This window comes from Streptomyces sp. JL2001 (assembly GCF_050917515.1).
GTDB lineage: Bacteria > Actinomycetota > Actinomycetes > Streptomycetales > Streptomycetaceae > Streptomyces.
Map to the genome: position 1 here is coordinate 56,358 of NZ_CP169421.1, position 54,942 is coordinate 111,299.

50 protein-coding genes (1 of these 50 cut by a window edge) are annotated in these 54,942 nt (G+C 72.5%); 24 read left to right on the forward strand and 26 right to left on the reverse strand.

Going from position 1 to position 54,942, the window contains the following annotated elements:
• The first annotated feature begins 305 nt into the window (after positions 1 to 305).
• Positions 306 to 908, forward strand: a complete 603-nt coding sequence (locus ACE1OA_RS00280) for an ADP-ribosylglycohydrolase family protein (protein WP_432751953.1) — start codon at positions 306 to 308, stop codon at positions 906 to 908.
• Positions 909 to 918: 10 nt separating this feature from the next.
• Here ACE1OA_RS00280 and ACE1OA_RS00285 read toward each other — a convergent pair whose 3' ends face one another.
• On the reverse strand, positions 919 to 1,473 hold the full coding sequence (locus ACE1OA_RS00285; protein WP_432751954.1) for a TetR family transcriptional regulator: 555 nt from the start codon (positions 1,471 to 1,473) through the stop codon (positions 919 to 921).
• Positions 1,474 to 1,688: 215 nt separating this feature from the next.
• Complete coding sequence (locus tag ACE1OA_RS00290; RefSeq protein ID WP_432751955.1) at positions 1,689 to 2,072, reverse strand: hypothetical protein; 384 nt, start codon at positions 2,070 to 2,072, stop codon at positions 1,689 to 1,691.
• Between ACE1OA_RS00290 and ACE1OA_RS00295 the strand changes: the two genes are divergently transcribed.
• Positions 2,046 to 2,318 carry a helix-turn-helix transcriptional regulator gene (locus ACE1OA_RS00295; protein ID WP_432751956.1) on the forward strand — a complete coding sequence of 91 codons (273 nt, stop codon included), beginning with the start codon at positions 2,046 to 2,048 and terminating at the stop codon, positions 2,316 to 2,318. The genes ACE1OA_RS00290 and ACE1OA_RS00295 overlap by 27 nt on opposite strands.
• A gap of 31 nt (positions 2,319 to 2,349) precedes the next feature.
• Here the strand turns inward: ACE1OA_RS00295 and ACE1OA_RS00300 are convergent, their stop codons facing one another.
• The 13 genes from ACE1OA_RS00300 to ACE1OA_RS00360 all read right to left on the reverse strand — a co-directional run bounded on the left by ACE1OA_RS00300 (position 2,350) and on the right by ACE1OA_RS00360 (position 18,548).
• Positions 2,350 to 3,819, reverse strand: coding sequence for an aldehyde dehydrogenase (NADP(+)) (locus ACE1OA_RS00300; RefSeq protein ID WP_432751957.1), 1,470 nt, complete (start codon positions 3,817 to 3,819; stop codon positions 2,350 to 2,352).
• Positions 3,820 to 3,889: 70 nt separating this feature from the next.
• Positions 3,890 to 4,972: a (Fe-S)-binding protein gene (locus ACE1OA_RS00305; protein WP_386543941.1), complete on the reverse strand. Its 1,083-nt coding sequence runs from the start codon at positions 4,970 to 4,972 to the stop codon at positions 3,890 to 3,892.
• Positions 4,969 to 6,348 carry an FAD-binding oxidoreductase gene (locus tag ACE1OA_RS00310; RefSeq protein WP_432751958.1) on the reverse strand — a complete coding sequence of 460 codons (1,380 nt, stop codon included), beginning with the start codon at positions 6,346 to 6,348 and terminating at the stop codon, positions 4,969 to 4,971. The genes ACE1OA_RS00305 and ACE1OA_RS00310 overlap by 4 nt, the downstream gene beginning before the upstream one ends.
• Before the next feature lie 52 nt (positions 6,349 to 6,400).
• The gene (locus ACE1OA_RS00315) at positions 6,401 to 8,386 is read right to left on the reverse strand and encodes a GH39 family glycosyl hydrolase (protein ID WP_432751959.1); all 1,986 of its coding nucleotides are present in this window, start codon (positions 8,384 to 8,386) and stop codon (positions 6,401 to 6,403) included.
• Between the two features lie 76 nt (positions 8,387 to 8,462).
• Positions 8,463 to 9,200: a ribonuclease activity regulator RraA gene (locus tag ACE1OA_RS00320; RefSeq protein ID WP_386543936.1), complete on the reverse strand. Its 738-nt coding sequence runs from the start codon at positions 9,198 to 9,200 to the stop codon at positions 8,463 to 8,465.
• An 11-nt stretch (positions 9,201 to 9,211) separates the two neighbouring features.
• Positions 9,212 to 10,066, reverse strand: coding sequence for an SDR family NAD(P)-dependent oxidoreductase (locus tag ACE1OA_RS00325; RefSeq protein ID WP_386543934.1), 855 nt, complete (start codon positions 10,064 to 10,066; stop codon positions 9,212 to 9,214).
• Complete coding sequence (locus ACE1OA_RS00330; protein ID WP_432751960.1) at positions 10,063 to 11,217, reverse strand: mandelate racemase/muconate lactonizing enzyme family protein; 1,155 nt, start codon at positions 11,215 to 11,217, stop codon at positions 10,063 to 10,065. The genes ACE1OA_RS00325 and ACE1OA_RS00330 overlap by 4 nt, the downstream gene beginning before the upstream one ends.
• A complete protein-coding gene (locus tag ACE1OA_RS00335; protein ID WP_356604038.1) occupies positions 11,214 to 13,076 on the reverse strand; it encodes an ABC transporter ATP-binding protein in 1,863 nt (620 codons plus the stop codon). Before ACE1OA_RS00335 ends, ACE1OA_RS00330 begins: the two co-directional genes overlap by 4 nt.
• 10 nt (positions 13,077 to 13,086) lie before the next feature.
• Positions 13,087 to 14,661, reverse strand: coding sequence for an ABC transporter substrate-binding protein (locus ACE1OA_RS00340; protein WP_432751961.1), 1,575 nt, complete (start codon positions 14,659 to 14,661; stop codon positions 13,087 to 13,089).
• Between the two features lie 155 nt (positions 14,662 to 14,816).
• On the reverse strand, positions 14,817 to 15,689 hold the full coding sequence (locus ACE1OA_RS00345) for an ABC transporter permease (RefSeq protein ID WP_432751962.1): 873 nt from the start codon (positions 15,687 to 15,689) through the stop codon (positions 14,817 to 14,819).
• An 11-nt stretch (positions 15,690 to 15,700) separates the two neighbouring features.
• Entirely contained in the window at positions 15,701 to 16,642 is a 942-nt protein-coding gene (locus ACE1OA_RS00350) for an ABC transporter permease (protein WP_432751963.1), read from the reverse strand.
• Positions 16,639 to 17,838: a hypothetical protein gene (locus ACE1OA_RS00355; protein WP_432751964.1), complete on the reverse strand. Its 1,200-nt coding sequence runs from the start codon at positions 17,836 to 17,838 to the stop codon at positions 16,639 to 16,641. Before ACE1OA_RS00355 ends, ACE1OA_RS00350 begins: the two co-directional genes overlap by 4 nt.
• Positions 17,835 to 18,548, reverse strand: a complete 714-nt coding sequence (locus ACE1OA_RS00360) for a GntR family transcriptional regulator (RefSeq protein ID WP_356604048.1) — start codon at positions 18,546 to 18,548, stop codon at positions 17,835 to 17,837. Before ACE1OA_RS00360 ends, ACE1OA_RS00355 begins: the two co-directional genes overlap by 4 nt.
• Before the next feature lie 415 nt (positions 18,549 to 18,963).
• Here ACE1OA_RS00360 and ACE1OA_RS00365 point away from each other — a divergent pair, with 415 nt between their 5' ends.
• Positions 18,964 to 19,488 (forward strand): right-handed parallel beta-helix repeat-containing protein, encoded by a 525-nt coding sequence (locus ACE1OA_RS00365; protein WP_432751965.1) that lies wholly within the window; start codon positions 18,964 to 18,966, stop codon positions 19,486 to 19,488.
• Positions 19,489 to 19,574: 86 nt separating this feature from the next.
• Entirely contained in the window at positions 19,575 to 19,877 is a 303-nt protein-coding gene (locus ACE1OA_RS00370) for a TetR/AcrR family transcriptional regulator (RefSeq protein WP_432751966.1), read from the forward strand.
• On the opposite strand, the gene ACE1OA_RS00375 is transcribed toward ACE1OA_RS00370, so the two are convergent.
• From ACE1OA_RS00375 to ACE1OA_RS00385, 3 genes are read right to left on the reverse strand one after another with little or no spacing between them, the layout of a single operon-like run.
• Positions 19,849 to 20,445, reverse strand: coding sequence for a TetR/AcrR family transcriptional regulator (locus ACE1OA_RS00375; protein WP_432751967.1), 597 nt, complete (start codon positions 20,443 to 20,445; stop codon positions 19,849 to 19,851). The genes ACE1OA_RS00370 and ACE1OA_RS00375 overlap by 29 nt on opposite strands.
• A 35-nt stretch (positions 20,446 to 20,480) precedes the next feature.
• Positions 20,481 to 21,278, reverse strand: a complete 798-nt coding sequence (locus ACE1OA_RS00380; protein ID WP_386543916.1) for a hypothetical protein — start codon at positions 21,276 to 21,278, stop codon at positions 20,481 to 20,483.
• Positions 21,275 to 22,231: an ABC transporter ATP-binding protein gene (locus ACE1OA_RS00385; protein ID WP_432751968.1), complete on the reverse strand. Its 957-nt coding sequence runs from the start codon at positions 22,229 to 22,231 to the stop codon at positions 21,275 to 21,277. The genes ACE1OA_RS00380 and ACE1OA_RS00385 overlap by 4 nt, the downstream gene beginning before the upstream one ends.
• Positions 22,232 to 22,881: 650 nt before the next feature.
• On the opposite strand from ACE1OA_RS00385, the gene ACE1OA_RS00390 reads away from it, so the two are divergent.
• The 4 genes from ACE1OA_RS00390 to ACE1OA_RS00405 all read left to right on the forward strand — a co-directional run bounded on the left by ACE1OA_RS00390 (position 22,882) and on the right by ACE1OA_RS00405 (position 28,358).
• Entirely contained in the window at positions 22,882 to 25,656 is a 2,775-nt protein-coding gene (locus tag ACE1OA_RS00390) for a sigma-70 family RNA polymerase sigma factor (protein WP_386543911.1), read from the forward strand.
• Between the two features lie 257 nt (positions 25,657 to 25,913).
• Positions 25,914 to 26,492 carry an IS607 family transposase gene (locus ACE1OA_RS00395; protein ID WP_386542980.1) on the forward strand — a complete coding sequence of 193 codons (579 nt, stop codon included), beginning with the start codon at positions 25,914 to 25,916 and terminating at the stop codon, positions 26,490 to 26,492.
• The gene (locus ACE1OA_RS00400; RefSeq protein ID WP_432751969.1) at positions 26,485 to 28,098 is read left to right on the forward strand and encodes an IS200/IS605 family accessory protein TnpB-related protein; all 1,614 of its coding nucleotides are present in this window, start codon (positions 26,485 to 26,487) and stop codon (positions 28,096 to 28,098) included. Before ACE1OA_RS00395 ends, ACE1OA_RS00400 begins: the two co-directional genes overlap by 8 nt.
• A 53-nt stretch (positions 28,099 to 28,151) precedes the next feature.
• Positions 28,152 to 28,358 carry a helix-turn-helix domain-containing protein gene (locus ACE1OA_RS00405; protein ID WP_432751970.1) on the forward strand — a complete coding sequence of 69 codons (207 nt, stop codon included), beginning with the start codon at positions 28,152 to 28,154 and terminating at the stop codon, positions 28,356 to 28,358.
• Here ACE1OA_RS00405 and ACE1OA_RS00410 read toward each other — a convergent pair.
• On the reverse strand, positions 28,349 to 29,242 hold the full coding sequence (locus tag ACE1OA_RS00410; protein WP_432751971.1) for a DUF4437 domain-containing protein: 894 nt from the start codon (positions 29,240 to 29,242) through the stop codon (positions 28,349 to 28,351). The two genes, ACE1OA_RS00405 and ACE1OA_RS00410, sit on opposite strands and share 10 nt — an antisense overlap.
• Positions 29,243 to 29,321: 79 nt before the next feature.
• Here ACE1OA_RS00410 and ACE1OA_RS00415 point away from each other — a divergent pair, with 79 nt between their 5' ends.
• Entirely contained in the window at positions 29,322 to 29,891 is a 570-nt protein-coding gene (locus tag ACE1OA_RS00415; RefSeq protein WP_356778229.1) for a TetR/AcrR family transcriptional regulator, read from the forward strand.
• A 42-nt stretch (positions 29,892 to 29,933) separates the two neighbouring features.
• On the opposite strand, the gene ACE1OA_RS00420 is transcribed toward ACE1OA_RS00415, so the two are convergent.
• From ACE1OA_RS00420 to ACE1OA_RS00430, 3 genes are all read right to left on the reverse strand, one after another.
• Positions 29,934 to 30,443 (reverse strand): MarR family winged helix-turn-helix transcriptional regulator, encoded by a 510-nt coding sequence (locus tag ACE1OA_RS00420; RefSeq protein ID WP_432751972.1) that lies wholly within the window; start codon positions 30,441 to 30,443, stop codon positions 29,934 to 29,936.
• A 75-nt stretch (positions 30,444 to 30,518) separates the two neighbouring features.
• Positions 30,519 to 31,529 carry an alpha/beta hydrolase gene (locus ACE1OA_RS00425; protein WP_384867092.1) on the reverse strand — a complete coding sequence of 337 codons (1,011 nt, stop codon included), beginning with the start codon at positions 31,527 to 31,529 and terminating at the stop codon, positions 30,519 to 30,521.
• Between the two features lie 469 nt (positions 31,530 to 31,998).
• The gene (locus ACE1OA_RS00430; protein ID WP_432751973.1) at positions 31,999 to 33,444 is read right to left on the reverse strand and encodes a dihydroorotase; all 1,446 of its coding nucleotides are present in this window, start codon (positions 33,442 to 33,444) and stop codon (positions 31,999 to 32,001) included.
• Positions 33,445 to 33,602: 158 nt separating this feature from the next.
• On the opposite strand from ACE1OA_RS00430, the gene ACE1OA_RS00435 reads away from it, so the two are divergent.
• Genes ACE1OA_RS00435 through ACE1OA_RS00445 form a run of 3 tightly spaced genes read left to right on the forward strand, consistent with a single transcriptional unit; the run spans position 33,603 to position 37,192 of the window.
• Entirely contained in the window at positions 33,603 to 34,811 is a 1,209-nt protein-coding gene (locus ACE1OA_RS00435; protein ID WP_356604074.1) for a CaiB/BaiF CoA transferase family protein, read from the forward strand.
• 42 nt (positions 34,812 to 34,853) lie between these two features.
• Positions 34,854 to 35,711 carry a cyclase family protein gene (locus tag ACE1OA_RS00440; protein ID WP_432751974.1) on the forward strand — a complete coding sequence of 286 codons (858 nt, stop codon included), beginning with the start codon at positions 34,854 to 34,856 and terminating at the stop codon, positions 35,709 to 35,711.
• The gene (locus tag ACE1OA_RS00445) at positions 35,708 to 37,192 is read left to right on the forward strand and encodes an MmgE/PrpD family protein (protein WP_432751975.1); all 1,485 of its coding nucleotides are present in this window, start codon (positions 35,708 to 35,710) and stop codon (positions 37,190 to 37,192) included. Before ACE1OA_RS00440 ends, ACE1OA_RS00445 begins: the two co-directional genes overlap by 4 nt.
• Positions 37,193 to 37,256: 64 nt before the next feature.
• Here ACE1OA_RS00445 and ACE1OA_RS00450 read toward each other — a convergent pair whose 3' ends face one another.
• Positions 37,257 to 38,177: an HpcH/HpaI aldolase/citrate lyase family protein gene (locus tag ACE1OA_RS00450; protein WP_386542971.1), complete on the reverse strand. Its 921-nt coding sequence runs from the start codon at positions 38,175 to 38,177 to the stop codon at positions 37,257 to 37,259.
• Between the two features lie 318 nt (positions 38,178 to 38,495).
• On the opposite strand from ACE1OA_RS00450, the gene ACE1OA_RS00455 reads away from it, so the two are divergent.
• The 6 genes from ACE1OA_RS00455 (at position 38,496) to ACE1OA_RS00480 (ending at position 45,540) form a co-directional block, all read left to right on the forward strand.
• The gene (locus ACE1OA_RS00455) at positions 38,496 to 40,106 is read left to right on the forward strand and encodes a hypothetical protein (protein WP_432751976.1); all 1,611 of its coding nucleotides are present in this window, start codon (positions 38,496 to 38,498) and stop codon (positions 40,104 to 40,106) included.
• A gap of 150 nt (positions 40,107 to 40,256) precedes the next feature.
• Positions 40,257 to 41,249 carry a hypothetical protein gene (locus ACE1OA_RS00460; RefSeq protein ID WP_432751977.1) on the forward strand — a complete coding sequence of 331 codons (993 nt, stop codon included), beginning with the start codon at positions 40,257 to 40,259 and terminating at the stop codon, positions 41,247 to 41,249.
• Positions 41,246 to 42,316 carry a hypothetical protein gene (locus ACE1OA_RS00465; RefSeq protein ID WP_432751978.1) on the forward strand — a complete coding sequence of 357 codons (1,071 nt, stop codon included), beginning with the start codon at positions 41,246 to 41,248 and terminating at the stop codon, positions 42,314 to 42,316. Before ACE1OA_RS00460 ends, ACE1OA_RS00465 begins: the two co-directional genes overlap by 4 nt.
• Positions 42,316 to 44,211, forward strand: coding sequence for a hypothetical protein (locus ACE1OA_RS00470; protein ID WP_432751979.1), 1,896 nt, complete (start codon positions 42,316 to 42,318; stop codon positions 44,209 to 44,211). The genes ACE1OA_RS00465 and ACE1OA_RS00470 overlap by 1 nt, the downstream gene beginning before the upstream one ends.
• Positions 44,208 to 44,894, forward strand: a complete 687-nt coding sequence (locus ACE1OA_RS00475) for a neocarzinostatin apoprotein domain-containing protein (protein ID WP_432751980.1) — start codon at positions 44,208 to 44,210, stop codon at positions 44,892 to 44,894. Before ACE1OA_RS00470 ends, ACE1OA_RS00475 begins: the two co-directional genes overlap by 4 nt.
• The gene (locus ACE1OA_RS00480; protein WP_386542964.1) at positions 44,878 to 45,540 is read left to right on the forward strand and encodes a neocarzinostatin apoprotein domain-containing protein; all 663 of its coding nucleotides are present in this window, start codon (positions 44,878 to 44,880) and stop codon (positions 45,538 to 45,540) included. The genes ACE1OA_RS00475 and ACE1OA_RS00480 overlap by 17 nt, the downstream gene beginning before the upstream one ends.
• 213 nt (positions 45,541 to 45,753) lie before the next feature.
• On the opposite strand, the gene ACE1OA_RS00485 is transcribed toward ACE1OA_RS00480, so the two are convergent.
• On the reverse strand, positions 45,754 to 46,413 hold the full coding sequence (locus tag ACE1OA_RS00485; protein ID WP_356604093.1) for an isochorismatase family protein: 660 nt from the start codon (positions 46,411 to 46,413) through the stop codon (positions 45,754 to 45,756).
• Between the two features lies 1 nt (position 46,414).
• Positions 46,415 to 47,608: a CaiB/BaiF CoA transferase family protein gene (locus ACE1OA_RS00490; RefSeq protein ID WP_386542963.1), complete on the reverse strand. Its 1,194-nt coding sequence runs from the start codon at positions 47,606 to 47,608 to the stop codon at positions 46,415 to 46,417.
• A 63-nt stretch (positions 47,609 to 47,671) separates the two neighbouring features.
• Here ACE1OA_RS00490 and ACE1OA_RS00495 point away from each other — a divergent pair, with 63 nt between their 5' ends.
• Positions 47,672 to 48,688, forward strand: a complete 1,017-nt coding sequence (locus ACE1OA_RS00495; RefSeq protein ID WP_432751981.1) for a hydroxymethylglutaryl-CoA lyase — start codon at positions 47,672 to 47,674, stop codon at positions 48,686 to 48,688.
• Between the two features lie 2 nt (positions 48,689 to 48,690).
• On the forward strand, positions 48,691 to 49,386 hold the full coding sequence (locus tag ACE1OA_RS00500) for a hypothetical protein (protein WP_356604099.1): 696 nt from the start codon (positions 48,691 to 48,693) through the stop codon (positions 49,384 to 49,386).
• A 20-nt stretch (positions 49,387 to 49,406) separates the two neighbouring features.
• Here ACE1OA_RS00500 and ACE1OA_RS00505 read toward each other — a convergent pair whose 3' ends face one another.
• A complete protein-coding gene (locus tag ACE1OA_RS00505; RefSeq protein ID WP_356778194.1) occupies positions 49,407 to 50,195 on the reverse strand; it encodes an IclR family transcriptional regulator in 789 nt (262 codons plus the stop codon).
• Positions 50,196 to 50,393: 198 nt separating this feature from the next.
• Here ACE1OA_RS00505 and ACE1OA_RS00510 point away from each other — a divergent pair, with 198 nt between their 5' ends.
• The 4 genes in view from ACE1OA_RS00510 to ACE1OA_RS00525 are tightly spaced (at most 13 nt apart) and all read left to right on the forward strand, a layout consistent with a single transcriptional unit that may run on beyond the window.
• The gene (locus ACE1OA_RS00510) at positions 50,394 to 51,695 is read left to right on the forward strand and encodes a flavin reductase (RefSeq protein ID WP_432751982.1); all 1,302 of its coding nucleotides are present in this window, start codon (positions 50,394 to 50,396) and stop codon (positions 51,693 to 51,695) included.
• 13 nt (positions 51,696 to 51,708) lie between these two features.
• Complete coding sequence (locus ACE1OA_RS00515; protein ID WP_432751983.1) at positions 51,709 to 52,992, forward strand: acyl-CoA dehydrogenase family protein; 1,284 nt, start codon at positions 51,709 to 51,711, stop codon at positions 52,990 to 52,992.
• A complete protein-coding gene (locus ACE1OA_RS00520) occupies positions 52,989 to 54,479 on the forward strand; it encodes an aldehyde dehydrogenase family protein (RefSeq protein WP_432751984.1) in 1,491 nt (496 codons plus the stop codon). Before ACE1OA_RS00515 ends, ACE1OA_RS00520 begins: the two co-directional genes overlap by 4 nt.
• On the forward strand, positions 54,476 to 54,942 hold the start of the coding sequence (locus tag ACE1OA_RS00525; protein ID WP_432751985.1) for an FAD-dependent oxidoreductase. It continues 727 nt past the right edge of the window; the window shows 467 of its 1,194 coding nt (coding positions 1–467); its start codon is at positions 54,476 to 54,478; its stop codon lies off the right edge, out of view. Before ACE1OA_RS00520 ends, ACE1OA_RS00525 begins: the two co-directional genes overlap by 4 nt.

Consider the following 54,942-nt stretch of genomic DNA (forward strand, 5'->3'; position numbering starts at 1 on the left):
ATTTGGGATATCGACACCAGGCGATCCGTCTGGACTCCTGCCAGATGCGTATATCTCAAAACCGTAGGGCACAGTTCGAGGTCCGTCGTACAACGACTTGACTCGATAGTGGACGACCTGCCCTTGGTTGATAGCCAGCCTCACTTGACGTTCATAAGTCAGCATTGTCGGCCTCTGTTGCGGTGCACGTCTATCAATGGTCCACGCATTGGCCGACCGACTACACGTAGCGAAACCGTCGCTACTCCGGAAAAGCCCAGCTCGCGAATGCGTTCCCGGATGCCGGCAGCAGTTTGCTCGGAGCCATGATCCGTGCCGACGCCTACGGGTACGCCTGCCCCGGCCGTCCCGGACTCGCCGCCGAACTCAGCTGGCGCGACGCGTCGTTGACCCACCGGGGCAACGGCATCTACGGCGCGATGTTCGCCGCGGCCGCCATCTCCGCCGCCTTCACCGCGGGCGGTCCAATGGAGATCTTCACCACCGCGCTGCGGTACGTACCGCAGCGCAGCCGCTTCTTCGCCGTCGTCAGCGACTCGCTGGAACTGGTGGCCGGGGCCCGTGACTGGGTGGAGGGCTACCGCGCCATTCACGGCCGGTACGCCGAGTACGGCCACTGCCGCGTCTTCCAGGAGAGCGGGACGCTGATCAACACCCTGCGCTTCGCCACGGACGTCGGCGACGGAATCTGCAAGCAGGTCAGCCAGGGCAACGACACTGACAGCTACGGCGCGACGGCGGGCGCCATCCTGGGCGTGTACTTCGGCCCCGGTCACCTGGAAGAACGGTGGATCACCCCCTTCCGCGACGTTCGGCACACGCGGCTGGCCGGCTTCCACGAGTTGTCCCTGGCCAGGACCGCCGACCGCGTCGCCGCACTCCCGGCCCGTGTTCTGGGACAGAGCTGAAGAACGATGCTCAGGTCTCCCCCAGCATCCTGAACGCGACCCGGGCCAGACGGCCCGCGGCCACCTCCGGCGGCCAGGTGGGGAGGACGAAGTGGCTGATGACCGTCCGCACCACGAAGTCGGTGACCACGTCCAGGTCCTCCTCTCCCCGGGTGGGAAAGCGTTCGGCCAGCCAGGCCCGGAGCAGGTGCTGTGCCGCGTCGAAGAGCGGGTCGGCGCGCGCGGTGAGGCAGGGCAGCAGGCTGTCCGCACCTCGGCGGGCGGCGGTGACGACGGCCCGCAGCAGGGGGTTGTGCTCGGCCGCCGTGAGAACGAACAATAAGGCGCTCGCGAGCGCGCCCCGGGGGTCCCGGTCCGCGGCAGTCAGGGTCTCCGCGACGCCGTCGAGGAGTCGTCGGGTCTCGCGGGTCACCAGCGCGTGGCCGAGACGCGTGCGTGTGCCGAACTCCTTGTACACGGAGGGGCGGGACACCTGCGCCAGGGACGCGACGGCCGACAGACTCGCCCGGTCCCAGCCGTCGGCACAGGTCAGCTCGTACGCCGCGTCCAGAACTCGCTCACGCATCTCCTTGCGCCATGCAATACGAGGCGGATCGGGCAACACCTCGACGGGCGAGGTCCGACCGGTGTTCTCGTGCGTCGGCATGAAGGCAAACCTGTCCGTGGGGTTACAAGGGGAAGGGAAACGAAAGGCGTGCCCGTCGCCCGGAGCGGGGTCCGGGCGACGGGAGGAAGCAGGAGGACCGCAGCTCTCCGGGCCGGGCCGCCGACCCGAGGCGGTCACGATGCCGCGCGGAAGGCGTACGCGCCGCGGTCGGGGGCTGCGGCGTTCCGGGGAGCACCGGTGATATCGGTGGTGACCGCGGGGAACGACGTGCCCGGGGAGTCTGCCCGGAGGCGGAAGTCCGAACCGGGTGACGTGCCGGGATTCACCAGCTTCGGGTCGGCGATGACATCGTTCCTGCCCTGCACCTCCGGTTTCAGCCCGCCGTAGTAGATGTTGTGGTCGTACGTCACGTCGACGTTCCGGTCGGCGGTGTTGGTCCTTTCCCCCGAAAGGGCATAGGAGATGTTGTTCAGAATCCGTACGTCCCTGCTCTTGAGAGCGAATATGTCCGCGACCGCGCCGACGAGGCCGTGACCGTGCGGGCGGTCGTCGACCACACGCCCCTGTCACGCCGCGCCCTCGAGTACCGCTTCACCACCCTCCTCGGCCGCACGATGACGATCCTCCGGGTGCGGATGACCCGTGTCGCCGACCTCCTCATGTCGACCGACTGGACCCTGCCACGGATCGCGGAGCACCTGGGCTTCCCGCACTCCGAGTACATGGGCGTCGCCTTCAAACGCCACACCGGCATGTCACCCGGTGAGTACCGCGGTCATGTCTCGGGCCGGTCGGTCGGGTGAGGTCTCACACCGACGTCGCGCGAGTGGGTCGTCACCGTCCCGGGAAGCCGCCGTTCACTCGTTGGGGGACGTTCCACGGGTTCGTGCGTCGAAGTGGTTCCGGGAGGAGTGCTTCCGGCATGTTCTGGTAGGCCACGGGCCGCATCCATCTGGCGATGGCTGTGCTGCCGACGCTCGTGTGCAGGGGCGAGGTGGTCGAGGGCCACGGTCCGCCATGGTGCATGGCGGGGGTCACGGCGACGCCGGTGGGCCAGCCGTTCCAGATCAGGCGTCCGACACTCAGCGCGCACGAGAGCCGACGGGCGAGAGGCTCATCCTGCGGCTCCTGTCCGTGGATGGTCGCAGTGAGACCGCCGGGCAGGGTAGGCAGGGTGTCCAGCAAGTCGTCGGCAGATGTGTACGTAATGACCAGCGAGGCGGGCCCGAAGCATTCCCGCAGCAGTTCAGGATGGGCGCGCACTTTTTCAGCGGTGGTGGTGAGGAGAGCGGGCGCGGAGGCCCGGGGATCGTGCTGCTCGGGCGTCAGATGCAAGGGGCGCACCGCAGGATGGGCGACGAGTTCCCCGAGGGTGGCGTGGTAGGCGGTGCCGATCCAGGCACCGAGCAGAGGAGCCGGGCGAACCGCGGCGATCTCTCGGCGCAGCTGCTCCTCCATGCCGTGGCCGGCCGGCAGGAAGAGCAGTCCGGGCTTGGTGCAGAACTGTCCCTGGCCCAGTGCGACCGAGGCGATGTACTCGCGAACGAGGTCCGCCCCGCGCTCGGCGCAGGCTCCCGGGGTGACCACTACGGGGTTGAGCGAGCCGAGTTCACCGTAGAAGGGGATCGGGTCGGGTCGGCTGCCCGCGAGGTCGAACAGGGCGCGGCCCCCGGACGTCGAGCCGGTGAAACCGACCGCCCGAATGTCCGGGTCGGTGACCAGGGCCTGTCCCGTGTCTCTGCCGTGGACGACGGTCAGGGCACCCACGGGGAGCACCGCGGCCGCCAGTTCGCAGGTCAGGTCCGAGAGCCAGGGGTGCCCCTCGTGCGCCTTGACCACCACGGGGCAGCCCGCGGCGAGCGCGCTGGCGGTGTCACCGCCCAGCACGGAGAACGCGAAGGGAAAGTTGGAGGCCGAGAAAACCGCGACCGGCCCGAGAGGCACCAGCATGCGGCGGATGTCGGGGCGGGGCGCGGGCTGCGCCGCGGGGTCGGCCGGGTCGATCATGACATCGAGGAATGCACCGGCCTCGACGACGTCGGCAAACATCCGCAACTGCGCCTGCGTGCGCCGGATCTCGCCCCGCAGGCGCTCTACTCCGAGACGCGTCTCGCTCTCGGCAACGTCGGCCAGTTGGGTGGCGTTGTCTCCCAGCGTCCGTGCCAGATTGCGCAGGAGTTCGGCGCGTGCGTGGAGGGACTGCTTGGCGAATTCCGGCGCGGCTGTGCGGGCCTGGGCCGTTGCGTGAGCGGCTCTGCGGGCGGGTGAGAACGCATCGTTCGGCAACGGAGCGTGGGCAGACATGTACGACCCTCTCGGCGAGTTGACGGAAGCGGTGAGGCGGGGTGGTGCGCGCCGCGCGGGTTGGTGCGCGTCACGCGGGTGGGTTCTGCGCCGCCTGGGCCAATAGTTCGGCGATGTGCACGGCCTTCACCCGGGAGCGTGCGTGACGCAGGCCGGTGCGCAGTTGGCGCAGGCAGCCCGGGTTGACCGCGGCGACGTAGTCGACGTCCGCGGCCTCGATCTCCTGGATCTTCGCGTCGAGGATGCGTCGGGATTCGCGTGGCCTGAGCAGGGAGTAGGTGCCGGCGGCACCGCAGCAGGTGGCGGCAGAGGGCAGTTCCACGTAGTCGGCGACCTGGCCAATCAGGGCGCGGGGCTCCTTCCACACGCCGAGGCCGTTGCGCAGGTGGCAGGAGTCCTGAAGGGCGACTCTCGCACGTCGTCCGTCCACCCGGAGTTCGCCCGTCGCACCGCGGTCGGCCAGGTGGGCGGAGAGTTCTCGTACCCGGTCCTGGCCGAGGACCGAGGCCAGGTGGGCGGCGCACCCTCCGGACGTGGTCACGATGGTGCCGGGCAGGTCGTCCCCCAGCCGGCGGGCGAGGCGTTCACCGGCCGCTGTGTCTCCGTTGTGGGCGTGCAGGGCGCCGCAGCATCCCTGGTCGGCGGGGATCGACAGCTCACGCGCGAGCTTTCGGGCCGCCCGGCTCACGCTTGGGAACAGTACGCGTTCGAAGCACCCGAGCATGAGCGACACGGGCTCGGTCGGGGGCACGATTGCGGCTTCGGGCTTGCCGCGGGCGGTCCGGCGCAGCGCGCCGAGGGGGCGGAACAGGTGCCGCAGGCCGGCGGCCAGCATCAGGGCGCGGGCGAGCAGAGGCTGTCTGCGGCCCTTCCACTGGTGGTCGCGCCATTGTTCGAGAAGTTGCCCGTACTCGACCCCCGCCGGGCACACCGGTTCGCAGGCACGGCAGCCCAGGCACTGCGAGGCCTGCTCCTCAAGGGTGGGGTCGTAGGGGTCGAGGTCGCCGTTCTGGAGGGCGCGCATCAGGTTGATCCGGCCCCTTGGCGAGGACGCCTCGTCACCGGTCGCGGCGTAGGTCGGGCAGGCCGGCAGGCAGAAGCCGCAGGAGATGCACCGGGACAGGAGGTCGGGGTCGAAGACGGGGTCGGTCATGAACCCAGCTTTCCGGGGTTGAGGATTCCGGCCGGATCGAAGGCGCCCTTGACCCGGCGCAGCAACGCCATCTGTTCGGGGCCGAGTTGCGCAGAAAGATATGGGAGCTTGGCTGCTCCCACACCGTGTTCGCCGGTGATGGTGCCGCCCAGTTCGACGGCGGTGGTAAAGATGTCCTTGAAGGCGTGCTCCGCGCGCACGATGCTCTCGGTGTCCTCGCGAGAGCCGATCATGCAGGTGGGGTGGAGGTTTCCGTCGCCGGCGTGTCCGAAGGTCGCGATGGTGACGTCGTGGCGATTGGCGATCTCGTCGATGCGCTCGACCATCTCGGCGATGCGCGGGCGGGGCACGGTGGCGTCCTCCAGGATGGTCAGCGCGCCGAGCCGGGACAGTGCGGGCAGGGCGCAGCGGCGTGCGGCGAGCAGCGCGTCGGCCTCGGCGACGTGGGCCGCTCTGGTGACCTCCAGCGCTCCCTGGGTGGTGCAGGCATCACCCATCCGGGTGAGAGCGTGTGCGACGGCGTCGGGTTCGCCGTCGTCGCCGAAGAGGAGCAGCGCACCGGCGTCAGCGCGCAGACCGAGTCCGGCGAAGGCTTCCACCGCGTCGATGCAGGGCCGGTCGAGGAACTCGAGGGTGGCGGGCAGGACGCCGCCGGCGATGATTGCGGCGACGGCGCGTCCGGCGGCGGCGAGGTCGGGGAAGTAGGCGACTCCGGTGCCCGAACTCCGGGGCGCGGGCCGCAGTGCGAGGGTCGCCTCGGTGATGACGGCGAGGGTTCCTTCGGAGCCGGTGAGCAGACGGGTGAGATCGTATCCAGCGACGTCCTTGTGCAGACGTCCGCCGGTGCGGATCACTTCGCCCGTCGCGAGGACCGCCTCCAGGCCGAGGACGTAGTCGCGGGTGACGCCGTACTTCAGGCCGCGCAGTCCGCCGGCGTTGGTGGCGATGGTGCCGCCGATCGTCGCGACGGTGCGGCTGCCCGGGTCGGGGGCCCACAGCAGGTCGTGGTCGGCGGCCTCGTCGGCGAGCGCGGCGCTGGTGACGCCCGGCTGGACGCGGATGAGGAGTTCGGCGGGTGCGATCTCGAGGATGCGGTTCAGGCGGGTGAGCGACAGGACAATGCCGCCGCGCAGGGCTACGGTGGCGGCGCACAGGTTGGAGCCGGCGCCGCGCGGGACGACCGGAACGCCGTGCCGGGTGGCCAGGCGCAGGACGGCCGACACTTCCCGTGTGTCGGCGGGAAAGACGACGGCGTCGGGCCGGGCGGAGAAGAGGGGGGTCGCGTCTCGGCTGAAGGGCACTAGGTCGCCGTCCGTCTCACGGTAGTGCTCGTCTCCGACGATCGCCTTCAGCGCGGCTCTGACAGGGGCTTGCACGGTTGCCTCCTGGGCCGGCCCCGGCCCCGGCGGGGCGGGGACCGGCCTGGTGCTAGAACTTGATGGCGGAGCGGTCCGCGACGAGCACGGGCGAGTCGTACACCGGGATGTCCTTGAAGGTGTACGTGCTGCCCTGGACCGACCAGTTGGCGGCCGGGATGTCGTGCACGGCGCCCGTGCGTACGTCGACGTAGACCGGGTCTGCGAAGTTGCCGCCGGTGAAGGTGAGATCGGTGGCGGTCTGGGCGTTGCTCTCGCTGGGCTTGCCCGCCCCTGACCAGACGCCGACGATCTGCCTGCCGGTGTCGAGCTTGGCGAACGCCTGCACGGTGAGCGAGGTGGCGGGGTTCGCGCTCCAGCTGTAGCCGGGCAGAGGCTTGGTGTCGTCGAGGACCGACGCCACGGTCTGGACGGCGTAGAAGGAGGGCTTGGCGTAGCGAATGCTCTTGTCGGTGTTGGTCTGCAGCAGCCCCTTACTGTTGATCTTCGAGGGGTAGTGCAGGTCGGAGATGCTGAAGACGCTGCTGGTGATGTCGCGTCCGAGGTCGTTGAGTACACGGCGCAGGACCCACTTGGTCTGGCTGAGTTCCGTCCAGTCCAGGTCACCGAGGGCGCCGAAGCTGCCGGGTCTGCTGGGCGCACCATTCTCGCCCTGGCGCACGACGGCACCGGGCGCGTACTGGGCGATCAGGTCCTTGACCTTCTGCACCTGCCCGTACGTCCACGCATCGTCGGGGTTGGGGTTGTACGGGTGGTAGCTGATGCCGTCCAGTAGGTCGGCCCTGCCCCGCCCGGAGAGCCCGACGAGAAAGTCCTTGGCGTACGTCACGTCGATGCCGGCCTCGGCGAGCCCGTAGATCACCGAGTCGGGCTGTTCGGCGCGAACGAGGCGGGCGGTGCGGACGAAGAAGTCGGTGTAGTCGGCGACGGCGATGCCGGCCAGGTTGGGTTCGTTCCAGATCTCCCATTCGGTGACCCGGTTCTGGTACCGCTTGACCATGGCGGTCACCCAGGTGTCCCACGCGGCCAGGGCCTCCGGTGAGGAGGGCAGTTGGCCGCCGAGGCCGGAGCCGCCTCCGCCGGTATAGGCGCCGTTGCCGTAGGACAGCTGGATCCAGGGTTTGACGCCCCGGCTGTTGGCGTCGTCGACGATCCGGTCGAGCCAGGTCCAGTCGTATACGCCCCTGGTCTTCTCCGTCTTCGCCCAGCCGCCCTGGATCCGGGTGCTGGTCGCGCCGAGCTTGCCCAGGTAGGGCGCGAAGGCCTGGTAGTCGGTGTAGTCGCGGTCGAGGGTCTCGGCGCCGATGATGAGCTTGGAGGTGCCGATCTCCCAGGCGGTGCGCGGGCCGACAGATCCGAGGTGGGGCCAGCCCTGCGGGCTGCTTTCGGTGGTGGTGCGGACGTCGTCCAGCCAGGCGGTGCCCGTGGTGGCGGTGGAGGTACCGGCCGTGATTCCGTCCAGGGCCCTGGTGCTGGTCCGGAACGCCAGGCCCTTGGCCTTGCGCGAGCCGTCCACCCACACGTCGGCGGTTCCCGAGGACGGCTGGGCGACCACGCGGATGTCGTACCAGCGGTTGGCCGAGTAGGCGCCCAGGTCGACCTGTTGGGCCCCGTTATAGGTGTATATGCGCCCATCAGCGCCCATGGCCACGGTGACGCTGTGCCCGCCGCTGCTGTCAAGGTGCACGCCGATCGTCGCCGAGGTCTGCGCGGCGCGCAGCCGGAAGCCGGCGACGACGGTCGAGGACGTGGTGTCGAAGCCGGTGCCCGCCGTGACCGGGGCACTCGTGGAGGTGTCCCGCAGCCGCAGACTGCGGTCGACGGTGCCGGGCACGTCCTGCACGGTCGCGTCACCGCCAGCCGCGCTGGTGAACCAGCCCGCGGGCGTGGTGCCGGGGGCGGTGGCATCGAAGTCGCCGTTGAAATCCGCCGCGGTAGCCGGTCCGGCGGCGGCGACGGAGAGCAGGCCGCCGACGAGCGTGCCGGCCATCACCATCGCGAAAGGCCGTATGGAGGATCTGGGGGAATGATTGATCATGTGTTCCTGCCTTCTTCTTCGGAGGCCGGTCCGGCCGGTCGGCCGGCCGAGGGCAGCCGGCCGCGGAGTGTGTGGGTCAGTCGTTGCGGGACGTGGTGAGGCGGCTCTCCTCGTAGGCGCGCAGCGTCACGGCGTCCGCCGGGTACGTGCCACGAAGAGGTGCGCCGGCGGCAACGCGCTCGGTGATGAACGCCTCCAGCCGCTCCTGCTCCTGCGCCTGACGGGCAATCACCGGAACGAGGTGGCGCGGAACGCAGACCACGCCGTCGGAGTCGCCGACCAACACGTCGCCCGGGTAGACCGCGACTCCCGCGCAGCCGACGGGGACCTGGAGGTCGACGGCGTGGTGCAGGGCGAGGTTGGTCATCGCCGCCGGGCCGGTGGCGTAGACGGGCAGCGGGAGCTGCCCGATGTCGCCGAAGTCTCGCAGTGTGCCGTCGGTTACCAGTCCGGCGGCGCCCCGGACCGACAGCCGGGTGAGGAGGATGTTGCCCGCCGACGCGGCCCTGCCCTGCCCGCGGCAGTCCATGACGAGGACCTGACCGGGGCCGACCTGCTCGACGGCGGCGCGCTGCGGGTGGTCGTAGTCGTCGAACACGTCGAGGATGTCAATGTCCTCGCGGGCCGGGATGTAGCGGAGGGTGAACGCCTCGCCGACCATGCGCTGTCCGCTTGAGGTGACGGGGGCGAGTCCGGCGAGGTAGGTGTTGCGCAGGCCGTGCTTGAAGAGCTGGGTGGTGATGGTGGCGGTGCTGGCCTCACGGAGAGCGGCCAGGTCGTCGGGGTTCAGCGGCGCCTGGGGCGTCTCGGTCATGGTGCGGGTCCTTAGGGCTGGTCGGCGCTGGTGTGCGCCGGATCGGTGGTGGGTCGGTCGAGGCTGGGATCGCTGCCCGGTGGCCTGATCTGGGCGGTCAATCCGCCGTCCACGGTGAGCACCTGACCGGTGATGAAGGAGGCGTCCGGCGAGGCCAGGAAGGCAACTGCGGCGGCCACGTCGGAACCGTCGCCCATGCGACCGAGGGGCACCGGCCGGGCGCGGGCACGTTTCTGGGCGGCGTCCAGCAGTTCGTAGCGGTCGTTGATGACGGGGCCCGGCGCGACGGCGTTGACGCGGATGCCGAGCGGGGCGAGTTCGAGGGCGGTGGCCCGCGTGGTGGCCTCGACGGCGCCCTTGGAGGCGTCGTAGGCGACAGCCGCGCGGTGGGCGCGGGTCGCGCCGACGGAGGAAATGTTGACGATCGACGCGCCGGCCGACATCACCCGGGCCGCGGCGACGGTGCACAGGAACGTGCCGCGGGCGTTGACCGCGAAGCTGCGGTCCCAGTCGACGGGGTCGAGGTCGAGCAGTCGGCCGCGGCCCAGCATCGCCGCCGCGGCGTTATTGACGAGGATGTCCAGTCGACCGAAGGCGTCGACCGCCCGGGCGACGCACGCGTCGACCTGCGCCGGGTCGGAGACGTCACCCGGGCAGGCGACCGCACGCGCCCCGCCGTCGCGCAGCGCTGCCGCCGCCGCTTCGGCCTCCTGCTCGTCCGGGCCGTTGACGGCGACAGCGGCGCCCTCGGCGGCCAGCCGGACGGCGATCGCGAGCCCGATGTTGCGGGCGCCGCCCGTGACGAGGGCGACCCGGCCGGCGAACCGCCGGCCCGCCAGGGACCGTTCGGCGGACGGAACCGTCATTGCATGACCTCCTGCCGGTCGACGACGGCAGCGGCGCTGGTGGCGGCCCAGGTAAGCGGGCCGGCCGACGCCTTCACCAGCTCCGGATCGAGCCGCATGCCCAGGCCAGGACCCGACGGCACGTGCAGCCTGCCCGCGACGTAGCGCACCGGATCGGCCACCACATCGCGGGTGTAGAGCAGGGGGCCGACGGGGTCGCTGGGCACGGTGACCGGGGCCATGGCCATGGCGACGTGGGCCGCGGCGGCCGTGCCGATGGACAGTTCCTGCGTGGTGCCGACCAAGCACGACTTCCCGGCGGCCTCGGCGATCGCGAAGATCCGCCGGGCCGGGGTGATGCCGCCGATCGCGATGACGCTGACGTTGAAGACATCGACCGCGTCGGCGGCGACCAGGTCGAGCGCCCACCGGAAACCGTAGACGTGCTCGCTGATGGGTACGGGGAGGCGGTTGCGAGCGTACACCAGCCCGCGCACGTCGTGGTTGGGGGCCGGCGCCTCCACGAGGTCGAAGCCCACGTCGGCGACCTTCTCGGCGAAGTTGCAGGCCGCCTTGGAGTCGAGCAGGTTGGAGAAGTCGAGCGACTTGATGGTGATCCGGTCGCCGAAGCGCTCGCGGGCGGTGCGCAGGAACCGCTCGTCCAGGTCGAGCCGGCGCCCCACGTACACGCGGAAGAACTCGAAGCCCTCGTCGATGCGTCGCTCGACCATGGCCAGGTTGCGTTCAACGTCCGACTCGTCCTGCTGGCGGAAGATCGGGTACGCGATGGGCACGGACTCACGGACCGCGCCGCCCAGCAGATCGCACACGCGGACCCCGAGCTGCTTGGCCGCCAGGTCCCAGAAGGCGATGTCGACGCCGCACTTGATTGCGCGGCTCTTGTCGTAGATGTATCCGGCCTGCGGGAAGTTGGCCTCAAGCCGCCGTTCGACCTCGGTGAGCTGAAGGGCGTCCAGGCCCACCAGGATCTCGCCCAGGGTGGCCTCCAGTTCGGGGACGTCGAAGTGGAAGCGGGGCAGGTGCTGGAGGTCGGACATCTCTCCGACGCCGACGAGGGAGTCGTCGTCGGTGTGGAGTTCGACGAGGATGTGCCCGCAGGTGATGCTGTTGTGCCGGGGGGTGTTGATGGGGGTCAGGACGACCCTCGTCACCTTTGCCATTGTGGGCTCCGTTCCTTGGTCGGCGGGGTCGGTGCGGCGTTCCGGCCGGGTGCCCTGGCCAGCAGCTCGCGGGTGTACTCGTGGGCGGGGGCGGCGTAGATCTCTTCCGCCGTGCCCTCCTCGACGATCCGGCCGTGCCGCATGACCGCGATCCGGTGGGCGACCGAGCGGACCACGGCCAGATCGTGGGTGATGAACAGGTAGGCCATGCGGTGCTCCGCCTGGAGGTCGGCGAGCAGGTTGAGGACCTGCGCCTGGATGGACACGTCCAGGGCGCTGACCGCCTCGTCGCATACGATCAGCCGGGGGCGCAGGGCAAGGGCACGGGCGATGGCGATGCGCTGGCGCTGGCCGCCGGAGAAGGCGGCGGGGAAACGGTCCAGGGCAAAGGCGCCCAGGCCGACGTCCCGCAGGAGGCCGGTGAGGATGTCCTCGTCGGCGTCCAGACCGTGTACGCGCAGGGGTTCCGTCAGGATCTGACGGATAGTCAGTCGGGGGTCCAGACTCGCGTACGGATTCTGGAAGACGACCTGCACCTCCCGCTGGAGCCGCCTCAGTTCGGCCGGGCGGGGACGGGTCACGTCGATGCCGTCGTAGCGGACGGTGCCACCGGAGGGGCGTTCCAGGCGCAGGAGCAGTTTCGTGAGGCTGGTCTTGCCGGAGCCGGACTCCCCCACCAGCGCCAGCGTGCGGCCCGCCTCGACACGCAGGCTGACCTCCTGCACGGCGTGGACGTGGCCGGTGACCCGGCGCAGAGCCCCGCCGCGCACGGGATACCGCAGGTCCACCGTGTCGAACTCGGCGAGCGCGGGCTCGTCTGAGGCCTTCACGGCGGGAGCGGGGTCGGTGACGGCCGCCGGGACGGACAGTTCCACCGGAGCGTCGGCGAACAGGCAGGCTGCCGCATGGTCGCCGTCGTAGACAGTCAGCTGCGGAGCACTCGCCGTGCAGTCGTCCACGGCGACCGGGCATCGGGGAGCGAAGGAGCACCCTGAAGACCGCTCCCGCAGCCGGGGCGGCTGCCCCTCGATGGACACGAGCCGGGTGCGGGCCGCCGCGTCGAGCCGCGGCGTGGCCGCGAGCAGTGCCTGGGTGTACGGCATCCTCGGGCTCTTCAGGACGCGTGCGGCCGGACCGCTCTCGACGACGCGGCCGGCGTACATCACCGCCACCCGGTCGGCCTGTTCGGCGACCACGCCGAGGTCGTGGGTGATCAGGATCAGCCCCATGCCGAGGTCGACGCACAGGGAGCGGAGCATCGCCATGATCTCCGCCTGCACGGCGACGTCCAGGGCGGTGGTCGGTTCGTCGGCGATAAGCACCTTGGGGCGGGCCGCGATGGCCAGGGCGATGGCGGCGCGCTGCCTCATCCCCCCGGACAATTCGTGCGGGTACTGCCGCAGTCTGCTCGCCGGCTCCGGCATGCGGGCCTGCTCCAGGGCCTCGACGGTGCGGCGCCGGGCTTCTTCGCGTGTGAGCCGCTCGTGGGCGCGCACGGCGTCGGTGATCTGGGTGCCGATGGTGAGCAGTGGGTTGAGCGCGGAGCCGGGGTCCTGGAAGACCATGGCCACGCGCCTGCCCCGTACAGCCCGCCACTCCTTGGCGCCCAAGGTGCGCAGGTCGGTTCCGTCCAGCCGGATGGAGCCGTTGGTGCTGGACACGGGCTCGGGCGGGTTCAGTCCGAGCAGGCTCAGGGCGGTGACGGTTTTGCCCGAGCCCGACTCGCCGACGACGGCGAGGGTCTCGCCCGCTTCCAGTCTCAGGTGGACGCTGTCCACGGCGCGCACCGGTGGACTCGTCGGGCCACCGTTGAAGGTGACGCTCAGGTCTTCGATCTCGAGGAGGGACATGGCCGTTTCCTCACGCCCCCAGGCGGGCTTCGGCGAGCCGCCACTGGCCGTCGGCGTCGAGCTTGATGCCCTTGAGCCTGCTGCTGTGGATGAGGGGCGACTTCGCCTGGTGCAGGAACACCCAGTAGTTGTTGTCGATGATGCGGCGCTGCGCGTCGGCGTACGCCTTCTTGCGCGCCGGCTTGTCGCCGGTGTCGGCACCGTCCGCGAGCAGGGCGTCGAGGACGCGGTCGTCGAGGCCGGACCAGTTGTTGGGTCCCTTACTGGCGAAGTACGGGTTGAACGACAAGGACGGGTCCAGGCGCGGAATGTCGATCACCAGCAGGGCCGCGTCGAAGTCCCTCTTCTTCATGCGTTCCAACTGCGTCTGGAATTCCAGCACTTCTGCCTTGGGTAGAAAGCCGGCAGCGGCGAGCTGGCTCTGCAGGAGTTCCGCGATGGTGGGGTCGGGGGCGCGGCGGCGGGCGACGACGGTGATGGGCACCTCACCCCGCAGTCCGGCCTGCTCCAGGGTCTTGCGGGCCTTGGCCGCGTCGTACGGGAGCGGCGTGATGGAGCCGTCGTAGAACCAGTCCGAGGAAGTCGCGAAGGACGGGGCGATGTCGTACTCGTCGCCGGCCGCGGCCCTGCCCACGGCGCGGCGGTCGATGGCGCGGGCGAACGCGGCGCGCACCTCGGGGTTCTTGAAGGGGCCCTTGGTGACGTTGAGGGCGACGTAGTAGGCGCGGCGCACCCCGCCGTCCTTGATGACGATCTGCTTGTCGCCGCCGAGCTGCTTGTACTCCTCCGGGGGCAGAGCGCGCACCAACTGGACTCCACCCGTAGCCAGTTCGGCGCGCAGGACCTTGGCCTCGGTGACAAAGCGCAGCACAACCCTGTCCAGCTTCGGCAGGCTGCTGCCGTCCGCGGCCTTCGCCCAGTAGCTGTCGTTGCGCTCGGCGGTCAGCTGCACCTTGGACCGCCACTGGGCGAAGGTGAAGGGGCCGGTGCCGACGGGCCGCCGTCCGAAGTCCGCTCCGTGCTTCTTGAGCGCGGCGGGGGAGACGATCATCCCCGTCTCGTGTGCGAGGTGGGTGAGCAGGAGCGGGTCGGGCGACTTGAGCCCGATCTTCACGGTCGCGGCGTCGGGCGCCTCGACGGAAGCCACCTTGGCCAGCGCGGCGACCTTGGTGGAATGAGTGGCCGGGTCCATCACCCGGCGCAGGTTGAAGACGACGGCCTCAGCGTCGCAGGGCGTCCCGTCGTGGAACTTCACTCCTTCGCGCAGCGTGAGGGTGACCTCGGAGTCACCGGCGTCCCACTTGGCTGCGAGTGCCGGTTCGAACTCTCCGTCCGGGCGCTGGCGCAGCAGCGCGTCGAAGAAGAGGTTGAGGACATTGCGGTCGGAGGAGATGGCGGCGCTCAGTGCCGGGTCGAGGGTGACGGGCTCATTGTCGAATCCTGCGGTGAGCGTGCCGGAGGAAGAGCCGGACGAACCGGAGTCGCCGCTGCATCCGGTGAGGGTGGACAGGCCTGCTGCGGCCGCAGTGGCGGCAGCTGAGGCCAGGACGGCACGGCGTGACAGGCCGAGGGAGGGAATGGGCATGGCAGAGCACTTTCTGGTGCGGGTGGCGGGTGCTGGGAGGGCGGGGTGGAGAGGGGACCCACCCGAGGGGGCCCGGCGTGCGGGCCAACGGGGCACGGCGCATGTGACGGTGAGTGAGTCGCGGCGCAGGCGACGGTGAGGGGAGGCCCGGTGGGTCAGCGGGGCGGCGTCAGCTGCGGCCGGTGCGCGTCGAGTGCGTCGCGCAGGGCGTCCGCCAGCATGTTGAACGCGGCGACGGTGAGCAGGATGGCCAGACCGGGGAAGACGCTCAGCGACCAGCTGGCGCTGAGATGGTCGGTCCCGGAGGCCACCATGGCTCCCCAACTGGGCTGCGGAGGCTGGACGCTGAGTCCGAGGAAGCTGAGGGCTGCCTCGGCCATGATGGCGGTGGAGACCTGAAGCGCGGCGAAGACCAGCAGGGTGCCCGCCAGGTGCGGCAGCAGATGGCGGCGCATGATGGCCGACTGCGAGACGCCCACGATACGGGCGGCCGAGACCCATTCACGGGTGCGCAGCGACAGCACCTCACCGCGGACCACCCGGGCGAAGCGGGGCGTGGTCACCACGGCGATGGCGATGAGTGCGTTGCGCAGCCCCGGGCCGAGGGCGGCAACCACGGTGAGGGCGAGCACGAGGAGCGGGAAGGCCAGCAGCCCGTCCGATGTTCGCATGATGACGGAGTCCAGCCATCCGCCGCGGTAGCCGGCCAGCAGACCGAGCACGGTTCCCGCCACGAGGGCGGCGCCCACGGTGACGGTGGCGACCTCCGTGGTCACCACGGCTCCGGCGACGATGCGGGCCAGGACGTCCCGGCCGAGTTCGTCGGTGCCCAGCAGGTGCTGCGCGCTGGGGCTGGCGAGGAGGTGGCTCGTGTCGGTGGCTCGCATGCGCTCGGTCAGGAAGGGCCGGGCCGCGGAGGCCAGGGCCAGCAGCAGGATGATCGGCAGGCTGAGTTGGGCGCGACGGTCGCAGCGCAGCCGGTCGAGGACCGGGCGGCGCGCGGCCGAAGTGAGGGTTTTGGTGGCCATGGTCGTTCCTGTCAGTACGTGATGCGCGGGTCGAGCCACGCATAGGTCAGATCGGCCAGCAGGTTCACCAGGAGGACGAAGACCACGACCACGAGGACGGCGCCCTGGACGACAGGCAGGTCCCGGCTGAAGATGCCGTTGACGATGAGGGTGCCCATGCCGGGAATGGTGAAGACGGTCTCGGTGACCACGGTGGCACTCATCAGGGCGCCGATCTGCAGGGCGATGACGGTCACGACGGGGACGACCGCGTTGCGCAAGGCATACACGCCGACGATCCGGCGACGGGACAGGCCGCTCGCTTCCGCTGTGCGTATGTAGTCCTCGTTGAAACAGGTCAGCAGGGCCGCGCGGGTCTGCCGCATGGTGACGGCGGCGATGGTGGAGCCGATGGTGACGGCGGGCAGTGCCATGTGCCGCAGGTTCTCCACCGGATCCTCGGTGAACGGCACGTACCCGGACGGCGGCAGCCACTTCAGCCATAGTCCGAAGACCAGGATGAGCAGGGCGGCGAGATAGAAGTGCGGCGCCGACAGCGCCACAAGGCCCGCGGAGTTGAGCGCGGAGTCGGTGGGAGTACGGCGCTTCACTGCGGCGAGGATGCCGGCCGGAACGCCGACGAACAGGGCGAAGAACAGCGCTATGACACCGAGTTCGGCCGTCGCGGTGAGTCGCTCGCCAAGTACGGTGCCAAGGTCCTCACCAGTGAGCCAGGAGGCGCCGAGGTCGCCGCGTGCAATGCCGCTGATCCAGTCGGTGAACTGCCGCCACATGGGGGCGTCAAGACCGAGTTCGGCGCGCAGTGCCGCGCGGTCCGCGGGGCTGGCCTCCTGCCCCAGGATGTCCAGGGTGGGATCCCCTGGCATCAGGCGCAGCAGGAGGAACAGCACCAATGACACGACAAGGACGACGGGTATCAGTTGGAGTAGGCGGCGTATCAGGTATCCGGTCATGTTGCCGGCTCCGTTTGTCTGTGGGGTGGGTTGTCGTACGTCGCCGCGTCGTCGCCGACCGACTCCCGCGGCAGGCGGCGCAGCCACTCCAGCCGCGGTGCAGGGGCGAGATCGTAGGCGTAGAGAACCAGGGAACTCGCGCCGTGCGAGCGGACCTGGCGCGCGATGTCCACGAGTTCCTCCTCGCTGCGGGTGCGCGCGGCGTCCAGGTTCCAGCCGGCCGCGATCCTGGCGCCGGTGCGGCCCGCCGCGACGAGGTCCCGCCACAGGGCGGCGGCGTCCCCGGTCAGGCTGGTGACGGTGAGCGAGCCCGCGGCGTAGCCGAGCGCCCGCAGATCGCCGGTGGACTTCCCATCGCAGGCGTAGGGGTCGTCGGTGGCACGGACGGAGAGCGGCAGCCCTCCCGACGCGCGGGCCACGGCCCGTACGAGATCGATGGACACCTCGGCCCGGACGGCAAGCAGCGTGTCGTGCAGGTCCTGGCCCAGCGCGGTGGCGGCGTCCCCGGTGATGCCGCCCGCGGGCCGCGGATCGGCCAGCTGCGCGAGGACGGCAGCGCGGACCCTGTCGGCCGCCTCGGCACCGTCCACGCCGGCTGCGGCGAACCGGGCCGCGCAGGCGGAGCAGAAGCAGAGGGAGAGCAGCCAGCTGTCCACGGGCCGCAGCTCCGCCCCGAACTTGTCGTGCGCGCTCTGGTGCTGCCAGCCCAGATAGCCGAACGCCTCCAGCTCAAGACCGCTCACTCCCGCCTGCCGGGCGGTCTCCGCGACCAGGGACCGGGCGAAGCGGACCACGGCCGGCTGGGCGGGGCACAGGGCATGCCGGTAGGGGTGGCCGAACGCGTTGCGCAGGGCAAGATCCGGCCGGGCGACGGCCAGGGGCGACTGGTGGAGTCCCACCAGCCAGCCGGTCACGTCGACACCGGAGGCCACCAGGGCGTCCGTCGCGAGCATGGCCTCGTCTCCGAGCACGGGCAGGGACAGGTCCGTCGCATCCTCGTGATCCCCCCGGGCGAACCAGCGCCCGGCGGGAAAGTCCACGACCGCCCCGGGATCGCTGGTCGTCAGCAGCCAGCGGCCTCCGTGGTAGGCGTATGCCAGGCGGACCCCGTCGACTCCCGCGGCGCGCAGCCGCTCGGCTTCCACACGGGGAGCCCGGCGGAACGACACCGGGTGGGCGAAGACCTCGGTCCTCATCGCTCGTCCCCGAGGGCGCCGGCCAGGGTCCGCTGGGCCTTGCGGATGTGGGCGCGGGTGAGGCGCTCGGCCCGGTCGGCATCGCCCTGCTCCATCGCCTCCAGGATGGCCTCGTGCTCGGCGGCCTCCTCCTCAAAGGTCGCCCGCAGTCGCCAGCCCAGACCGGCCACGAACGCGGTCAGGTCCTGCAGTTGGTCCAGGAAGCCACACAGGAAGCTGTTGCCGCAGGCGATGTAGAGCTCCCGGTGGAAGCGGCGGTTCGCGACACCGAGGCCCTGCGTCTCCCCGGAGCCGATCAGCGCGGCGGCCTCGGCGAGCGCACGCCGCGCCGCGGGGTACATCACGGCTCCGCGCTCTTCGGCGGCCAACCGCACCGCTTCGGGCTCTGCCGCACACCGGGCGGTGTAGAGCTCCCGCACCAATTTGTCGTCGGGGGTGCGGACACTCACGCCCTGGTAAGCGTTGACCTCTACCAACCCCGTCGACTGCAACTGCTTGAGCGCCTCGCGCACCGGAGTTTTCGAAACGCCGTACAGCTCCGCGAGCTCGCGCTCCACCAGGGCCCGTCCTGGGGACAGCGCCCCGTCGAGGATCGCCTGCCGCAGCGCGTCGCGCACCCGGTCCGTGCGGGAGGCGGGCTGTGCCGGAGGAGGCAGCGCCACGGAGGGCGAGGGCGTGGCTTTGTGGGTTTCGACCTTGATGCTTGGCATGGCGGCATGCTGGTATACCGGCATGCCACGGCGCAACCCCTTGGCGTCACATTCGTGAAATCCAGGCTTAATTGACACGCAGTCAAAAGGTTTACAGATCGCCCGGCTTGCAACCGAAGCCCGAGCCTGCCACCGTCACACCCGCAACACGCAGCCCACGTGGTGACTTTGGTGGGCGCCGCCGCGGGTGGCAGCCGATGACGACTTCATGCGCCGACCATCCGCGCTCCGCGAGCCGGGACAGCCGAGCTCTCGCGAACCGTTCCGGTGCCGCTCCCTTGGGCCCCGGGTGCGTGATTAGGCGTCCGCTCCCCCTGGATCACACGTGAGGTCTCATCCCGACCGACACCGCTCCAGCCGCTCCCAGCCGGGGCAAAGCGTCGTCGGCGCGAGCGCCCCCAACGAAAAGGCAGCAATGAAACGCACAGGCGTATACGCAGTTTCGGCACTTCTGGCCGGTTCGGCGATCCCCCTCGGTCTCGCCGGTACGCAGACTGCGCAGGCCGCGTCCCGGATGTACTACGTCAGCCCGAGCGGCTCCGACACAAACCCGGGAACCTCGCCGGCCATACCGTTCCGCACGCTCCAGAAGGCCGCGGACAGCACCGCACCCGGAGACACCGTCTCCGTCATGAACGGCACCTACAAGGAGCGCTCGGCCGATTCGGACGTCGTGACGATCACCCGCTCCGGCCGGCCCGGAGCACCCATCACCTTCCAGGCATATCCCGGACACCACACCGTCATCAACCCCGTCACGGCGCTCCTGACGGCGCCACCCCTCGACCCCCTCGATCCGGGTCACCCCTCCAATCCCGGCCCGGGTAGCGGTCCCGCGCACCACCCGGCCGCGATCACCCCCACAGGCGTGACCGCGGCTCATGTGCACTTGCCAGACTCGCGGCAGGGTCGCGCACACGAACAGGACCGACTCTCCTGACACCGGCGAAGCCCCACCCGCTCCACCACGCGTCGCACGGCGCAAGCACATGAGACAGCGCGTACTGAACACCCACGTGGTTTGACGTGCGCCGCGGGCTGGACGATGTGAGCCTGTCGGCCGTCGCTGAGGCCGCCGAGGTCTCGCGCCCCTCGGTGTACAAGGCGTTCGGCAACCGTGCGGGCCTCGGACGTGCCTGTGGTCGGATGGCTCAGACCGCTTGCGGGCCGGTCGTCTACCTGGGCTGCTCAGTTCGTCGTTCTCAGCGCCCCGGCAAGGACGGGCACTCCTGGCGTAAGGGTGCCCTCCCGTTCCTTGCCTGTTCCGCTCCCCACCGGTTGTCGGCTTATGTCGTCGCCTTCAGTGCGGATGGGGGGCGAGCCCTTTAAGGATGAGGTCGACAGCGTCGGCGATGCCAGGCAAGGAGGGAAGACTGCTCTGTCCGGGTGGCATGGGGGGGTGCATGGCCATCCCGAACAGCAGGGCGAGTAGCACGACCGCGCTGTGGTCAGGATCGGCGTCGGCGCGCAGGCGGCCGAGGTCCTGTTCGGCGCGCAGGTACTCGGCGAGCCGTCCCGGGGGGCCCGGGAGGGCGCCGGGGGGCGGTGCTACGCGGGCGAGTTCGGGGTCGGTGAGGATGGCCAGTTCGAGAGGGAGGATGTCGGCGCGCAGGGCGGCGAGGTGGGTGAGGCAGTCGGTGAGGTTGGCCTTGACGGTTCCAGTGCCGGCGCGTGCGGGGAGGGTGTCGATCCAGTCGACGACGTGCTGGTTCTGCTGCAGGACTGCTTCGGCGAAGAGGGTGGCCTTGTCGGGGAAGTGCCGGTAGAGGGTGCCTTCGGCGACGCCGGCTGCCTGTGCGATGGCGCGGGTGGTGGTCTTGGCGTAGCCGAGTTCGCTGACGAGCCGGATGGTGGTGTCGACGAGTTTGGTCCGTGTGGCGGTGCCGCGGGGGGTCATGGCACTTCCCCTTCGAGGTGTGTGGCGGGCTGGGGTCAGTCGGTGATGTCGCGGCGTTTGAAAACGGTGAGCGCGACGCCCAAGCCTAGAAGGGTGTAGAGGGCTCCGAGTGTCAGGGCGGTGCCGTAGGGGATGCTGCTGGTGCCGCCCTGGGCGAGTGCGCTGAGGGTGGCTCCGGGAGTGTAGTCGGCGATGGTGTCGAGGGCGGCGGTGATGACCGCTTCGACGACCAGGACGTAGCCGACGCCGACCGAGATGGAGATGGCCGCGGAGCGGGTGACCAGGGCCAGCACCAGTCCGATGACACCCCAGACGAGCAGGGTGGCGAACAGGTTGAACCACGCGCCGGCCAGGGTCGGCAGAACGTCCTGCCCCCAGGCGGCGACGTCGAGGTCCGCGCTCCGCGCCGCCATGGGGGCGATGAGCAGGTTGGCAATCAGCGCCACCGTCGTGACGGCGGCCGTCCACAGGGACAGTGCACCGACCTTGCCGAGCAGCAGCCGGACGCGGTCGGGCTGGGCGGAGGCGGTCAGCCGGATCAGGCCGCTGCTGTAGTCGCCGGCCGTCGCGATCGCCCAGAACGACAGGGCGACGACCCCGTACATACTGGCGGCCGAGGACAGGCCGGCCGTGATGCCGTCGGCTGCCTGCCACTGGTCGAGGGTCGGGAAGGACACCCCCGGGCCGCCTTCCGGCTGCGCCCCGGAGGAACCGACGACCTGCGCCATCACCATGTTGATCATGGCGGTGAACAGGATCGTCAGGCCGAACCAGCCGAGGACGACGCCCTTGCGCCGGGTCCGCAGAAGCTCGCTGCGCACTGCGTTGATCATGACGCCTTCCGTTCCGCAGCCGCGGCCCGGGCTGCCGTGAGGTCCTTGTCGCTGCTCCCGGTCATCTCCAGGAAGATCTCCTCCAGGCTGCCGCGCACCGGGGTCATCGACTTGAGGGTGATGCCGCCGCGGGCTGCGCTGCGGTTGAGCTCGGCGCCCTGATGCTCGTCCGCGGCGACTCCGAGCCGGCCGTCGGACGTGGGTTCGACCTGCCAGCCGTCGGCCGACAGCAGCGCGAGCAGCGACGAGGTGTCCCTCGCGTGTTCTGCCGCGATCTCGATCCGCCCGCTCGTTCGGGCGAGGAGATCGGTGACGGGGCCGGAGTAGACCAGGTGGCCGAAACGGATGACGACCAGGAAATCGCAGACCGCCTCGATCTCGGCCAGGAGGTGCGAGGAGACGATGACGGTCCGCCCTGCCCGTGCCAGGTCCGCCAGCAGACCCCGGATCTCGACAATGCCCGAGGGGTCGAGACCGTTGGTCGGTTCGTCCAAGATCAGGAGTTCCGGATCGGGCAACAGGGCCGCGGCGATGCCCAGGCGCTGCTTCATGCCCAGCGAGAAGCGCTTGACGGGCTCGGTGTCCCGCCCGGTCAGGCCGACGGTCTGAAGCACCTCGTCCACCCGGGACGCCGGCAGGCCCCGCAGCCTGGCCAGGGCCATGAGGTTCACCCTTGCCGAAAGGCCGGGCACGAACGCCGGGCTCTCCACCAGAGCACCGACCCGGTCCAGGTATCGACCTGGCTTGCTGATCGGCTCGTCCAGCACCTCGGCCGTTCCTGACGTCGGCGCGATCAGGCCGAGCAGCATACGAATGAGGGTCGACTTGCCCGACCCGTTCGGGCCCACCAGGCCGATCACCCCCGCTCGCGGGAGCTCCAGTGTCAGGCTTTCCAGTGCGGTGACTTCACCGAAACGCCGGGTGAGACCGGCCATCTTGATCACACTCATCATTCCTCCAAGCGTGTGAGCGCTCACTCACATATTGAAGCAGAGGAGTTCCACCGTCAAGCAGACGACTGAATAGCGGGGTCTTGATGTCGAGCCTCGGAGGTCAATGGCTGGCGACGCTGACGGAGGTCGGGCTGAGGTGGAAGGCGCCGATCCTGGAGCGCACGCCAGAGCCGCGCCGTACGGCGATGCTGACGTCGGTGTTGCGGCAGGAGGCGTCAGCGATCAGATGACGCGCTGGACCCGTTTCGCCGCGAAGAACGCGCCGAACAGGACCACCGCGGCGAAGAAACGGCTGACTCGATCACATCGGCTACGGTCAGTGAAGAGAAGGCAGCGGCAGCATCTACTCCACCTCGGCATCCGCGCGCGTGATCTCCGAGGGATGAGCACTGCTACAAGTTGGGCACGATTGGGTGCAGCCAGGACAGTTTCACGCCCAAGGACCCGGAGCGGTACCGCCCGTGGTTTGGCAGCAGGTCGCCGGCGCTGTCTCCAGGCGCTGACAGCGTCGCCCCGATGACGGAGAAGGCGAGCGGGAGTTCGGCGCTCGTCGACTCGGAAAGTGTTATGCGCGAGGCGCCCTCTCGTCTCCTTAAGGTGCAACCACCCACCGGGGCGGCACGAACCGCCCATGCCTGAGGATGTATCGCATGCGACATGACGGGTCCGACAGGGCCGACACGTTTCCGGACCGCCTTACGGTCGAGGCCGCCCGTGACGGGGACGGCGGGGCCGTCGAGCGACTCACCGCCGGCTCGCTGCCGCTGGTCTACAACCTGGTCGGCCGTGCGGCGGACGCCGATCTCGACGTGGACGACATCGTGCAGGACACCATGGTCGCCGTGATCCGGGCGCTGCCGGACCTGCGGGACGCGGCGAAGTTCCGCTCGTGGCTGGTGGCCATCGCGGTGCGCCAGCTCACCGACGCGCGGCGCCGTGCACGGTCGGGTCGGCTGACGACGCTCGAGCACGCCGACGAACGGCATGCGCCGGAGCCCGACTTCGCGACGCTCTTCCTACTGAGGCAGTCGCTCTCCGCCGAGCAGCGGCAGGTCGCTGCGGCCACCGCCTGGCTCGACCCGTCGTACCGCGACCTGCTGTCGCTGTGGTGGCTGGAGGCGTGCGGCCGGCTGTCCCGGAAAGACATCGCGGGGGCAGTGAATCTTTCGGCGGCCCATCTGGCTGTTCAGGTGCAGCGGATGAAGACCCAGCTGGACGTCGCGCGGACTGTCGTGCGGGCGCTGTCGCGCACGCCGCGCTGCGCTGAGCTGACCGAGGTGACGGGTCCGGGCGACCCCGAGCCCAGTCCCCTGCGGCGAAAGCGGATCGCCCGGCATGTCCGCGACTGCGAGACGTGCGGCGCGGCCGCAGGCCGCCTGGTGCCGCCGGAGCAGCTGCTCGCGGGCCTGCCGCTGCTGGTGCCGGGCCGCGCGGGGGAGCTGGGAGCGGCCGGGGCGACGGGGTGGACCGAGCAGGCGGGGCGTCCGGCTGACGGCCCAGGAGCTGATGGCCCCGGCGGGGCCGGTTCTGGGAACGCTGACGGGCATCCGTACCTGGCCGCCGATCACCCGCACGCACCCCACGGGCACGGCCGCCACACAACCGGCCGCCCGCGGGGCGACCACGGACTGCTCGGCGGAGTCCCCGCCAAGGTGACGGCCGCGATGGCCGCTGTCGGGGTGGCGGCCATCGTCGTAGTCCCGTCCTGGGGCTCCGACGACGCGCAGGGTTCGACGTCCCAGGTCGCCGCACCGCAGAGCGCGGCCCCCACCAGCCTCGAGCCTGCCGTCCCCGCGAAGAGCCCCGCAACGATCCGCACGCCATCCCCCGTCCAGGCGCCGGTCCTCCGCACGTCCCTGTCCTCGAAGGCCGCGGCTCCCACGTACTTCGTGAGCGCCGCCGGCAACGACTCCAACCGCGGAACCTCGGCCGGATCACCGTTCCGCACGATCCAGAAGGCCGCCGACCTCGCCGAACCCGGTGACGTCGTCGCCGTCATGAACGGCACGTACTCCGAGCCCCGCAAGGGCTCCAACGTGCTGACCGTCAAGCGCTCGGGACGTCCGGGAGCGCCCATCACCTTCACCGCCTACACCGGCCACCGGCCGGTGATCCACCCGAAGACGGCCTGGAACGGCATCAGTGTGCACGGCGCGTCGCATGTCGTCATCAAGGACCTGGAGGTCAAGGGCAACAACGCCGCCCTGTCCCTGGCGGACGCCGAGCGTTCATCGAGCAAGACAGATCCCACGTTCAACACAAACTGCATATCGGTGGAGAAGAACCGGGAGAGCGGGGCTTTCCCCCACCACGTCGAGGTCCTCGGCAACCACGTCCACGGCTGTGCGGGCGGCGGCATCTCCGCAATCGAGGCCGACCACGTGACGATCGCCGGCAACCACGTTCACTCCAACGCGTGGTTCACCGTTTACGGCACCAGTGGCATCTCCATCCTCACCCCGCGCGACGTCGGCGGCGGCGACCCGCGGACGTACAAGATCCGCATCACCGGCAACCGCGTCCACGACAACGAGACCCAGGTCAAGTGGGAGGGGTGCCGCTGCTACTCCGACGGCAACGGCATCATCGTCGACACCACCAAGGGCGACCGCAAGAAGGGGCGGCCCGCATACAACGGGCGCGTGTTGGTCTCCGGCAACGTCAGTTACGACAACGGCGGTTCGGGCATCCACGCGTACAAGAGCCAGCACGTTGACATCGTGCACAACACGGCTTACCTGAACGGCCGCAGCACCCGCATGAAGACGCGCTACGCCAACATCTTCGCGAACGACAGCGCCGACGTGCGACTGCTGAACAACATCGCCTACGGGCGCCCGGGCCAGGCCACGAACAGCAAGTCCCGCAACACGGACGTCACGTACGACTACAACATCTACTACGGCGGCAAGGCGCCCGAGGTCAAGGGCGCCCACGATATCGTCACCGACCCGGAGTTCACCGCTCCTGGCAAGAGCGCGGACGCGGACTTCAGGCTCGCGAAGGGCTCGCCCGCCATCGCATCAGGCACGCCGCTCGGCGCGATGACAAGCTACTTCAGCGGCGCGAGTCCGAAGGGCCGTGGCGCGCCGGACCGGGGCGCGTACAGCTTCGGGGCGGGTATCGAGTCGGGCACCGCCCCGGGTGGGGACGACGCGGGCACGCCCGGGCAGGCAAGCGCGGGTGCCGGCGAGCCCTCCGATGCAACGAACGCAAGCCCTCCGGCCGGCGTGGGAGGGGCGGACGGCATGAGCGCGGACGCGGGTGCGGCCGATGACGCCGGCTCCGGTCTGAAAGCGGACGGCGGAAGCGAACCGCTGGCGCAGACCGGCGGCTCCGATCCCGTACTGCTTGTGGGCATGGCCGCCGTGGTCTTGACCGTCGGCACGATGCTGCTTCTGCTGGCGCGCCGCAGGCGTTCCTGAACCGTCCGGACGGTACCGGACGAATCTCCGGCACCGTCCGGACCATGCCGCTGGAGCCCCTCCGACCCACCTACTGACGCCCTGCTTCGCCAGACGTCGTTTGGTTGCGCTCGGGATGAGCTGAGGGGCTCAGTTCACACGAGGTGGACCGGCTACGACACCGGCCGGAAGTCCGGGGACATGGGGTGGTGAACTGCTCAGGTCTGAGTGCACTCTAGTGAGTTTTAGAGCCTGTTGGTTGGCGGTGGGGTCGGCGCATGAACCTCAAGGAGTGGGCGAAGGTGAACGGTGTGCATCCGCATACCGCCTATCGCTGGTTCCGTGAGGGCACCTTGCCGGTTCCCGCTACGCGCGTGGGGCCGCGCACGATCCTGGTGAACGTCGAAGCGAACTCCTCGACTGCACAGGGCGAGGGCGTGGGTCTGTATGCCCGGGTCTCTTCGCATGACCAGAAGGCGGACCTGGAGCGCCAGGTCGCGCGGCTGTCCGGGTGGGCGGCGAAGACCGGTCAGCCGGTGGTGCGCATCGAGTCGGAGATCGGCTCGGGTGTGAACGGTGCCCGCACGAAGGCGCGTCGCCTGCTCGCGGATCCGAAGGTGACGACGGTGGTGGTCGAGCACAAGGACCGCCTGGGCCGGATGAACGTCGAGCTCGTCGAGGCCGCCCTGTCCGCAACGGGCCGGCGTCTGGTCGTGCTCGATGGCGGCGAGGTCGAGGACGACCTGGTGCGCGACATGGTCGAGGTCCTCACCTCGTTCTGCGCCCGTCTGTACGGGCGCCGCTCGGCGAGGAACCGCGCGAAGAAGGCCCTTGAGGCGGCTGCCGCCGATGACTGAGAAGAAGCAGCTGCGCACCATCGACGTCCCGTTCGTCGCCCTCAGCCCGTCCGGGGTTGCGATACGTGACCGCCTGAAGAACCTCACCGCCGAGGACGAGAAGGTGCTGCGGCTGGTCGGCGAGCACCTAGGGGCGCTGGCTTCCCGTGACCTGGCCGTGCGCTGCGGTCAGGGTCACGATCACTCCACGCAGACGTGGGCGGCTCGTAAGCGGGAGCTAACCGCGGTGTCGTCGTCGCGGTGGGCGGGGGCGATCACGAAGGCTACCCACGATCAGTGGGCGCTGTCGCGGCGTGCGCAGCTCGCGCACGTCCAGAGCCTCGAAGCTGGCACCCGCACGCTGATGCACCGCCTGTCCCTCCCTCTCGGGGAGAAGGGCGGCAAGCGGGCCGCGGGCGGCTACCGGTCCAAGAGCGAGTGGTTTCAGAAGACCCGCCGCCTGGCGGTCCTGGAGCACCGTCTCGACCGGGCGCGTGCCGAGCGTGACGCCGGGACCGTCCGGGTGGTCCGGGGTGGCCGGCGCCTGCTGAACACCAGGCACAACCTCGCCGCCGCGCAGCTCGCCGAGCAGCAGTGGCGTCAGCGGTGGGAGGCTGAACGGTGGTTCCTTGCCGCCGACGGCGAGTCCGGGAAGCGGTACGGCAACGAGACCATCCGGATCACCCCCGGCGGCGAGGTGTCGATCAAGCTGCCCGCACCGCTCGCCCGCCTGGCCAACTCCCGGCACGGCCGGGACGTCCTGACCTCCTTGGTCGCGTTCAAGCACCGCGGCGCCGAGTGGGCTGACCGGATCGAGGCCAACCGAGCTGTCGCCTACCGCATCCACCTGGACGTGGCCCGAGGCCGCTGGTACCTGACCGCGGCCTGGCAGCGGCCCGTGGTCCAGACGATCCCGCTGGAGACGGCCCGCGCCCGCGGGATGGTCGGCGTCGACACGAACGCCGACCACTTCGCCGCCTACTGCCTCGACCCGCACGGCAACTCCGTCGGCAACCCGCGCCGCTTCCACTACGACCTGAACGGGTCGGCCGACCACCGCGACGCCCAACTCCGCCACGCCCTCACCCGGCTGCTGCACTGGACGAAGCAGACCGGTGCGCAGACCATCGCGATTGAGGACCTCGACTTCACCGCAGAGAAGACCCGGGAGAAGCACGGCCGCAGGAAGCGTTTCCGTCAGCTCATCTCCGGGATCCCCACCGGCAAGCTCAAGGCCCGGATCGTGTCCATGGCCGCCGAGATGGACCTGTCCATCGTTGCTGTGGACCCGGCCTACACCTCGATGTGGGGAGACCAGCACTGGCAAAAGCCACTGGCCAGCCCCCGCCGCAAGATGTCCCGTCACGATGCCGCGAGCATCGCGATCGGGCGACGCGCCCTCGGGCACCCGATCCGGCGACGGACGGCACCGCCCCGCGACGACCAGAGCGATCGTCGTGGGCATCGGACCGTCCAGGCCGGACCGGACACCCGAGGGCGGGAAGAAACCCGCCCCCACGTCCCCGGACCACGGACACGATCCGTGCCACCGGACGCGGAGCGAACGCGGGTGACCAGGACATCCAAAACCGTTCGGGATGTCCGCAGTGACCAGGAATGGGTCTAAGACTCACTCCTGCTCACCGACTAGGAACGGTTCCCGACACTACGGAGAAGCTCATGCCCCTATCGCTGCAACAGCAGCAGGACCGTCAAGCCCAGCACCGCCTGGCGGTCCTGCGCCACGCCGAGGAAGTCACCGGGAATGTCTCCCAGACATGCCGGTACTACGGGATCAGTCGCAACTGCTTCTGCAAGTGGCAGCGCCGCCAGGGTGAGCGGCCTCCGTCCAGGTGGCTGTCGGATCCGTCCCGACGTCACTGGTAGGACGGGTCCTCCCACGCGCCGATGCTGCGGGAGCGGACCGGTTCCACGAATCGCGGGGGGACGCTGTGGGGGTGTTCGGGGCCCCAGTTGGTCGCTCGGCCCTCCATGACGACGCGCGCATCGGAGGTGTACCAGTCCACGAGATCGCTGTCGGACCGCACGATCCACGTGCAGCCCTCGTCCGCGTCGGCGGTGAAGTCCCCGTGCCGGATGAGGGGCGGCCGCCAGAAGTACGTGCCGGGCCACATCTTTCCGTAGTTGTAGGTGAAGGCCCCCGCGAGGCAGTAGGCCTCTTCCGTGCAGGGGTGGTGGGCGAGTGGCTCCTCGCGCCAGCCCGGCTTGGCCTTGATCAGCCTGCTGTAGAACCCGGTCTTCTCGTCGCGGTGGAGCATCTTGATGTAGAGGCCAGGAACGGGTGTGCCGCCGAGGTCGAAGCGCATGGGGCTGCCGTCGCGGACGTCGATCCAGGGCATCCGGGAGGTCTGCAGGACGGTCAGCTTCTGGTCCGGGCGCAGGCGCCGGCGGTCGGTGTCCGCCGGGGTGAAGCCCCAGCCGCCGTGCTCCCGGAACAGCAGGATCTCCGTGCCCTTCTCGGCCTCGACCGAGGGGGTGAGGGCTCCGGCCGGGGCCATCCAGAAGCCCTCCGCCTCCAGGACCGTGTCCCCGACCGTCACCTGGCCGGAGAGCACGTACCACTCCGTGTCCGCCTCGTGCACGCCTGCCGGTCGTGACCAGTCCGTCGTGAAGTGGACCTTGAGGGAGGCCGAGCCGTCCTCCTCGTCGTAACTCAGGTTGCGCTGCAGGGCGACGCCCTGCGCGTGTGCGAACTCCGCGGTGTGCCAGATCAGATCGCGCTCGTCCACAAGCTCCACGTGCGGCCGCATGGTGGCTCCCTCCGAGTCGGGTTTCCAGTACAGAACGTATCGTTAAGCGAAAAGCGATACAAGATGTAGTGTTAATTTCGTGACGCAACCCGGCCGCCCTGCGGGGCCCACCGACGAGACCCGGGCCGCCGTCCTGACCGCGGCACTGCACCTGCTGCTCGCCGAAGGCGCGTCGGCGCTCACCGCACAGCGCCTGCATTCCGCGACGGGGGTCTCCCGGTCCACGATCTACCGCCACTGGCCCACGCCGGAGGCCGTACTGGCCGCCTTGATCGAGGTCGCTCCGCTCAGGAGCCGCTCCCTCACCGGGGACGCCCGGAAGGACCTGCACGAGGAAGTGGACGCGTTGTGCGACCGGTTGCGCGACAAGCCGGTGGGCGCGTTCCTCCGGGCGATCGTGGCAGCGGCCGCGTGGGACGCGGATCTCGCGGAGCTGCGGCGTCGCTACGTGGACGACCTCCTGGAGCCCTTCCGGCAGGCCCTGTCCCCCACCGGCCTGCCGAAGGGCGAGCGCGAGGACGCCGTCTCCTCGATCGTGGCACCCCTCCTGCTCGACGGGCTGCTCCTGGATCGCCCGCCGGCCCGGGACTCCGCCCACCGGAAGGTCGACGAACTCCTGGACGGCGTTCCGCGGCGGTCCCCGTCCTGACCGTCGGACCGCGGGAGGCGGCGCCCCTGATCGGGTACCCGTTCACGCGGGCCGGTCGGGCGGATCCGCTCCGGTCGAGGACATCTCCCGGCGCAGCAGCTCCAGGAACCGGAGCGCGGTCGCCGTGTCCTGCCCGCCGGTACGCTCGACCGCCTTCCGGGCGGCCCGGTCCAGGAACAGGAGGTACCCGGCGGCCAGCTCACGACCAGGGGGCTCGCAGAAGAGGTGGACCACCCGCCGGTCGGTCGCGGCACGCACGCGCCGCAGATGTCCGGCCTTCTCCAGCCGGTCCAGGCAGGCGGTGACGGCACCGGAGCCGCTGCCCAGGTGCATGCCGAGCCGTCCCGGGGTCAGCGGTGTGGGTGCTTCGAGGACGGCGACCAGGGCTCGCAGGTCGGTGGTGTGCAGGCCGGCCTCGCGGGCGAACCGGTGCACCAGGTGGTTCAACTCGCTGTTGAGCGCTCGGAGTTGGCGCGCCACCGAGTCCGGGGGTGCGGCAGGGACCTCGGACTGCTGAGCCTCGGGGCCGTCGTTCGGTCGCGTGGGGGCCACGTCCACCTGGGGAGGGGTGAGCCCGGTCGGCGTCCGCCCCCGTCCGGAGGGGCGGACACCGGAGCCGGTGGGTGGTCAGGATCCGCTGAGGGTCTGGATGGTGCCGGCCGTGCGCAGGGAGTCGTAGCGGCTGCCGCCGGGGCGGTGGGTGGCGGTGATCGTGCCGCTCGCGTCGTCGCCGGCCCAGATGGTGGCGAACTCCTGGAGGACGGCGATGTTTGAGGCCTGGGGCGCGCCGTTGGGCAGGGCGCACAGGGTGTCGGTGCTCGCGCCTTCCGCGTCGCAGTGCGAGCCGGTGCTCAGCCGGACGCCGAGGAAGTCCCGGTGGACGTCGGTGGTGAGCTCGTGGGTTCCGGAGGCCTGCCCGTTGGCGAGGTAGGGGGGTGAGGAGATGGCGTGGATGGGGAGGTTCGTCAGGTTCAGCCCGTTGAGGGCGTTGGCCATGTTGAGTCCGACGAAGGAGTTGACGGGATCGAGGAGGACGATCCCGGCGAGGCGCTGGAAGGCGTCCGGGTAGCTGGTGCGCAGCCGGTTGGCGACGTAGCTGACCGCCTCTCCGCCGGCGGAGTGGCCGGAGAAGACGAACTTCGGGGGCAGCGGGAGGCCGGGGCGGCCGGCCTTGGCGGCGGCGTCGGCGAAGCTGCGGCCGAGCTTGTCGCGGGGATCGTCGGCCTTGCCGAAGAGGTCGGCGACGTTGTTCAGGAAGGCCGTGTTGTTGCCGAGGTTGGAGACTGTGCAGCCGAAGGTGTCGGCGGACGGCAGGGTGGGGGCGAAGACGACGAAGCCGGCGGCGGCGTAGCGACGTGCCAGGTCTTCGAGGTGCTCGTTGGCGCGGCTGAAGCCGTGCTGGAGCCAGACCGTGCCCTTGGGGGCGGAGGCGGCCGGGAAGTACCAGTCGCCGGAGCGCTTGTAGATCAGGAACGCGCAGCGGACGTCGACCGTGTTGGAGACCTTGACCACGCCGTCGGAGGCGTCCTGCTCCACTCCGGTGGCGGGAGTGACGGCGGTGGCGGTGGCGGCCACGGCGAGGGCGGTGGCGGAGAGGAGGCGCGGGAGGGACATGCGTCTGTGCGAGAGGGCACTCATGGGGGCTCCCAGGGGATGGCCGCGTGAGGTCGCGGCGTCGCCGGTCGGTCCCGGACAGGACCGAGGCTTGTTTCCACTGTCGTAACTCTGTTTCCTTCGCATCTCATTGGGCCCGAGCGGGTGCACCGCGTCAAGCGGTGTGGCGCTGATTCTTTCGCGTCCCCGCAACCGGTCCGGGCATCCGGGAGGGGCAGGCGCGGGGACCTGGTGACGGAACGTCCGCGCTGGTCAGACACATGCTGCGCGGAGGGCGGCGAACCGGGCACCGAGGTCGGCGCCGGGTCGCCAGGACCGGGCGGCCGGATGACCACCCGGTCATACTCGTGGCCGTCCGCCCGCCGTGTCAACGCGGATGCCGTACCCACTCGTTCACTTCCGGGACCGGGGGGCGGCACGGACGCGGGGCGTGCGCACGCATGGCCGCCCCGGCCGCCGTCGAGGGGCGGGAGGGACGTCGGGGCGCGCCTCGTCAGCGGGACAGGTAGCGACCTCGGGGGGTGGGGGTGACCTTGCCGTCGCGGTAGGCGATGTGGCCGCCGACGACGGTGGTGGTGGGCCAGCCGCGGAGTGCGCGACCCTCGAAGGGGCAGTGGTCCTGACCGGACAGCAGGAGGTCGGCCGTGACGGTGCGCACCTCGTCCAGGTCGGCGACGACCAGGTCGGCGTCGGAGCCCACCATCAGCGACCCCTTGCCCGGGAGTCCGTAGGCGGCGGCAGGGTTGGCGGAGAGGAGTTCCGCGACGCGGCGCAGCGGGAGGCCGCGCTTGTGGTGGCCCTCGGACAGCAGGACGGGGTAGAGCAGCGCGGTGCCGCCGAAGCCCGGCAGGGCGGGCCACAGGGCGTCGCCCTTGGACTCCTCCATGCAGCAGGCGTGGTCGGAGGCCACCCAGTCCACGGTCCCGTCGAGCACTCCGTCCCACAGGGCGTCGTTGTCGGCGCGGGTGCGGATGGGCGGGTTGACCTTGGCGCCCAGGCCGCGGCCGGCGGCGTCCAGGCTGTCGTGGTCCAGGCACAGGTGGTGCAGGGTCACCTCGGTGCGCAGGTCCAGTCCGGGCGAGGCCGCGCGGGCGGCGCGGGCTCCCGCCAGGGCGGCGGCGCTGGACAGGTGCAGCAGGTTCACCGGGCAGCCGGTGGCCCGGGCGAGGGCGGCGGCCTCCGCGATGGCGACCTCCTCGGTCAGCGGCGGGCGGCCGTCGTGGTAGGCGCGGAGAGTCTGCGGATCGCCGGCGCTGCGCACCCGGTCGATGAACAGGCGCATCAGTTCGGCCTGTTCGCAGTGGAGCGAGAGTGACACCCGGCCGCGCGGCCGCGCGGCGCCGGCGGCCGCGACCGCCTCCATGAGCTGGTAGAGGTGGCCGAGGTCGTACTCCTCGCCCTCCTCGGCCATCCGGAAGCTCCGGGCGTCACGGGAGTCGGCCGCGAGGTTGAAGCCCTTGTAGAACATGTAGTACTTGAAGGAGCTGACGCCGTGCTCGGCGACGAGGGCGGGTATCTCGCGCACCTGGGCGGTGTCCATCGGGGCGAGGTGGAAGCCGTAGTCGGTGTGGCTGCGGCCTTCGACGGCGGAGAGGACCTCCGGGAAGATCTCGCCGTAGGCCCCGGTCCGGTCGAGGTAGTGCTCGCCGGTGCGGAAGTAGGAGAGCACGCTCGTCGCTCCGCCGACCAGGGAGGAGCGGGTCTCCTCCGCCGCGTCCTGCTCCAGGGAGCGGTAGATGCCGAGGTGGAAGTGGGCGTCGACCGCACCGGGGAGGACCACGCGCCCCGCGGCGTCGATGACCTCGTCCGCCTCGGCGGCGTCGATGCCGTCGGCGAGCGCCGCCACCTTGCCGTCGCGCACCGCGAGGTCGGCGGAAATCTCTCCGAGGTGGGGCTGGACGAGCGTGCCGTTCTTGATGAGCAGGTCGTATCGAGGCATCACAGGCCGGGCGGGCCGCGGACGGCGCCGCCCGCACCCCCTTCCGCATCTCCGAGGAAACGACGTTTCTCTTCTGCGTGACGGAGAGTCATGCTAGCTTTTCGGAACAGCGTTTCGCAAGGAGAAACAGCGGTCCCCGCCTCGTGAAGGTGAGTCCCATGGCCCCCCTCCCCCGCCCCGCCCCGCTGAGCGGGGTCACCGTGCTGGACTGCGCCACCCTGTTCGCCGGGCCGCTGGCCGCGACGGTGTTGGGCGACTTCGGCGCCGAGGTCATCAAGATCGAGCACCCGGTCCGCCCTGATCCGGCCCGCACGCACGGCCCGGCGAAGGACGGCGAGGGGCTGTGGTGGAAGATGCTCGGCCGCAACAAGCAGACCGTCACCCTCGACCTGAGCCGGCCCGCCGGCGCCGAACTGCTGCTCCGGCTCGCCGCGCAGTCCGACGTCCTCATCGAGAACTTCCGGCCCGGGACGCTCGAACGCTGGGGGCTGGGCCCGGAAGAACTCCACCGCGTCAACCGGCGACTGGTCGTGGCCCGCGTCACCGGCTTCGGCCAGTACGGCCCCTACGCCCGCAGACCCGGCTTCGGCACCCTCGCCGAGTCGATGAGCGGCTTCGCCGCGCTGACCGGCGAACCGGACGGGCCTCCGACGCTGCCGCCCTTCGGGCTCGCCGACGGGGTGACCGCGCTGGTCGCCGCCTCCGCCGTGCAGACCGCCCTGTACCACCGCGACGTGCACGGCGGCCCGGGCCAGGTCGTCGACCTGGCGATCATCGAACCGCTGCTGACCCTGCTGGGCCCGCAGCCCACCGCCTACGACCAGCTCGGCACCGTGCCGCCCCGCACGGGAAACCGGTCGGTGAACAACGCCCCCCGGAACATCTACCCCACCCGGGACGGCGCATGGGTGGCCGTCAGCACCTCCGCCCAGTCCGTCGCCGAGCGGGTCATGAAGCTCGTCGGGCATCCGGAGGTGACCGCCGAACCCTGGTTCGCCGGGGGTGCCGGCCGGGCGGCGCACGCGGACCTGCTCGACGCCCAGGTCGGTTCCTGGATCGCGGCCCGCGACCGGGACACGGTGATCGCCGCCTTCGAGGAGGTCGAGGCGGCGATCTCCCCGGTCTACGGCATCGCGGACATCTTCGAGGACCCGCAGTACCGGGCCCTGGACTCGCTGACGACGGTGGAGGACCCGGATCTGGGGCCGCTCCGCATGCAGAACGTCCTCTTCCGGCTCTCCGCCACACCCGGCGCCATCCGCTGGACCGGCCGCGCTCACGGCCGCGACACCCGCACGGTCCTCGCCGAGCGACTCGGCCTGTCACCCCGCGAACTGGACGGCCTCGCCGCGGACCGCACGATCTGACCGCCCACCCCCTCTCCCCCCTCGCCTTCCTTCGGAGACTCCATGAACAGCGTCCACGGGTACCGCGGCGGGCCGGTACGGCTGGCCGGCGCTCCGGTGCTCGACCTCGCCCATCCGATGCGCCGGGGCATGCCGCAATCGCCGAACCATCCCCCCTTCCGCATGCTGCTCGAACGCCGGCACGGCGACCACGTCCGTGCGGACGGCGGATCCGCGGCCAACGAACTCATCGTCACCGGGGGCCACGTCGGCACGCACGTCGACGCCCTGGCGCACGTCTCGCAGGCCGGACTGCTGCACGGGGGCATCCCGGCGGGCACGGTCCAGAGCCACGAGGGATTCACCCGGCACGGCATCGAGGAGTTCCCGCCGTACGTGGGCCGGGCGGTCCTCCTGGACGTCGCCGCCGTGCACGGGGTGCCCGTCCTGCCCGCGGGCTACGAGATCACCGTCGCCGACCTGGAGAAGGCCCGGGACGCGGCGGGCGTGGAGATCGGGGCGGGTGAGGCGCTCCTGATCGGGACGGGCTGGTCCCGGCACTGGGCGGACCCGGCGGTCTTCACCGGCCAGGAGCACGGGGCGCCCGGTCCCGGGCCGGCGGCCGGAGCCTGGATCGCGGAGCGCGGAGTGCGGGTGACCGGAGGCGAGACCATCGCCTTCGAGCACATCGCGCCCGGCCGCGGTCACGCCGAACTGCCCGTGCACCGGCGCCTGCTCGTGGAGGCCGGTGTCCACATCGTGGAGACGATGCGGCTCACCGGGCTCGCCGACGCCGCCGCGCGTCGCCGGCGAGCGGACTTCCTGCTGGTACTGGCGCCGCTGCCGGTGGTCGGCGCCACCGGTTCCCCCGTCCGCCCCCTCGCCCTGCTCCCGGACGACGGGACGGAGGACCGGGCATGAGCACCGCGGAGCCCGAGGGGTACGCGGCGCGGCTGGCGGCCTTCGCGGCGGCCTGCCGGAGCGAGGGGACACCGCGGGAGATCGCGGCGGACGCGGCGGCGCGCGTCCTGGACTGCCTCGGCAACAGCCTGGGGGCCCTCGGCCCGCACACCGGCGAGGCCGCCGGCCCCTCGCCGCAGGCCACGGCGCTGGCCGTGGCCCGCGCGGCCGGTGGAGCCGGGGAGGCCACCGCCGTGGGCAGCGGCGTGCGGCTGCCGGCCGATCGGGCCGCGCTGGTGAACGGAACGCTCGCGCACGCCCTCGACTTCGACGACACCCACCTGCCGTCCGTCCTGCACCCCACGGCCGCCGTCCTGCCCGCGGCGCTCGCCGCGGCCGAGGCGACCGGGGCCACCGGGGCGGCGCTGCTGGCCGCGCTGGCGGCGGGCGGGGAGGTGTGCTGCCGCCTGGGGACGGCCTCGTACGACCCGGAGCTGCGCAACTCCGTGTTCTTCGAGAAGGGCCTGCACGCCACCTCGATCTGCGGGACCGTGGGCGCCGCGGTGGCCGCGGGCCTGCTGTACGGGCTGACCGAGGCGGAGTTGGCGCACGCCATCGGCATCGCCTGCTCGATGGGCGCCGGGGTGATCGAGGCGAACCGGACCGGCGGCAGCGTCAAGCGCCTGCACTGCGGCTGGGCGGCCCACTCCGGGGTGTGCGCCGCCCAGTTCGCCGCGGGCGGGATCACCGGGCCGCCGACCGTACTGGAAGGCCGCTTCGGTTTCCTGACGGCGTTCCTGGACGAACGGTGGACGGCGGAGCCGCTGCTGGCCGGCCTGGAGGCGATGGGCGCGGCCGGCAACTGGCAGTACGCGCGGACCGTCTTCAAGCCGTACCCCTCCAACCACTTCACCCACCCCGGGATCGACTGCGCGCTGGCGCTGCGCCGGGCGGGGCTGCGGGCCGAGGACGTGCTGAGCGCGCAGCTCGGGGTGGCCGCCGCGCCCCGGCGGACCATCGGGGAACCGCGCGCCGAGAAGACGCGGCCCCGGACGCCGTACCACGCGAAGTTCTCGGGCCCGTACACGGTCGCGGCGGCGCTGCTGTCGGACCCGGGTGAGGGGGGCGCGGCCGCCGGTCCGGGGCTCGGGCACGCGGACTTCTCCCCGGCGGCGTTCACCGATCCACGGCGGCTCGCGCTGGCGGAGCGGGTGGAGGTGGTGGCCGACGACACGTGCGACGCGGAGTTCCCGCACGCCTTCAGCGCGGTGCTGCGCGTCCGCACGCGCGGCGGCCGGCTGAGGCAGACGCGGGTCGCCGGTTCGCTGGGCGGTCCCGGCGCCCCGCTGTCGCGGGAGCAGCTTGCGGGCAAGTTCCGGCTCAACGCGGAGCCCGTACTGGGCGCGGCGCGGGCGGGCGCGGTGGTGGCGGCGGTACGGGCGCTGGCGACCGCGCCGCGCGGCGCGGTCGGAGCGCTGCTGGCTCTGACGCGGACCGGGTGAGCGGGATGCGGCCGCCGGCACGAGGAGAGCCGTTCGCGTCCCCGGCGCCGCCGGGAGGGGAGCGTCAGGGCCGGTGGTCCCCGGGAGCGGGCGGCGGGTGGGAGGTCGCCAGCAGGCGGCGGGCGGCGCGGACCACCGCTTCGTCGACCATGCGACCGTCGGGGTCGGTGATGACGCCGGAGCCGTTCCGGACGGCCTCGTCGAAGCGTTCCAGCAGGGCCCGGGCGGCGGCGACCTCCTCCGGTCCAGGGGTGAAGGCGGCGTGCACGACGGCCAGTTGGCGGGGGTGGACGCAGGCCCGAGCGCGGTAGCCGAGGTCGCGCAGGGCCCGGGTGCCGCGCGCGAGCGCGTCGAGGTCGGTGTAGTCGGTGCTGACCGGGCCGACGGGTGGCAGCAGTCCGGCGGCGGCCGAGGCGAGCAGGACGCTGGTGCGGATGGCGGTGAGAGCCGCCCCGCCGTGCCCGTCGGGTGCGTCCGCCGGGGCGATGCCGAGTTCGGCGCACAGGTCGGCCTCGCCGAGGTGCAGATGGCGTACCCGGGGTGCCTGGGCGATCGGCCGGACGTCGAGTACGGCCGCGGCGGTCTCCAGCAGCGGTGCGAGGGCGATGCCGCCCGGGGCCAGCCCGTGGCGTGTCTCGGCGGCCGTCAGGACGGCGTCCTGGGCGGCGACCGCTTCGGCGCCGGAGCATTTGGCGAGGCAGAAGCCGGTCACGGCGGGACCGGCCAGCAGGGCGCTCTCCGCACGCCCCCGCTCCCCGGGGTTGACCCGGATCCAGATCTCCGGCGTCCGGTCCGGGACGGTCTCGGCCAGCCAGCCGTGCACGAGGGCCAGCGCCCGGTCCTTGCCGTCGGCGGGAACGGCGTCCTCCAGGTCGACGATCAGGGCGTCGGCGCCCCGGGCGGGCGCCTTGGCGAGCATCTCCGGGCGGTCGCCCGGGACGTAGAGGTAGGAGCGGGGCGCGGAGGGGTGCTGGTTCGCGGTCATGGCGCGGCGCTCCGATGCGCTGGAGGGAGGGGTCGGCCCGGTCGCGCCCGGCACCCGGAGAGGGTCCACGCGCGAGGCGCGAAGGGGAGTCGGACGGCAGATCCACCCTAGGAGCGCGGGGTGTTCCGGTCAACGGTCGTGTTTCGCTGGGGGATTCGCCGTTTCTGGATTGGTGCGCTTCCCGAAACGCAGCTTTTACCGCGGCGACCGTCCGGACCCTTGACACGCCGCGTGCCGGGCGGGCTGTATGGGAACCCAGGAGAAACAAAGTTCCGTACAGGGAAACTCGTCGCTCCCGTCGAGAGGAACCCACCGCCCATGCACCCTCGACCCGCCAGACCCGCCCGGACCCGGGGTGGTGCCGCACTCGCCGCCCTCGTGGTGGCCGCGTCCGGCTCGCTGGTCCTCGCAGGATCGCCCGCCCACGCCGGCAGCGCGTCCGTCACCTACGACTGCGTCTTCAGCTCCTCCCACTCGCTCTTCACCACCACCGCCACCCTCACGGCCCCGGCCACCGCGGCGGCCGGCGAGACCGTGGACCTCACGTTCAGCCTCGCCGGCAAGGGTCCGGCCAACGGCCCCGTCGCCCTGCCGGCGTCCAGCGTCGTCCCCTCGGCCAAGGTCCTCGTCTCCGGGCAGGCACCGATCACGCTCACCGCCCCGGCCTCGAACCCGCCGATCCCCGCCAAGGGCGAGATCCCGATCCCCGATCTGACCGGCAGGCTCACCGTGGCGCAGCCCGGAACGGTGAGCCTGACTCCCGGCCAACTGACCCTGGACATCCCGAGCTACGGCCTGTCCCTCGGCTGCACCCTCCAGGGCACCGCCCCCACCCTGCACACCATGACCGTCACCCCGGCGGCCGGCGGGGCCGCCGCGGCCGTCACCGGCATCTCCGGCCGGCCGGCCTCGGACACCACCGGAGCCCGTCCCGGGGACGTCGTCACCCTGGCCGGAACCGGCTGGGATCCCGCCGCCCCGATCGGCGCGGCGGAGCTGTGCTCCCTGGCCGGCACCGGCTGTTCCGGCGCCGACCTCACCACCGACCTGCGGGTCGGCGCCGACGGCGGGCTCACCGGTACGGTGACGATCGGCGCGGGTGCGGCCCCCGGGCCGCACCGGCTGAAGCTCACCCAGGGGACGGCCTCGGTGTCCCTCGTCCTCGGCGTCCTGGGCACCCGCACCCTGCAGGTCACGCCGGGCGGAGGCGGACCGGGGACCAGTGCCACGGTCAGCGGCGTCAGTTTCGACCCCGGCGACGAGGTCGGCGTCACCGCCCTCGACAAGGACGGCAGGCCGCTCGGCGGGGCGGGACCGACCGCACCGGTCGACGCGCGGGGCAACTTCACCGCCACCCTCGTCCCGGCCGTGGGGGCCGTGACGATCGTGGCGACGGAGAAGGACGGCGGGGACACCGCCGAGATCCCGTGGTCCGGCAGCGCCGACGGCGGCGCCTCCGACCAGACGCTGAAGGTGGTCGTCAGCGGCGGCGCGCTCACCATGTCGGCGGAGCCGGGCGAAGTGGTCCTGTCCCCGGTCACCGTGGACGGCACCGCGGGCGCCTCCACCGGCAGTCTGCGCGCGCTGGAGGTCAAGGACTTCCGCGGCACCACGGAGGGCTGGTCGCTGGTCGGCACGGTCACCGACTTCCGCAACGCCGCCGGAGCCGTGATCCCCGCGTCCCGACTGTCGTGGACCCCGCAGTGCGCCGTCCACCCGGGCGCGGCCGCGGCCTCCGCGGTCGTCCCGGGCAGTCCCGGGCCGCTCAGTTCCACCACCGCGGCCGCGCTGTGCACCCAGGCGGCGAGTGCCGACCCGGCCTCGGTGACGGGCGGCCACTTCGACGCGGGCGCGGCGCTGAACCTGCGCGTCCCGCAGATCGTGCAGAGCGGCGAGTACACGGCCGTGCTGCGGCTGACCCTGTCCTGAACCCCATCCTCACGGCAGCGTGCCGGCGGCGGGCCCGTGCGCCCGCCGCCGGGCACCGGCGAGAGCGGAACCATGACCCCTTCGCGCAGCGACCGCCCAGCCGGGCGGGTCCCCAGAACCTCCCACCCCGCAGAAGCCGTTCTGCTCGTCGTGCTGCTCACGTGCCTGCTCGCGTCCCTGCCGGCGGGATCGCCGCAGGCCGCCGCGGCGACGGGGGCCGGGGCGGGCGGCGCCGGGAGCAGTGGCAACGCCGGCGGCGCCAGTGCGTGGTCGGTGCGGCCCGCGGGGACCACCGCCCGGACCGCCTTCGTCATGGACTCCGCACCCGGCGCGATCGTCAGGGACGCGGTCCGCGTCAGCAACCTGTCCGACGCCCCGCTCTCCTTCCAGGTCTACGGCGCGGACGCCTACAACACCCCGCGGGACGGCGCCCTCGCCTACCGGCAGGCCGGCGAGGCGCAGACCGGGCTGGGCGGCTGGCTCGCCCTCGGTACGAACGCCCTCGTCATCCCGCCCGGCCGGGCCGCCGACATCCCCTTCACGCTGAGCGTGCCCGCCGACGCGCCCCCCGGCAGCCACGTCGGCGGGATCGTCGCCCTCAACAACGCCGTCGAGCAGACGGGCGGGACCTCCGAGGTCGACGTGGGCATCCAGCGGGCCGTCGCCGTCCGGATCCAGCTGTCCGTGGAGGGGCCGCTGACCCCCGGGGTCGCCGTCCGCTCCGTCCGGGTGCGGCACCGCCCGGCGGGGGCGCCCTTCGGCGGCGCCCGCGCCACCCTCGCCTACACGGTCGTCAACACCGGCAACGCCGCTCTGCGGCCCACCGTCTCACCCCGCGTCAGCGGCCTGTTCGGGCTGCGGCAGAGCGCCTTCGCCGACCGAACGCTCCCCCTTCTCCTTCCGGGGCAGAGCGCCGAACTCACCGTCGACTGGCCGGAGGCGCCCGGCACGGACTACCTCACCGCCTCCGTGCGCGTCACCGCGCCGGGGCTGCCCGCGGCCTCGGCGCAGAACGGCCGGGTCGTCGTGTCCTGGCCCACCGTCGGCGCCGTGGCCGGGCTGCTCGCCGTCCTCGCCGGCGCGCTGGGCCGGATCCGGCGGCGGCGCCGCGGCGCCCTTCCCCCGACCGGGGTGGTGTCATGACGCTCCGCCGCCTGCTGGTCGTCCTGCTGCTGCCGGTCGTGACGGTCCTCTCCGTCGTCGCCGGTCCCGTCGTGGCGGCTGCCGCGACCGGGCCGGCCGTCACGGTGGAGGGGGCCCAGGCCGCACCGGGTCGACCGGTCAAGGCCGCCGGAACGGGCTGGCGGCCGGGGGCGACCGTCCAGGTCGAGATCTGCGGCGGCGGTGCGCGGCGCGGCAGCGCCGACTGCGACACGCTGCGCGCCGCGGTCGCCCTGGTCGCCGCGGACGGCACCTTCCGGCTGACGCTCATCGCGGGGGCGCCGCCCGCCGCCTGCCCCTGCGTCCTGCGGGCGGTCGCGGCGCAGGACGGGGCCCGGGCCCAGACCCCGCTGCACATGGCCGGGGCGGCAGGCGGGCCACCGGCGACCGCGCCCGCTCCGGTCGTGCGGGTCGACGTGGTCGCGGCGACCCTCTCCGGAGGCCCGCGGTTCGGCGAGCTGTTCGGCGCTCCCGCGCACCGGACCCTGACCGTGACCCTGCGCAACCCCGGCGACCGGCCGCTGGGACGGGCGCCGCTGATCGTGGCCTGGGGACCGGGGGCGACCGTCGACCTTCCCGTGGGCATCCCGGTGACGGCGGAACTGCCGGCTCGCGCCGAACGGACGTACCGGATCCCGGTACGGCTTCCGGCGGCGGCGTTCGGCCGATACTCGGTGGGCGGCCGGTACGCGTCGGCCGAGTTCTCCGTCACCACCGACCTCTACCCGTGGGGGCTGCTGGGTCTGGCCGCCGTCGCCGTCCTGCTGACCGTCTTCACCGTCTCGGTCGCCGTGCGCCGGGGCGCCGAGAGGCGCCGGGCGGTGCGGGCCCGGCGGAGGGCGGGCGCGGTGGAGCTGCCGCCGTTCGTGGCGGCGGACCTGCTGGCCGGCGTACTCGCCGCCGGGGCGGCGGACGACGCGCGCCCGGGGCTGGTCAGTACGCGTGCGGTGGTCCGCGCGCTGGTGGGCGAGGCCGCCCTCGTGGACGCGGGCGGGCTCCGGGCGCTGGCCGGCACCTTGCGCACGTCCCTTCCGGGCGAGGAGCGGTGATGGCCTCTCTCACGCCCTGCTCCATCCGTCCGCGTCCTGACGTCTGGGCGGGCGCGGCCGCCGGACTGGCCGGCGGGGCGTATCTCGCCGCCGCCCCGTTGCTGGGCGGGCCCGTCGGGATGCCGGGTGAAGCCGTCCGGTATCTGCTGCTGACGGGCCTGCTGCTGGCCGGGGCGGTCGGACACGTGCTGCGCCGCCGCGGCCGGGCGACGGGAACCGCGGGGGCGGCCCGGCGGGCGGCTGCCGTCTGCCTGCTGGCCGGGGCCGCCCCGCTGCTCGGCTCGCCCATGGTGTTCGCCGGGCTTCTGGTGGCGGCCGCCGTCCTCGCGGGCGGCTCGCTCGCCCTCTACCGGCCCGGGTACGCCTGGCATGCGGCCTGCTTCGCGGGGGCGGCCGCCGGGGGCGGTGCCACGGTGCTGCTCGCGCAGCGGCCCCAGGTCGTGTGCGCCGTCGGGTGCGGTCTCGCCGCGCTGCTGCTGGCGCCTGCCGGCCTGCGGTCCGCCGCCCCGGATGACGGCCGCGACACTCACGCCGCCCTGTCCGGGTGGACCGTGGCCGCGGTGGGCGCGGCGGTCTTCGGCACGCTGTTCGCCGGTCAGAGTCTGGTCGTCTTCCGCTGGGAGCTGCTGGGCGGCGCGGGCGCCCGCCCGTTCGCCTGGGCCGCCTCGGCGGCGGCCGTCCTGACGTGCGGGCTCGCCCTGGCCGGCGGACGGCCGGGGGCGGGCGCCGGTGCGCGTACGGCGCTGTTCGCGGCCGGGCTCACGGCGGCGGTCGCGGCCTGTGCGGGCGCCGCCCAGGTCTGGCAGTTCACCCTGGCGCTGGGGCTGGTCCTCACCTGCGGGGCCGCGGCGGTGGTGGGCCCCGGGCGGCGCGGCCCGCGCGACACCGGTCACGCGGTGGTAGGGGTGCTGGGCGGGGCCGCCGCCGTGACGGCGGTCGTCCTGTCCGGCAGGCTGCTGAGCGGCCCGGACTCCCTGGCCGCGATCGGCCTGGTCCCCGCGGTGGCGGCGGCCTGCGCCCTGATCCGCGGCGGCAGGCGCACGGCCGCCACCGATCCGGCCGGTCCCGCCGCCGACCCGCCGGGTGCCGCCACCGCCGTGGACGGCGCCGGTGCGGTGCGGGGGGTGGGAACCGCCGGCGGCGTCGGGGCCGGCGGTTCCGCCGGGAGGTCCGGCTCCGCCGGACCGGCTCCGCTCCATGTCCGCGGCCTCGGGGTGAGGACCGCCGGGGCGCCTCCCGTACGGCGGCTCGGGCTGACGGTGGAGGCCGGAGAGATCACGTACCTGACGGACACGCTGCCCGGCCGCCGCGCGGGGGCGGTCCTCGCCGTCCTCGGCGGGCTGCGCCGGGCCGATGCGGGGAGCTGGTGGCTGCGGGGTCACGACGTGTCCCGTGTCGCGGAACGGGGGCGCTGGGATCTGCGGATGTCGGCCTACGTCGATCCGTCGGACCCGGCACGGGCGGGCGCCCTGCCGCAGGGGCATCCGGCGGCGTCGGTGACGGACGCCGTCGCGGCCGCCACCGCGCACCTGGGTCCGGAGCGGGCGGCGGTGCTGACCGCGGGCGCACGCACGGCCTTCCCGTTCCTCGCGGCCAAGGGCGCGGAGGACTGCGCCGTGCTCGGCCCCGACGAGCGGTGCGTCCTCGGGCTGGCCCAAGCCCTCATCGTGCAGCCCGCGTTGCTGCTCCTGGATCTGACCGGTGCCGGCTGCGGACCTCTCGCGGCGGATCCCGCCGTCACGGCCGTCCTGCGCCGCATCGCCGACGGGGGGACGGCGGTGCTCGTCGCCGCCCCCGCGGGGCAGGCCGTGACGACTCCGCGTCCTCTTCTGCTTCCCGTGTCCGGCGGCACCCGGGCAGCTCGGCTCCGACGGAACGGAAAGGCCACATCGTGAAGACCTCCCTGGCGCACCGGACCGGCCGGACGGCACTGGCCGCGACCGCGGTGCTCGCCCTGGCCGGCGCGGCGGGCCCCGCCGCGGACGCGGCCACCGTCCGGGTGTCGGCCGCCACCGGATTGACCGAGGGCCGGCGGATCACCGTCGAGGGCACCGGGTTCCGCGCCGGTCTGACGTCGGTCGCGGTCGGCCTGTGCAAGAAGGGCTACACCGGCAACAGGGACTGCGATCTGGCGGGCGGCGCCCGCCTGGTCACGATCGGCCCGGACGGCGTGCTCCCCCGGGTCACCCTCACCGTGCACGCGCGCTTCGCCGGCATCGACTGCCGTACGACGCCGTGCGTGATCGGTGTCGCGCCCCTTCCGTCCGGTACCCCGCCCGCGCTGATCGCCGCGAACAGCGTGCAGGTCGCCGTCGGCTTCGAGGGCGGAACGGTCCCCGGCGAGGCGTCGGGATCGGGGCGGGCCGCTCCGGCCGGCGCCGCGGCCGCTCCTGCCGCCGCGCGGGCCGGCGACTGGAGCGGGCCGTCCACCCCGATGTGGGCGCTGTCCCTCGGCGTGGCCGGCGCCTGCCTCCTGCTCGGTGTCCACTCCCTCGTCCGGGGCCGCCGGGGGGCGGCTCCGGCGGGGCCACCGCTGTCCCCTGCTGGTTCTGGAGGAACTCATGACATCGCTTCGTAGAAGTCGCCGCGCGGGCGCGTTCGCCGCGGCGGCGGTCCTGGCGGCGATGGCGGCCGGCCCGGCCGCCGCCGCCGGGACGCTGACCGTCAGCAGGTCGACCGGACTCGCCGTGGGAGACACGGTGACGGTGTCCGCGAAGGGGCTGAGCCCCGATCAGGGCTTCGTGCCGATCGGACTGTGCAAGCCGAAGCCGGCCGGCCCGGCCGACTGCGAGACGTCGCCCGACGCCGCGGTGATCGGGAAGACCGACGGCTCCGGGGTCTGGCACAGCGCGGCGGACAACGCGGCCACCGCCCGGATCACCGTCAAGGCCAAGGCCGGCGGGGCGGATTGCACGGCGAAGCCGGGGAACTGCGTCATCGCCGTGTCGATCTCCTCGACGAAGGAGCTGGTGGAGGTGCCGCTGACGGTGCGTGCGGGCGGCCAGGGTCCGAGCAGCCCGGCCCCCTCGGCCTCCGGCCAGGTCCCCGGCCAGGCCGCCGGGGGCGGCGGGGGCACAGCGGCGTCGGGCGGGGGGAGCGACGCGGGGTCGCTGCCGCGGACCGGTTCCACCGACGGCCTGCCCGTGGCCGCGCTGACGGGCGGCACGCTGCTCCTGCTCGGCGGCTGCACGCTGGTCCTGCTGCGGCGCGGTCCTCAGGCCTGAGGACCGGCGACCAGGCTCGGTCAGGTCGGACCCGGTCCGGTCGGCCCGGTTCTGCTCGGGTCCCGTCCGGTCCGCCCCGGCGCCGGTCGGGCGCGGGTTCGACCGGCGCCGGGGCGGTCAGGGGCGCGGCGCAGACGCCTGTACGGGCGGTGGGCCGTGCCACCCGGGGCCCGCCACCCGGCGGGCCGTCCGACCAGGGGCGGCGGCGATCCCTCAGGCCTGCTCGGGGCGGGGGTGCGGCGGCTCCCCCAGGCGGCGGCAGGCGGAGGCGAGGTCGACGACGTCGGCGTACTTGGAGTCGAGGTCGAAGAGGTTGCCTTCGTGCGGGCCGGCGTCGCGGTCGGCGACGGCGTCGCGGACGACGATGGGGCGCAGCCCGTACTGGAGGGCGTCCAGGGTGGTGGCGCGCACGCAACCGCTGGTGGAGAAGCCGCCGATGACGACGGTGTCCACGCCGAGGACGTTCAGGATGTCGCGCAGCCGCGTCTCGAAGAAGGCGCTCGGGTAGTGCTTGCGGATGACGATCTCGCCGGGCTCCGGCGGGCAGATCGGGGTGAAGGCGGCGTGTGGACTGCCGGCGCGGAAGGCTTCGAGGCCCGGGACCTTGCGGGCGAAGTGGGGTGCGTCGGCCCCCGGTTCGGCGTCGTAGTGCACGGCGGTGAACAGGACGGGGAACTGGGAGCGCCGTGCGGCGCGGGCCAGGCGGGCCATGGCGTGCAGGGCGGCCTCGGCGGTGCCGAGGTGGAGGCGGCTGTCCGGGACGGCGTAGGCCTGGACGGGGTCGACGAGGAGGACGGCGGGGTGTTCGCCCCACCCGATGCGCCGGCCGAATCCGGCGGCTTCGTAGTCGTCTGCCAGGGGTGGGCCGGGCATGTCAGATCACTCCGTCCGCGGTGAGCTTGTCCCGCTCCTCGTGGGTGAGGCCGAGGAGGCCGCCGTAGACGTCCTCGTTGTGCGCGCCGAGTTCGGGGCCCGCCCAGCGGACGGAGCCGGGTGTCGCGGAGAGCTTGGGGACGACGTTCTGCATGGGGATCTCGCCGAAGTCGGGGTGCGGAAGGCGCACGATGGCCTCGCGGGCGGCGAAGTGCGGGTCGGTGAGCATGTCGGCGGCGGTGAAGGTCTTGCCGGCGGGGACGCCCGCGTCGTGCAGGGCGCCGAGCAGGGTGTGCGCGTCGTGTCCGGCGGTCCACGTGGTGATGAGGTCGTCGAGTTCGCCCTGGTGGGCGCCGCGCGCGGTGTGCGTGGCGTACCTCGGGTCGTCGGCCAGGTCGGTGCGGTCCATGACCTCGGTGAGGCGGCGGAAGACGGTGTCCTGGTTGGCGGCGATGAGCACGGCGGCTCCGTCGGCGGTCGGGTAGACGTTGCTGGGGGCGACGTTGGGCAGGACGGGGCCGGTGCGTTCGCGCTGGTAGCCGCCCACCTCCCACTCGGGCAGCAGCGACTCCATGTACGCGAGGACGGCTTCGTACAGGGCGGAGTCGACGATCTGGCCGGTTCCGGTGCGGGTCCGGGCGTGCAGGGCCATGACGGCGCCGTACGCGGCCATGGTGCCGGCGAGGGCGTCGCCCAGCGAGACTCCGGCACGGGACGGGGGCCGGTCGGGTTCGCCGGTGATGTGGCGGATGCCGCCCATGGCCTCGCCGATGGAGCCGAAGCCGGCGCGGGGCGCGTAGGGGCCGTCCTGTCCGTATCCGGTGACGCGGACCATCACGAGGCCGGGGTTGACGGCGCGCAGCTCCTCGAAGCCGAGGCCCCAGCGCTCCAGGGTGCCCGGGCGGAAGTTCTCGACGAGGACGTCGGCGCGGGCCACGAGGCGACGCACGAGCTCCTGGCCCTCCGCCCGGCGCAGGTTGCAGGTGACGGACTTCTTGTTGCGGGCGACGACGGGCCACCACAGGGACTTTCCGTAGGGGCGCTCGCGTCCCCACTGGCGCATCGGGTCGCCGCGCCCGGGGTCCTCGAGCTTGATGACCTCGGCGCCGTGGTCGCCGAGGAGCTGGCCGCAGAAGGGACCGGCAAGCAGCGTGCCGGTCTCGATGACACGGATGTCGGAGAGGGGTCCACTCATGCCGCGAGTGTAAGTTTGGGAAACACTGTTTCGCTAGAGGAATCGACGCGGCAGAATGCGCGCATGGACGTTTCCCTGGACCACCACGTGCACGACTCCCCGGACGACCGCCCGTCCGGGCACCCCGGCGGCACCTCCACCGAGCCGCGCGGCGGGCCCGGGGTGGTGGAGGTGGCCCCGCGGGACGGGCTGCAGAACGAGGCGCGACCGCTGTCCCCCGTGCAGCGCGCGGACCTCATCGCGCGGGCCGTCGCGGCCGGCGCGCGCCGGGTGGAGGCCGTCGCCTTCGTCCACCCCGGCCGGGTGCCGCAGATGGCGGGCGCGGAGGAGGTGATGGAGCTGGTGGAGCGCGTCGAGGGGGTGCGCTACAGCGGCCTGGTGCTCAACGCCCGCGGGATGGAGCGGGCGAGTGCGAGCGGCGTGGACGAGGTCAACTACGTGGTGGTGGCGAGCGATACGTTCTCCCGGCGCAACCAGGGCGTCGGCACCCGCGAGGCGCTGGCCGCGTGGGAAGGGATCGCCGCCCGCGCGCACGCGGACGGGATCGGGCGCTCGCTGACCGTCGCGGCGGCCTTCGGCTGCCCTTTCGAGGGGGAGACGCAGGAGGCGGCCGTGGTGGAACTGGCCCGGATCGGGGCGGAGTCGGGCGCCGAGGAGCTCGTACTGGCCGACACCATCGGCGCGGCCGCGCCCGACGCGGTCACCCGGCTGCTCACGGCGGTACGGGAACAGGCGCCCGGCGTGGTCCTGCGCTGCCACTTCCACAACACGCGCAACACCGGCTACGCGAACGCGGTCGCGGCCGCGGAGGCCGGCGCGTCCTGGCTGGACGCGTCCCTCGGCGGCATCGGCGGTTGCCCCTTCGCCCCCGCCGCCACCGGAAACATCGCCACGGAAGACCTCGTCTACCTGCTGGGCCGGATGGGCATGGACCCGGGCATCGACCTGGAGGCGGCCACCGAGGCCGGGACCTGGCTGGGCTCGGTGCTCGGGATCGCGGTCCCCGCCCTGCTGGGCCGGGCGGGGCCCTTTCCCGGGACGGCGCCCGGGGCCTCCGGAGCACCGCGGGGGGTGGAGTAGCCGTGGGCGCGCATCCGCACGGGGCCTGGATCCTGCTCCATCTGCTGCTGTTCGTCTTCTGGCTGGGCGGCGACCTCGGCGTCTACGTGTCCAGCCGGTACGTCCTGAGACCGGACCTGCCCTTCGCCGCCCGCTCGACCGCCCTGTCGATCATGGGCGGGCTGGACCTCGGTCCCAAGATCTGCCTGGTGCTGACCCTGCCGAGCGGCGTCACGCTGATGGCCCTGGAGCCGCACGGTGCGGGACGCCTGCTGAACGGCTGGTCCGCCGGGGCGACATGGCTGTTCGCGGCGGTCTGGCTGTGGCTGACCGTCCGTGAGCACCACCATCCCGGCCGCCACCCCTGGACGCGCCGGGCGGACTGGACGCTGCGGGTGCTGCTGACGGCCGCGCTGGGGGGCGTCGGCCTCTACACCCTGCTGGCCACCGAGCCGTTCGGGGTGGACACCGATCCGCGCTGGCTCGGCGGCAAGGTGCTGCTGTACGCGACGGCGATCGCCTGCGGGCTGGGGATCCGGCTCACGCTACGGCCGTTCGCGGGTGCGTTCGGCGCGCTGGCGCGCTCGGGGAGCGGCGAGCGGGTGGAGCGTGAGCTGCGGCGGGCCGTCGACGGCTGTGTGCCGTACGTGGTGGGGATCTGGTCGTGCGTCCTCGCGGCCGCGGCGCTGGGGGTGTTCAAGCCCGGCGCCGACCTCTGATCCGGCGCGGGTCCGGGGGGTCAGCCGACCCCGGGCCGGAATCCGAACTCGGCCGAGAGTCGCTCCGTGCTGGCCATCAACAGGGGGGCGCACTCGGCCAGGCGCGGCTTGAAGCGGGACTGCGGACCGGCGAGGCTAACCACCGCGATGACGTGGCCGTCGTACCCGAAGACGGGCGCGGCGAGCGAGGCGGAGCCGCTCTGCCGCTCCCCGACGGACGTGGCGTAGCCGCGGCGCCTGACGGCCGACAGCTCCTTGCGCATGCGCTCGGGGTCGGTGATGGTCCGGTCCGTGATCGCGTCCAGCGCGTGGCGCTCGAGGTAGGTGTCGATCTCGGCGTCGGGCAGGAAGGCGAGAAATGCCTTGGAGGAGCTGCCCGCGTGCAGGGGGAGCGGGATCCCGAGGGCCACCTCCATGCGCAGTTCCTGCTCCGGGACGACCTGGTCGACGTAGAGCCGGGTGTCCCCGCGGCGGATGGAGAGGGTCGCGGTCTCACCGCACTGGGCGGCGAGCCGGCGCAGCTCGGGGGCGGCGAGCACGCGCAGGTCGGTGCGGGCGAGATAGGCGCGTCCGAGCGAGATCGCGGCCGGGCCCAGAGCGTAGCGGCGCGTGACGGGGTCCGCGATGATCAGGTCGCGGTTGCGCAGGGCCGTCAGGACGCGGTGCACCGCGGCCTTGGTGATGCCGAGTTCCTGTGCGATCTCGGTGACCCCGAGATCGGGGCGGCCGCTGCGGCCGAACATCAGCAGCACGTCCATGGCCCGCTCGACTGCGGCGACGGACCGGCTGCTGCTCGTCTCCTCGGTCACGGCTGTCCTTCTGCGCGATGGGCTCGGGAATCGACGGTCCCTCGTCGTTCTCCCCGACGTGCCGACAGCATAACGTCGATTTCCCCATGGGAAACAGCAGGTTCGCGGATGTCGGATTCGTTGACAGCGGCGAGAGCACGTCGTTACCTTGAGAGAAACAGCGTTCCACTAGAGGAAACACGACCAACCGGGGGTTCGATGACCGCAGTCATCGACAAGGCGACGTTCCGTCAGGTTCTGTCCCGCTGGCCCAGCGGCGTGGGAATCGTCACCACGGCCGGTGCGGACGGGTGGCACGGAATGACGGCGAGTTCCTTCAGCAGTGTGAGCCTCGCACCACCGCTCGTCCTGGTCTGCCTGGACCGGACGATCCGCTCCCACCGGCTGCTCACGCGCAACGGCGTCTTCGCCGTCAACGTCCTGGGCCGCGACCACCTCGCCCTGGGGCGGAGGTTCGCGGGGATGGAGCCCGGTGTCACCGACCGCTTCGCCGCGGGTGACTGGCTCCCCGGCGCCACCGGCAGTCCCGTCCTGACGGACTCGGCCGCCTGGGTGGACTGCCGCGTGCTCCACCGGTATCCCGGCGGTGACCACACCATCTTCCTGGGCGAGGTGGTGGCCGCGGGTGTCCCCCGCCTCACCTCCCCCCTGCTCTTCCATTCCCGGTCCTGGGGCCAGTTGGCGGACCCGCTGCCCGACCGGGTGGACCTGGCCGACACCGGCCTGGCCGGCGCGACGACCCCACACACCGCGCGGCTGGCCCGGGCGCTGCGGCTGGCGGGCGTGCGGGTGCGCCTGGGGACGTCCGCGGGCGCGGCAGGCGCCGACGGCATCGGCTGCTCCTCGGTCCACGTGGCCGACCCCGGCGGCGCCGCCGACGCGGCGACGGCCGGCTCCCCCGCCGTGGAGTTCACCGTGCCGGCGGACGGAGACGGCGCGGGCGCCGCGGGGCTGGTCCGGGCGGTACGCGACACCGGCCGTCCGGACACGCTGGTGGTGGCCCGCATCCGCGACGCCCTGCGCCCGGAGCTGGCCCGGGCCTGCCTGCTGACCGTGCAGCGGCTGACGGCCGCCGGCTGCGGGGAGATCGTCCTGGAGGAGCCCGCGGAAGGGGCCGGTGACGGGGACGGCGCCTCCCCGCTGGCCCTGCGCCGGCTCCTCCAGGACGCGGTCCCGGAGGCCGGGGCCGTACCGCTGCGCCTCGCGCTGCGCGACCACCACGGCCTCGGCCTGGTCAACGCCCTGACCGGCATGAAGAGCGGGATCCGCTGCTTCGAGACCACCCTCGCCGACCACGGCGGGGTACTGGCCACCGAGCGACTCGCCCTGCTCTGCTCCCGCATCGGTGTCGCCGCCCCGCTGGACGGCGCGGCCCTGCGCGCCCTGCGCGCCGAGGCCCGCGTCGTCCTGCGCGCGCAGCCGGCCGGGGCTCCCGCTCCCAGCGCCCCGCACTACTCCCCCGACCCGGCCGCCGTCCACCCCGCCCCGGACCCCCAGTAAGGAGACACCGCCGATGACCACGCTCCAGCTCACGGGCGCGCACCTCCTCGACCGCATGTCGCCGGCCGAGCGGTCCCGCGCCGAGCGCGTCGAGTCCGTGCTCCCCGCCCTGCGGGAAGCAGCCGCCGACGCCGACGCGCGGGCCGCCTTCCCGGCAGGCCACACCCGGCTGCTGCGGGACGCCGGGCTGCTCGGTCTCGTCGTACCCGAGGAACACGGGGGGCTGGGCGGCGGTCTACGGGACCTCGCCGCGGCCACCTACGCCATGGGCACGGCCTGCCCCTCCACGGCGCTCGCCTACTTCTTCCACAACACCAGCGCCTCGCGCGGCCTCCTGCCGCTGGAGGCGATCCGCGCGGGCCTCTTCACGGCGGAGGAGACCCCGGTGGTGACCGCGTTCGCCGAGCGCGTCCTCACCGCGATGGCCTCCGGCTCCTGGCTCGCCAACTTCGCCAGCGAGTCCGCCAAGAGCTCCACCGCGAACATCTCCATCGCCACCACCGCCTCGCGCGCCGAAGGCGGCTGGGTCCTCTCCGGGGAGAAGTCCTTCGGCTGCGCGACCGGCGTCGCCGACCTGTACCTCGTCACCGCTCGGCTGGAGAAGACCGACACCGCCGAGGGCCTTGCCATGTTCCTCGTCCCGCGTGACGCCGCCGGTGTGACCTCCCGGCCGCCCTGGAACGGGCTCGGCATGCGCGGCAGCGCCAACCACGGGATCCGGCTCGACCGGGTCTTCGTCGCCGACCCGGACGCCCTGACCGTGCCGGGCGCCTTCACGCGCATGCTCCAGGTCAGCCGGGGCAGTTTCGTCGGCAACCAGCTCGCGATCGCCGCCGTGTACACGGGCGCCGCGCAGGCCGCCTACGACTACACGCTGGACCTGCTCACCCGAAAGACCTTCGCCGACACGGGACGGCCCATCGCGTCCTCCCCGATGCACCAGGTCCTCATCGGGGACATGACGCAGAACCTGGAGACCGCCTACCAGTGGCTGCGGCGGCAGCTGGAACTGGAGACCTCCGAGCCGCCGATCAGACCCAAACCGGAGGTGTTCAGCCAGTGGCGACTGGGCAAGGGCGCGGTCACCGAGGCCTGCTTCGCCGTCGCGCTGGGCGCCCTCAAGGCGTCAGGGACCTCCGAGGCACGCCTGGACGGCGTCATCGGCCGCACCCTGCGGGACCTCGCGATGGGGCTGGTGATGACCTTCCCCGCCGAGCGGGGCCGTCTGGAGGCCGCGAAGATCGCCACCGAGGCCCAGGAGAACGCGCTGTTCGCGACACTGGGTGAGAACCGGTGACCCCGTCGCCGGCCAGTGTTCCGCCGCTGTCCCCCGCCGGGCTGCCGGTCACGGCCGACCTCGTCGACGGCACGTGGGAGGACTGCGCGGTGCGGCTCGGCCCGGAGCTGGAGGATCCGGACAGCGGTGAGGTCGTCCGCCCCGCGTTCGGCAGCTCCGCCGAGCGGGTCGAGGCGGCGCTGGCGGCCGCAGACGCCCTGCACACGTCGCGCGCCTGGTGCGGTCTGCCGGACGAGGAGCGGGCGCGGGCGCTGGAGAGCGCCGCCGCCGCGGTCGAGGAGGCCACGGAGCGCATCGTGACGGCCGAGGCCTTCGCCACCGGCGTGCCACGGGCCCAGACCGCCGGCCTCGGGGTCATCCTCGCCGGCGCCTTCCTCGTCGCGGCGGCCCAGCTGCGCTCCGGGCTGCTGCGGCGCACGCTCCCCGGCAGCGGCGGCCGTCCGGTGCTGGTCCGGCGTGCGGCACTCGGACCGGCGCTGTGCGTGGTGCCGTACAACGCCCCGGCTCCGATGGCCGCCCACAAGGCGGCCAGCGCGCTCGCCGCGGGGTGTCCGGTCCTCGTCAAGGCACCCGAACTGGCGCCCTACGGGACCCAGTTGCTGGTCGAGGCCGCCGCCCGGGGACTGGCGGAGGCAGGAGCGCCGCCCGCGGCCCTGCAGCTGGTCCACGGGGACGCCTCGACCGGAGCCCGTCTCGTGGCCGACGAACGGGTGCGCGTGGTCTCCTTCACCGGCGGGACGGAGGCGGGCCGCAGGATCGGCGCCGTGTGCGGCATGGCCCTCAAGCCCGTGCAGCTCGAACTGGGCGGCAACAACCCGCTGCTCGTCCTGCCGCACGCCGATCCGGAGATCGCCGGCCGGATGGCGGCCGAGTTGCTGACGACGCTCAACGGCCAGTGGTGCCGGGCGCTGGGCCGGCTGATCGTGCCCTCCGCCCTGGCGCCGGCGGTCCTGGACGCGGCCGGGCGCGAGCTGTCCGCGCTGCGGGCGGGTCCACCGCTGGCACCCGGCACCGGGTTCGGTCCGCTCGCGCACTCCCGCCACCGCGCCGCTCTGACGGCGGCCGTCCGGGAGCTGACCTCGGCCGGAGCCGCGGTCCGCACATGGACCGAAGTCCCCGCCCGCGGCAACCACTTCGCCCCGCTGCTGGTCACCGGGGCGCCCGAGCAGGCCACCCGCCGGGAGCTGTTCGGCCCGGTGGCCGCCGTGCACACCTACGAGCACGAGGAGGAGGCCCTCCACCTGGCCAACTCCACGGGTTACGGCCTGGAGGGGTACGTGTGCGCAGCGGACCCCGACCACGGCCTGCGGGTGGCCGGCCGCATCGCCGCCGGGGAGGTGAAGGTGAACGGCGCCTCGGTGATGAGCCTGCACCTGGACACGCCGCGCCCCGCCTGGGGAGCCTCCGGCCTGGTCGACGAGGGCAGCGCCGAGACCCTGCTGCACTTCACCGGCGCCCGGGTCACGGGCGTGGAGGCGACCCGGTGAGCGCCCGATCCGGGGCCGGGCCCGTCGTCGTGGCCGGGGCCGGGCCGGTGGGGCTGACCGCCGCGCTGGTGCTGGCCCGCCGGGGCGTGCGCGTGACCGTGCTGGAGCAGGGGCCGGAGCTGGCGACGGAGTCCCGTGCGTCCACCTTCCATCCCCCCACCCTGGAGATGCTGGCCGAACTGGGCGTCCTGGAGGCGCTGCTGGCCCGCGGCCTGATCGCGGGGTCCTTCCAGTTCCGCGACCGGCGCACCGGGCCCGTCGCGACGCTCGACCTCTCCCTGCTCGCCGGGGACACCCCGTACCCGTACCGGCTCCAGTGCGAGCAGGACAAGCTCACACCGCTGCTCGCCGATGCCCTCGGCCGCCTTCCCGGCACGGACATCCGCTTCCGGGCGGCCGTGACCGGCGTGGAGCGGAGCTCGCGCGGCGTCCACGCGGTGCTGGCCGACGGCAGCAGGGTGCG

What these genes read in the sequence shown, in the direction of transcription:
- ACE1OA_RS00320 (WP_386543936.1), bottom strand. Translation starts at nt 9,200, where the DNA reads ATGACCGAGACGCCCCAGGCGCCGCTGAACCCCGACGACCTGGCCGCT.
- ACE1OA_RS00405 (WP_432751970.1), top strand. Translation starts at nt 28,152, where the DNA reads ATGCCCCTATCGCTGCAACAGCAGCAGGACCGTCAAGCCCAGCACCGC.
- ACE1OA_RS00300 (WP_432751957.1), bottom strand. Translation starts at nt 3,819, where the DNA reads ATGTCTGCCCACGCTCCGTTGCCGAACGATGCGTTCTCACCCGCCCGC.
- ACE1OA_RS00470 (WP_432751979.1), top strand. Translation starts at nt 42,316, where the DNA reads ATGGCCTCTCTCACGCCCTGCTCCATCCGTCCGCGTCCTGACGTCTGG.
- ACE1OA_RS00395 (WP_386542980.1), top strand. Translation starts at nt 25,914, where the DNA reads ATGAACCTCAAGGAGTGGGCGAAGGTGAACGGTGTGCATCCGCATACC.
- ACE1OA_RS00380 (WP_386543916.1), bottom strand. Translation starts at nt 21,278, where the DNA reads ATGATCAACGCAGTGCGCAGCGAGCTTCTGCGGACCCGGCGCAAGGGC.
- ACE1OA_RS00435 (WP_356604074.1), top strand. Translation starts at nt 33,603, where the DNA reads ATGGCCCCCCTCCCCCGCCCCGCCCCGCTGAGCGGGGTCACCGTGCTG.
- ACE1OA_RS00425 (WP_384867092.1), bottom strand. Translation starts at nt 31,529, where the DNA reads ATGAGTGCCCTCTCGCACAGACGCATGTCCCTCCCGCGCCTCCTCTCC.
- ACE1OA_RS00455 (WP_432751976.1), top strand. Translation starts at nt 38,496, where the DNA reads ATGCACCCTCGACCCGCCAGACCCGCCCGGACCCGGGGTGGTGCCGCA.
- ACE1OA_RS00390 (WP_386543911.1), top strand. Translation starts at nt 22,882, where the DNA reads ATGCGACATGACGGGTCCGACAGGGCCGACACGTTTCCGGACCGCCTT.
- ACE1OA_RS00400 (WP_432751969.1), top strand. Translation starts at nt 26,485, where the DNA reads ATGACTGAGAAGAAGCAGCTGCGCACCATCGACGTCCCGTTCGTCGCC.
- ACE1OA_RS00340 (WP_432751961.1), bottom strand. Translation starts at nt 14,661, where the DNA reads ATGCCCATTCCCTCCCTCGGCCTGTCACGCCGTGCCGTCCTGGCCTCA.
- ACE1OA_RS00285 (WP_432751954.1), bottom strand. Translation starts at nt 1,473, where the DNA reads ATGCGTGAGCGAGTTCTGGACGCGGCGTACGAGCTGACCTGTGCCGAC.
- ACE1OA_RS00305 (WP_386543941.1), bottom strand. Translation starts at nt 4,972, where the DNA reads ATGACCGACCCCGTCTTCGACCCCGACCTCCTGTCCCGGTGCATCTCC.
- ACE1OA_RS00515 (WP_432751983.1), top strand. Translation starts at nt 51,709, where the DNA reads ATGACCACGCTCCAGCTCACGGGCGCGCACCTCCTCGACCGCATGTCG.
- ACE1OA_RS00490 (WP_386542963.1), bottom strand. Translation starts at nt 47,608, where the DNA reads ATGAGTGGACCCCTCTCCGACATCCGTGTCATCGAGACCGGCACGCTG.
- ACE1OA_RS00495 (WP_432751981.1), top strand. Translation starts at nt 47,672, where the DNA reads ATGGACGTTTCCCTGGACCACCACGTGCACGACTCCCCGGACGACCGC.
- ACE1OA_RS00365 (WP_432751965.1), top strand. Translation starts at nt 18,964, where the DNA reads ATGAAACGCACAGGCGTATACGCAGTTTCGGCACTTCTGGCCGGTTCG.
- ACE1OA_RS00410 (WP_432751971.1), bottom strand. Translation starts at nt 29,242, where the DNA reads ATGCGGCCGCACGTGGAGCTTGTGGACGAGCGCGATCTGATCTGGCAC.
- ACE1OA_RS00485 (WP_356604093.1), bottom strand. Translation starts at nt 46,413, where the DNA reads ATGCCCGGCCCACCCCTGGCAGACGACTACGAAGCCGCCGGATTCGGC.
- ACE1OA_RS00355 (WP_432751964.1), bottom strand. Translation starts at nt 17,838, where the DNA reads ATGAGGACCGAGGTCTTCGCCCACCCGGTGTCGTTCCGCCGGGCTCCC.
- ACE1OA_RS00465 (WP_432751978.1), top strand. Translation starts at nt 41,246, where the DNA reads ATGACGCTCCGCCGCCTGCTGGTCGTCCTGCTGCTGCCGGTCGTGACG.
- ACE1OA_RS00480 (WP_386542964.1), top strand. Translation starts at nt 44,878, where the DNA reads ATGACATCGCTTCGTAGAAGTCGCCGCGCGGGCGCGTTCGCCGCGGCG.
- ACE1OA_RS00510 (WP_432751982.1), top strand. Translation starts at nt 50,394, where the DNA reads ATGACCGCAGTCATCGACAAGGCGACGTTCCGTCAGGTTCTGTCCCGC.
- ACE1OA_RS00445 (WP_432751975.1), top strand. Translation starts at nt 35,708, where the DNA reads ATGAGCACCGCGGAGCCCGAGGGGTACGCGGCGCGGCTGGCGGCCTTC.
- ACE1OA_RS00440 (WP_432751974.1), top strand. Translation starts at nt 34,854, where the DNA reads ATGAACAGCGTCCACGGGTACCGCGGCGGGCCGGTACGGCTGGCCGGC.
- ACE1OA_RS00450 (WP_386542971.1), bottom strand. Translation starts at nt 38,177, where the DNA reads ATGACCGCGAACCAGCACCCCTCCGCGCCCCGCTCCTACCTCTACGTC.
- ACE1OA_RS00325 (WP_386543934.1), bottom strand. Translation starts at nt 10,066, where the DNA reads ATGACGGTTCCGTCCGCCGAACGGTCCCTGGCGGGCCGGCGGTTCGCC.
- ACE1OA_RS00430 (WP_432751973.1), bottom strand. Translation starts at nt 33,444, where the DNA reads ATGCCTCGATACGACCTGCTCATCAAGAACGGCACGCTCGTCCAGCCC.
- ACE1OA_RS00375 (WP_432751967.1), bottom strand. Translation starts at nt 20,445, where the DNA reads ATGACCCCCCGCGGCACCGCCACACGGACCAAACTCGTCGACACCACC.
- ACE1OA_RS00280 (WP_432751953.1), top strand. Translation starts at nt 306, where the DNA reads ATGATCCGTGCCGACGCCTACGGGTACGCCTGCCCCGGCCGTCCCGGA.
- ACE1OA_RS00345 (WP_432751962.1), bottom strand. Translation starts at nt 15,689, where the DNA reads ATGGCCACCAAAACCCTCACTTCGGCCGCGCGCCGCCCGGTCCTCGAC.
- ACE1OA_RS00315 (WP_432751959.1), bottom strand. Translation starts at nt 8,386, where the DNA reads ATGATCAATCATTCCCCCAGATCCTCCATACGGCCTTTCGCGATGGTG.
- ACE1OA_RS00385 (WP_432751968.1), bottom strand. Translation starts at nt 22,231, where the DNA reads ATGATGAGTGTGATCAAGATGGCCGGTCTCACCCGGCGTTTCGGTGAA.
- ACE1OA_RS00350 (WP_432751963.1), bottom strand. Translation starts at nt 16,642, where the DNA reads ATGACCGGATACCTGATACGCCGCCTACTCCAACTGATACCCGTCGTC.
- ACE1OA_RS00335 (WP_356604038.1), bottom strand. Translation starts at nt 13,076, where the DNA reads ATGTCCCTCCTCGAGATCGAAGACCTGAGCGTCACCTTCAACGGTGGC.
- ACE1OA_RS00360 (WP_356604048.1), bottom strand. Translation starts at nt 18,548, where the DNA reads ATGCCAAGCATCAAGGTCGAAACCCACAAAGCCACGCCCTCGCCCTCC.